This window comes from Oerskovia merdavium (assembly GCF_014836755.1).
GTDB classification, from domain to species: Bacteria; Actinomycetota; Actinomycetes; order Actinomycetales; family Cellulomonadaceae; genus Oerskovia; species Oerskovia merdavium.
The window spans coordinates 19,862-72,821 of sequence record NZ_JACSQF010000003.1 but is presented as its reverse complement, the minus strand read 5'-3'; the positions used below and the strand labels follow the sequence as shown (position 1 = coordinate 72,821).

The window sequence follows — 52,960 nt, the reverse complement described above, 5'->3', positions numbered from 1 at the left end:
CCCCGCGGGGCGGCGCCGGGGCGCCCCGGGCGCCAACCCGCTGCGTGGCCGGTCCCTGTGGCCGGTCCCGCGGGTCCCCGCGACAGGACACCGTCGTCCGGACCGTGACGTCCGGACCGTGACGTCCGGACCATGACGCAGGGCCGGAAAATGCCTGCGTGCGCGTCGTACCCCCGCCATAGGATCGGCTGGCCATGACCGATGCACCCACCGGCTCTCCGACCGGCCCCGACGCTGCCCCTTCCTCCCCGACCGTCTCCTCGACGGACCCCGCCCGCCGCCTGGACTGGCGGCGGCTGCGCGGCCCGCAGTCCGTCTTCGCGCTCGTCGCGCTCACCGTCGGGGCGGTCGGTGGTGCGTTCGGCACGGTCGTCGCGGGGTGGCTCGCGGCGGACCCGACGACGGCCACGCTCCAGCTCCTGGCCGCGTGCATCGTGAGCGCGGCGCTGCTCGACACGATCGGCCAGGTGGTCTGGGCGGGAGTCGTCGACCGGGCCGAGGGGCGGCTGCGCGGCGACCTCCTGTCCGCGGCGCTGCACCAGCCCCTCGCCACGCTCACCGAGCAGGCCGTCGGCGAGGTGCTCGACCGGGTCGACGACGACACCCACGCGGTCGGCACGCTCGTGCGCCGGCAGGCCTGGGGGGCGGGCCGCACCCTCGTCGGCGTGATCCCCATGTGGGTCGTCGCCGGGCTCACCTGGTGGCCGGCCTGGATCCTCTTCCCCGTGCTCGGTCTGGTCGCCGCGCTGATCGTGCGCCCCATGCTCGGCGAGATCGCTCGCCGCAAGGTCGTCGAGGAGGCGGCCTGGACGGACCACGCCGCGGTGTTCGAGGAAGCGGTCGCAGCACGCGACGACCTGCGCACGAGCCTGGGGCAGTCGTTCGCGGTACGCAGGCTCGCCGAGCGGTCGGCGCAGGTCCACCGACGCTTCGAGGCCGTGCTGTCGGTCGAGTCGCGCATGCTCCGCCGGGCCGGGCTCGTGCTCGCGTCGCTGCTCGCGGGCGTGGCCGTCGCGGGGGCTGCCCTCGCCGCCGACGGCGAGCTGGGCGTCGACCGTCTCGTCACCCTGTTCCTGGTCACGTCGATGTTCGTGGGGCAGACCGACAACCTGGTCCACCACCTCCCGGACATCCAGGAGGGGCTCGGGGCGCTCACGCGCATCCGTCAGATGCTCTCGGTCGCCCCCGAGCCGGTGGGCGGGCGCGACGTGCCGGCCGGGCCCGTGGGCATCGAGCTCCGGGACCTGCACTTCTCGTACGCCGAGGGCACCTTCGCCCTGGACGGCGTGAGCCTGCGCGTGCCCGCGGGCGCGACGGTCGCGCTCGTGGGCCGCACGGGCTCGGGCAAGTCGACGCTCGCGTCGCTGCTGTCCCGGGCCGTCGAGCCACCGCGCGGTGCGGTGCTCCTCGGGGGCGTGGACGTGCGAGACCTCGACCTGCAGGCGCTGCGCGCCGCGGTCGGCGTCGTGACCCAGCGGACCGAGATCCTCGCGGGCACGCTCGCGGAGAACGTCGCGCTCTTCGCCGACGTGCCGCGCACGGCCGTCGAGGACGCGGTGCGCGAGCTCCGCCTCGACGAGTGGGTCGCCGGCCTGCCGGACGGTCTGGACACGCTGCTCGGCCCGGGCGGGACGTCGCTGTCGGCCGGCGAGGAACAGCTCGTCGCGTTCGCCCGCCTGCTCGTGCGCGACGTCCAGGTCGTGGTCCTCGACGAGGCCACGGCACGCATGGACCCCTTGACCGAGGCGCGCGTCGTGGCGGCGTCGGAGCGGTTGCTCGCGGGGCGCACGGGCGTGCTCGTCGCGCACCGGCTCACGACGATCGAGCGCGCGGGCCTGATCGCGGTGCTCGACCGGGGGCGCGTCGTCCAGCAGGGCGTGCGGGCCACGCTCGCGCGCGTCGCGGGTCCCTATCGCGACCTGCTGGAGGCGAGCGTCGCGCAGGGGGGCTCGCCTGACGTCGCGCTCGTCGACCGGGGGAGCGAGGGCCGCGAGGACGCTGCGGCGGTCGGACTCGCCGCTGCTGAGGCGGACGGCGGTGTGGTCTCGGCCGCTGTCGCCGTCGTCGGAGCGGACCCGGAGACGCCCGGCGCGCCCGGCGCGTCCGACGAGGCCGTCGGCGGCCGGCGTCGGCGTGGCGTCCCGCCGACCCTGGCGGACCCGGGCGAAGGCCCCAGCCTCGCGCGCGGCGTGCTGCACGCGCTGTTCGTGCGGCCGGCGTGGGGTGTCGTGGGGGCCGTGCTGTTCCTGGTGGCGAGCCTCGTGTCGGCGCAGGGGGCAGTGACCGGCTTCCTCTGGGGCCACGCGGTCCAGGGGCTCGACGAGGGGTTCCCCGCGGCGCTGCTCGTCCCGTTCGCGGTGCTCCTGGTGGTCGCGCCCCTCTGCCTCGCACGGGCCCTGTACGTCTACCCCCGCTGGTGGATCGAGGTCCTGCTGCGGGTGCGCATGTCGGTCATGACGGGCCAGACGCGCCAGCACCGGCTCTCGGCCACACCCCCGGGCGAGGTCGTGGCGCGCGCCATGGATGCCGACCGGTTCGTGCGGTACGCCGACCGCTGGGTGGACCTCGTCAACGGCCTCGTCATCGCCGGTGTCACGGCGCTGCTGAGCCGGTCGTGGCTCGCCGGGGCCGTGCTGCTCGCGGTCATGGTCGTCTCCGCCGCGGCGTCGACGCTCGGGCGCCCCATCGCTGGCCGCTCGGCGACGCGATCGTCGGCCGCGCGCGCCCGGTTCGGGCGGGCCCTGGTCTCGGCGCTCGACTCGGCGCGCTCGGTCAAGCTCGCCGCCCGGACGCCCCAGGTGCACGCGCACCTGCACGAGGTCGACGCGGGCCGCGTGCGTGCCGCGGTCTTCGAGCACCGCGTGCAGGCCGCGCTCGACGGCGTGCCGCTCGTGATGATCCAGCTCGGCGTCGTCGCGGCCTGGGCCGGGCTCCTCACCGGGACGTGGGACCTCGCGACCGCGCTCCTGGTCGCGAACGCGGTCAACGGCTTCGGTTGGTTCGGCGTCGTCGCCGGGGCGGTCGTGACGGAGGCTCCCGGGACTCGTTCGTGGCAGCGTGCGACGAGCCGCTTCGCGGCCGGGGCGGACCTCATGGACCTGCCTCGCGGGGTCGACCTCCTCACGGGCGAGGCGCCCACCCCTGCCCCCGGCCCGCGTCAGGCGCTCGAGCTCCTGGAGCTCGCGGGGGTGAGCGCGCTGCACGACGACGGCACGATCGGCGTGCACGGCGTCGACCTGAGCGTGGAGCGCGGCGAGCTCGTGCTCCTGCTCGGCCAGGTCGGGTCGGGCAAGTCGAGCCTGCTGGCGGCGCTCGCGGGGCTCATGGAGCACACGGGTGACATCCGGTGGAACGGGACGGACGTCGAGGACGCCCAGACCTTCCTGCGCCCGGGCCAGGTCGCGCACGTCGCGCAGGTCCCGCGCGTCCTGTCGGGGACGTTCGCGGACAACGTGCGGCTCGGCCACGAGCGCGAGGTCCACGGCCCGGTCGCGGCCGCGCGGCTCGAGCGCGACGTGGTCGAGGCGGGCGGTCACGAGGCCCTCGTGGGGCATCGAGGCGTCCGGCTCTCGGGCGGTCAGGTGCAGCGGCTCGCGCTCGCCCGCGCGCTCGCGACCGACGCGGAGCTGCTCCTGGCCGACGACGTGTCGAGCGCTCTCGACGCCGCGACGGAGATCGAGCTGTGGTCGTCGCTCCGTGAGCGGGGGACCACGGTGATCGGTTCGACCTCGAAGCGTGCGGCGCTGGCCCGCGCGGACCGCGTCGTGGTGCTCCACGAGGGTGCCGTCGCGGAGGTCGGCCCCTGGAGCGACCTGGCGCCGCGCTGGAGCCACCTCGCGGGCTGACGTCCTCCAGCCCCTGGCCCGGCCGGGCAGCGATCACGCTTCCCGGCCGGGCTTCGCGCTGTCCGGGGTCGTCCCCGTCGCGGGGGCCACGGGTTCGGCGTGCCGACATGCGGTTGCACCCTTGCTGCAACTTTCAGCAACGGCTACAGTCTGGGTCAGCCGGCGTCGGGGAGCGCCCGGCTCGGGAGACCACGTGGAGCGCAGGGGCTCGGTCACCCGGCGGTGCGTACGCACGTCCGACTCCCCGGTCGACAAGGGAGTCCTCATGGCATCACCCCGCCCCAGGCGGTCGTCCAGACCGCGCCGCGCCACAGCGTCCCTCGCGGCGCTGTCCGTCGGGCTCACCGGGCTGACAGGCTTCACGGCCGTCGCCAACGCGGCGACCGGCCCTGCGGCGACCGCGACGGACGCGGCCCGCACCTTCGCACTCGTCGGCAGCCTGCAGGACGAGGCCGGCTGTGCAGCCGACTGGGACCCGGCCTGCGCCGCGACCGAGCTCGCGCCGACCGGTACCGAGGGTGTCTACTCGGCCGACTTCACGGTGCCCGCGGGCACCTACGAGTACAAGGTCGCCGTGAACGACACGTGGGACGAGGCCTACGGCCTGAACGGTGGTGCGGACAACATCCCGCTGGTCGTCGGTGGCCCCACGACCCTGCGCTTCACGTTCGACGACGTCGCCAAGCGCGTCTCGCTCGCGCCCGTCGATCTCGGGGGAGCCTACGACGAGGCGACCGACGCGCAGATCGTGACCCCGCCCGTGCGCCAGGCCGGCTCCGACGAGCAGTTCTACTTCGTCATGACTGACCGCTTCGCGGACGGCGACCCCACCAACAACGAGGCCGGCATCGAGGGCGGTGCGCTGCACTCGGGCTACGACCCCACGGACAAGGGGTTCTACCAGGGTGGCGACATCCAGGGCCTGCGCGACCAGCTCGACTACATCGACGGGCTCGGGACCACCGCGATCTGGCTGACCCCGTCGTTCAAGAACAACCCGGTCCAGGGCGAGGGAGCGAACGCGTCGGCGGGCTACCACGGCTACTGGGTCACCGACTTCACGCAGATCGACCCGCACCTCGGCACCAACGCCGAGCTCGAGGCACTGATCGACGAGGCCCACGCCAAGGGCATCAAGGTCTACTTCGACATCATCACCAACCACACGGCCGACCTGATCGACAACGAGCAGAAGCAGTACTCGTACGTCGACCAGGCGACCTCGCCGTACAAGGACGCCGCGGGCATCGCGTTCGACCCGGCCGACCACGCGGGCAAGGACACGTTCCCCGCGATGGACGCCGCGACGTCGTTCCCCTACACGCCCGTGGTGGCCGAGGACGCGAAGGACGCCAAGGTCCCCGCGTGGCTCAACGACACGACGCTCTACCACAACCGCGGCAACTCGACGTGGTCGGGCGAGTCCGTGACCTACGGCGACTTCGACGGCCTGGACGACCTCATGACCGAGAACCCGCGTGTCGTCGACGGGTTCGTCGACGTCTACCAGGGCTGGGTCGACCTCGGCATCGACGGCTTCCGCATCGACACGGTCAAGCACGTCAACTTCGAGTTCTGGGAGACCTGGACCACCGAGGTCCTCGACTACGCCCACTCGAAGGGCAAGGACGACTTCTTCATGTTCGGCGAGATCTACGACGCCGACGCCGCCAAGCTCTCGCCCTACGTGCGCAAGACGGACATGAGCTCCGTTCTCGACTTCGCGTTCCAGTCCTCGGCCGCGAGCTTCGCGAGCGGCAACAGCGCCAAGGGGCTGTCCCAGCTCTTCGCGAGCGACGACATGTACACGACGCCGGACTCCTCGGCGTCGGCGCTGCCCACGTTCCTCGGCAACCACGACATGGGCCGCATCGGGTACCTGCTGCAGACCACGGGCGACGCACAGCGTCGTGACGAGCTCGCGCACGACCTCATGTACCTCACGCGCGGTCAGCCGGTCGTCTACTACGGCGACGAGCAGGGCTTCGCGGGTGCGGGCGACGGCAAGGACAAGAACGCGCGGCAGTCGCTGTTCGCGACCCAGGTCGACGAGTACGCGGACCAGAAGCTGATCACGGGCGAGACCGCCGGCAGCCAGGACCGCTACGACACCACGTCGCCGCTCTACACCCACATCGCCGAGCTCTCCGCGCTGCGCTCCGAGAACCCGGCGCTCGCGCAGGGTGCCCAGATCGAGCGCTACACCGACTCGGGCGCGGGCGTCTACGCGTTCTCGCGCGTGGACCGCACCGAGAAGATCGAGCACCTCGTGGGGCTGAACAACTCGGCCGCGGCCAAGACGGTCAGCTTCACCACGCTCACGCCCGGCGCGACGTACGCGCCGCTCTACGGCGGCGGCGACGCGGTCACGGCCGGTGCCGAAGGCACGGTCTCGCTCACGGTCCCGGCCCTCGGCTCGGTCGTGCTCAAGGCGGACCGCACCGTGGGCGTCGAGTCCACGGGGGACGTCTCGGTGGCCGTACCGGCCGCGGGGGCGGGCCTCACCGGGGTCGCCCCGGTCGCCGCGGACGTCGACGACGCCGCGTGGTCCGAGACCAGCTTCGCCTGGCGCGTCGTCGGGTCCGACGAGTGGCAGGGCCTCGGCACGGCCGAGGACACCTCGCCGCGCGTCTTCCACGACGTGAGCGACCTGGCCAAGGGCACGCTCGTCGAGTACCGGGCCGTGACGGTCGACGCCGACGGTGACCGCCACGCGGCCTCGACGTTCGCGAGCGTGGGCAACTCCGTGAGCGGTGACGAGGACGTCGAACCTCCGACGGACATCGACCTCGTGACGGTCGCCGGGAGCCACAACTCCGAGATGGGTTGCGCGGGCGACTGGGCCCCCGGCTGCGAGGCGGCCAAGCTCACCAAGCGTGCCGACGGCGTCTACGCGGGCACGTTCGACATCCCGGCGGGTACCTACGAGTACAAGGTCGCGATCAACGGGTCCTGGGACCTCAACTACGGTGTCGGCGGCGCGAAGGACGGTGCCAACGCGACGTACACGACCGCGGGTGGCCCCGTGACGTTCTACTGGGACCCGGTCTCGCACGACTTCTCGAGCACCGCGCAGGGCCCGATCATCACGGTCGCGGGTTCGTTCCAGGACCAGCTCGGCTGCTCGGCCGCCTGGTCTCCGGACTGCATGGGCTCGTGGCTCCGTGACCCTGACGGTGACGGGGTCTACACGCTCACGACGTCGGCGCTCGCCACGGGTGCGTACGAGGGCAAGGTCGCTCACGGTCTGAGCTGGGCCGAGAACTACGGTGTCGGCGGCGTCAAGGACGGCCAGAACTACTCGTTCAGCGCGTCCGACGGCAAGTCGGTCACGTTCTCGTACGTCCTCGCGACGCACGTGCTCACGATCGATGTCGCGGACCCCCCGCTGCCCGGGACCGGTCAGCAGGCCGCGCACTGGGTGACCAGCGACCTGGTCGCGTGGCCGCGCGAGCTGCTCGCGGGCGCCGACCCGGCGACGCTGGGCTGGACGCTGCACACCGCACCGGCGGGCGGCCTGAGCGTCGCCGACGGCGCGGTCGTCGCGCCTGAGGGGTCGTCGTCGTTCGGTCTGGTCCTCGACCCGGCGGGCCTGCCCGACGACGTCGCGGAGGACTTCCCGGCCCTCGCCGACGCGGTGGCCCTGCGGGTCACAGGCGCCGACGGCGAGCCGATCTCGGTGGACGCGGCGACGACCGCGCTCACGGGGCAGCTCCTCGTCGCCCAGCGCGCCGGTACCGCGGCGGACGCTCCGCTCACCGCGGCGACCGGCGTACAGCTCCCCGGTGTCCTGGACGACCTGTTCGCCGAGGGCGCCGCGGACCGCACGCTCGGCGCGAGCATCTACACCAACGGCAAGTGGGCCTCGTTCGCGCTGTGGGCTCCCACGGCGAAGAGCGTCACGCTCCTCGCGTGGCCCGGTTCGGGCGACGCCGCGGACCTGAAGAACGAGGACGCGCGGCGGTTCCCCGCCGAGCGTCAGTCGGACGGGACGTGGACGGTCGACGGCAAGGACGCCGACAAGAAGTTCGGCTGGGTCGGTGCGCGGTACCTCTACGAGGTCGAGGTCTTCGTCCCGTCGACGGGCAAGGTCGAGACCAACGTCGTGACCGACCCGTACTCGCTGGGGCTGACGCTCAACTCGACCCACTCGGTCGTCGTCGACCTCGACGCGAAGGACACCCAGCCGAAGGTCTGGAAGGACACACCGGCTCCCGTCGTGGAGCGGGCCGTCGACCAGACGATCTACGAGCTGCACGTCCGGGACTTCTCGATCGCCGACACCACGGTGCCTGCCGCCAAGCGTGGCACGTACCTCGCGTTCGGCGAGAAGAAGTCGGCCGGCATGACACACCTCGCCGAGCTGGCCGACGCCGGTCTGACGACGGTGCACCTGCTGCCGACGTTCGACATCGCGACCATCGAGGAAGACAGGTCCAAGCAGTCGGTCACCGGTGACCTGAGCGGCTTCGCGCCCGACGGCACCGAGCAGCAGGCCGCGGTGTCCGCGATCCAGGGCACGGACGGTTTCAACTGGGGCTACGACCCGCTGCACTTCTCGACGCCGGAGGGCTCGTACGCGGTCGACGCCGAGGGCTCGGCGCGTGCCGCGGAGTTCCGCACCATGGTCGGGTCGCTGCACCAGACCGGGCTCCAGGTCGTGCTCGACCAGGTGTTCAACCACACCGCGGCCAGCGGTCAGGACGCCAAGAGCGTCCTGGACAAGGTCGTGCCCGGCTACTACCACCGCCAGAACACGACGACGGGTGCGGTCGAGACCAGCACCTGCTGCCAGAACCTCGCGACCGAGCACGCCATGACCGGCAAGCTCATGGTCGACTCGGTCGTCACGTGGGCCCGCGACTACAAGGTCGACGGCTTCCGCTTCGACCTCATGGGGCACCACTCGAAGCAGAACATGCTCGACGTCCGGGCCGCGCTCGACGAGCTCACGCTGAAGAAGGACGGCGTGGACGGCAAGGCCGTGTACCTGTACGGCGAGGGCTGGAACTTCGGGGAGGTCGCCGACAACGCGCTGTTCGAGCAGGCCACGCAGGGCCAGCTCGGCGGCACGGGTATCGGTACGTTCTCCGACCGTCTGCGCGACGCGGTCCACGGCGGCTCTCCCGTCGACGGGGCCTCGACGTTCACGCAGGGCTTCGGTACGGGGCTCGCGACCGACCCGAACGGGCAGCCTGCCCGGGCGGGGGAGCCGGGGACGGTGAACGACGGATCGGCCGACGAGCTGGCGTCGCTGGGCCACGAGACGGACCTGGTCCGGCTGGGCCTCGCGGGGAACCTGCGCAGCTTCACGTTCACGACCTCGACGGGCGAGGCGCTGCGGGGCGACCAGATCGACTACCGGGGTGCGCCCGCAGGCTACGCGGACTCGCCCGAGGAGATCATCAGCTACGTCGACGCGCACGACAACGAGACGCTGTTCGACCTGCTGACCCTCAAGCTGCCGGCGGACACGTCGATGGCCGACCGGGTGCGCATGAACAACGTCTCGCTCGCCACGACGGCTCTCTCGCAGACGCCTTCGCTGTGGCACGCGGGCACCGACCTGCTGCGTTCCAAGTCGCTCGACCGCAACAGCTACGACTCGGGCGACTGGTACAACGCGATCGACTGGACGGGCACCGACAACGGGTTCGGCAAGGGGCTGCCGCTCGAGGCGGACAACGGTGAGAAGTGGCCTCTCATGGCGCCCCTGCTCGCGAACCCCGCGCTCAAGCCGACCGCCCAGGACATCGCGTCGGCCTCGGACAACGCGGCCGACCTGCTGCGGCTGCGCTCCTCGACGGACCTGTTCCGCCTGGGCAGCGCGGACCTCATCAACCAGAAGGTCACGTTCCCCGACGCGGGGACCGGTCAGACGCCCGGCGTGATCGTCATGAGCATCGACGACACGATCGGCAAGGACGTGGACGAGAAGCTCGACGGCGCGCTCGTCGTCTTCAACGCCTCGCCCGAGCCGGTCACGCAGACGGTCGCCGGCCTCTCGGGACGCGAGTACTCGCTCTCTCCCGTCCAGGCTCGCGGAGCCGACCCGGTCGTCAAGACGACGACGTGGGACGCGGCGACCGGGACGGTCACCGTCCCGGCACGTTCGGTCGCGGTGCTCGTCGAGCCCAAGGCCGCGAAGGTCGAGCTCACGACCTCGACGCGCACCCAGTGCGTCGCAGGTCGCGCGACCCTCACGGTCAGTGCGGTCAACGAGGGGCCGACCCCCGCCACGGTCAAGGTCGAGACGCCGTTCGGCGCCAAGACCTTCACCGGCGTGCTGCCGGGCAAGAGCGCCCAGCAGACGTTCGCGACGCGTCTGGCGACGATCCCCGCCGCGACGGCCACGGCCACGGGGACGGCGACGATCGGCGGCAAGGAGGTCCGGACGGTCTACGACGTGTCGTACGGGGCACGCGACTGCTCCTAGCCTCACTGCAGGTCCGCTGAGTGCGGAGCCCTTGCGAGACTCTCTCGCAAGGGCTCCGCACTCGGTGCGTCGCCCGGGTCAGACCGCGTCGAGCCGGTCCCGCACCTCCGGGTCGAGGTCCAGGTCCGCCGCGCCGAGCAGCTCGTCGAGCTGTGCGACGGTGCTGGGCCCGATCACGGGGACCACGGGCACCGGACCGCCGAGCAGCCACGCGAGCGCGACCTGGTTCGGCGTCGCGCCGACCTGCCGCGCGACCTCGTGCAGCACACGCCGACGCTCGAGCGAGGTCGGGTGCTTGTAGCCCTCCCACAGCTCCTTGTCGTCGCGCACCATGGCCCCCTGCAGGAGCGGGGAGTAGGCCGTGACCGCGAGCGGCGGGCGCTCGTCGCTCCCGGTCGAGCGTGCGTAGTCGAGCAGCTCGGGCGAGGCCCAGTTGTGCCGGTCGGGGTCGGGCGTCGGGTAGAGGTAGCTGAGCTGCTCCTGGACCACCCCGTAGGGTGCGACGCCCTGTCGCAGCGCCTCCTCACGCGCCTCGACCACGCGCCACAGCGCGACGTTCGAGATGCCCGAGATCCCCACGACCCCCTCGGCCTGGAGCTTGCCGAAGGCTCCGACGGTCTCCGCGAGCGGCGTGTCGAGGTCGTCGACGTGCCCGTAGAGGACGTCGAGCCGGTCGACACCGAGGTGCCGCAGGCTCTCGTACGCCTCCCGCGCGACGGTCTCGGCCGCCAGGCCCTGGAAGTTGGTCGGGGGAGTGTTGGACAACGGCAGGGCGGGGTCCTTCTTGGCCGCGCCGAGCTTGGTCGCGATGCGGACCTGGTCGCGCACCCCTCTGCTCACGAGCCAGCGAGCGATCAGGTCCTCGCTGTCGCGCCCGTTCCCTCCTGCCCAGAAGCTGTAGTTGTTGGCCGTGTCGAGGAAGGTCCCTCCGGCCTCGAGGTAGCGGTCGAGGATCGCGAACGAGGTCTCCTCGTCCGTCAGGGTGCCCATGTTCATGGTGCCGAGGCAGAGTGTGCTGACGTCGAAGGACGTGTTGCCGTCGCCGAGGGTGCGGTAGCGCATGGTGGTCTCCGGTGAAGGGGGCGGTGGGTTGACGTCATCCACGCTAGGAGGCGAGCGGCCTGGGTGTACGGTCCATTGGCATGGCATCGGACCAGACCAATTCGCGCCGGCGGTTCGTGGCGGGCGTGTCCCGTGCGTCCGGTTCGTCCAGCCCAGGCCCGACGGCGGCGCTCGCCTGGGAGACAGTCCTCGACCTGGGTGAGGGGCCGGACCCGCTCCACGCCCGGCTCGGTGCCGCGGTGCGGGTGGCCGTCCGTTCGGGGAGGGTCCCTCCGGGCGCAGCCCTGCCACCCAGCCGGGTCCTCGCGGAGACGCTCGGCGTCTCGCGCTGGGTCGTGACCGAGGCCTACGGCCAGCTCGTCGCCGAGGGGTTCCTCGAGTCCCGGACCGGCTCGGGGACGAGGGTGCCGCTCTCGGCCGGGACCGCCCCGCCGTCCTCCCGAGCCGCACGCGACGACGTCGGGACGCGAGCGACGTCGTCGGGCCGTGCCGGCACGGGGACCCGTGCCCCGCGAGCGCGCTTCGACCTGGGGCCCGGGGTGCCCGACCTGCGGCACGTCCCGCGCGCCGCCTGGGTCCGTGCGCTGCGCGAAGCCCTTGCCGTGGCACCCGACGCCGACCTCGCCGCGCCCGACCCGACCGGTCACCCCGCGACCCGGGCGGCGCTCGCGACCTACCTCGCGCGCGCCCGGCACGTGCGGGCAGGGGCGGGCGACGTCGTCGTGACCCACGGCGCGGACGACGCGATGCGGCGGATTGCCGGCGCGCTGCACCAGGCCGGGCACCGGGCTCTCCTCGTCGAAGACCCGAGCTGGTCGCGCCTGCGCGAGACGGCCGCGGCCGCAGGGCTCACGCCCGTGCCCGTCCCGGTCGACGAGGACGGGGTCGACGTCGACGCGCTCCTCGCGGCGTCGCGCCGGACCGGGGCGCGGGCCGCGCTCGTGACTCCCGCCCACCAGTTCCCCACGGGTGCTGCCCTGTCGCCGGGGCGCCGTGAGGCCCTCGTGCGCTGGGCGCGCGACGTCGACGGCATGGTCGTCGAGGACGACTACGACGCCGAGTTCCGCTACGACCGCCGCCCCGTGGCCGCGATGCAGGGCCTCGCGCCCGACCGGGTCGTGCTGCTGGGATCGCTGAGCAAGACGATGTCCCCCGGGTTCGGGCTGGGATGGGTCGTCCTGCCGCCCGGGTTGCTCGGCAGGGTCGTCGACCGGGGCGGTGCCGGACCGTCCACGATCGACCAGCTCGCGCTGACCAGGTTCCTGGTCTCGGGCGCGTACGAGCGGCACCTGCGCGCGTCGCGCGGCCGGTTCCGTCGGCGCCGCGTGGCACTCGTGTCCGCGCTCGGGGCCGCGCTGCCGGGCGCGAGCGTCACGGGGATCGCCGCGGGCATGCACGCCGTGGTCACGCTCCCGACCGGCGTCGTGGCCGCGGACGTGGTGCGTGAGGCGGTGCTGCGCGAGGTGTCGGTCACGGCGATCGAGCGGTACCGGGCGACGGCCGCACCCGCGCGCGAGGGCGAGCACGACCGGATCGTCGTCGGGTACGGCAACCTCGCGGACGCGCGCGTCGAGGAGGCGGTGGCCCGGCTCGCGGCCGCGGTGCGGGCCGCGAGGCCTTAGGGTGCGTCCCCCGAAAAGACGATGACCTGCTCCATCGCTCGATGTACGTTCATCTCTGAACCCGCCCAAGGCGCGCCTACCCGGTAAGGCGCGTCCTGCCTGCAGCTGGTGAGGGTGGCTGCCCGTTCGAGCCGGGCCGGGTCCGAGAGGGGCCCTCGCGCTGCAGGCGCGATGGGCCCCTCGCCTTCCGGTGCTGGTAGCGTGCCCAGCCGTGACGACCGCGCCCACCCCGAGCCCCGTGACCTTCCGGACCGCCCGCCTCGACGACCTCGCCCGCGTCGTCGAGCTCATCGCCGACGACGCGATCGCCGCCCGGCGCACGGGCGAGCTGGGGGACGAGCACCACGTCGCGTTCGCCGCGATCGACGCGGACCCGAACAACGAGCTCGTGGTCGCGGACGTGGGCGGCGAGGTCGTCGGGGTCATGCAGCTGACGTTCGTCCCGGGCATCTCGCGGCGCGGGGCGACCCGGTTGCTCGTCGAGGCCGTGCGCGTCGACTCGCGGCTGCGCGGACAGGGGATCGGGCGCGCGATGATGGCGTGGGCGCACGAGCGCGGGCGCGAGCGTGGTGCGTCGCTCGCGCAGCTCACGTCGGACAAGGCTCGCGGGGACGCGCACCGGTTCTACCGTTCGCTCGGCTACGCGCAGTCGCACGAGGGGTTCAAGCTGCCGCTCTGACGCCGCCGCGCGAGCGCTTGGTCCACCGGGTCGTGACGACCTGGAGCGTGGCCCGAGGCGGGATGGTCACGGGAGACCCGCGAACCGGTCCGTCAGCGGAAGACGATCGTGCGGTGCCCGTCGAGCAGCACGCGGTGCTCGGCGTGCCAGCGCACGGCCCGTGCGAGCGTGCGGCGCTCGACGTCCTCGCCCAGCGCCACGAGGTCCTCGACGGCGCGCGAGTGGTCGACGCGCTCGACGTCCTGCTCGATGATCGGCCCCTCGTCGAGGTCGCCCGTCACGTAGTGCGACGTGGCGCCGATGAGCTTGACGCCGCGGTCGTGGGCCTGGGCGTAGGGGCGGGCGCCCTTGAAGCTCGGCAGGAACGAGTGGTGGATGTTGATGACCTGGCCCGACAGGTCGCGGCACAGGTCGTCGGACAGGATCTGCATGTACCGCGCGAGGACGACGAGCTCGACGTCGAGCTCGGCCACCAGCTCGCGCAGCCGGTCCTCGGCCCCTGCCTTGGTGTCGCGCGTGACGGGCACGTGGTGGAACGGCTTGCCGTAGAACGCGGCGATGTCCTCGAGGTCGCGGTGGTTGCCCACGACGCCCACGACCTCGATCGGCATGCCCTGCGAGCGCTCGCGGTAGAGCAGGTCGACGAGGCAGTGCGCGGCCTTGGACACCATGACGAGCGTGCGCACGCGGCGCCCGACGACGTCCAGGTTCCACGTCATGTCGAACGCCTCGATCACGGGTGCCAGGGCGGCCTCGAGCTCGTCGCGCGACGCGGTCGACTCGACCTGGACACGCATGAAGAACAGCCCCGACAGCGGGTCGCCGAACTGCTGCGACTCGGTGATGTTGCCACCGTGCTCGGCGAGCGTCCCCGCGACGGCGTGCACGATCCCCGGACCGTCCGGGCAGGACAGCGTGAGGACCCAGTGGGTGGGCGTGGGCGCGGGAGCGTTCGACGAAGGAGTGCTGGACACGGTCCCAGGGTAGCCGCGATCGAGGGGGTGAGACGGTCGGCATTCCACCCGCGGACGCGGACGTCGAGGCTGCCTGGATCTGACACGATGGGACCATGACCGACACGCCGATGACCATGGACCTCGTCACGGACGAGCACGCGGGGGAGCTCCTCACGCTCCGCCGGGCAGCGTTCGTCACCGAGGCGCAGCTCTACGGGGACCCCAACATCCCGCCGCTGACCCAGACGCTCGCGGAGCTCAAGGCGGACCTGGCGACGCCGGGCGTCATCACGCTCGGTGCGTGGCAGGGGCCGCGCCTGGTCGGTTCGGTGCGCGTCGAGATCGAGGGCGGCAAGGCCACGCTCGGCAGGCTCGCCGTCGCCCCGGACCTGCAGGGTCGCGGGATCGGCACGCAGATGCTCTTCGCGGTGCTGCCGCACCTTCCCGAGGAGACCACGGAGATCTGGGTCTTCACGGGCAAGGACTCCAAGCAGAACCTCGAGCTCTACACGCGTCACGGCTACGAGGAGCAGTACGACAAGGCCGCGGGCGACCTCACGTACACGTACCTGCGCCGCATCCTGGGCGAGGCCGAGGCGCGCAACGCGAGCGACGCCGTCGGGCAGGACTGAGCCCTCACGCACCGGCGAGGCGCGTCCCCTGGACGGGGACGCGCCTCGCTGCGTCCTGGGCGGGGACCGCACCGGCCCGACGGCGGGGCGCACGCCGCGCGGGCACGTCCCGAGGCGCCCGGGACGGCTCGGACGACAGCCTCAGGGGGAGCGGACCCACCACTTCTGGTTGGCGGTCCCGGCGCAGCCCCAGAGCTGGACGGGCGATCCGTCGGCCGTGCTGAAGTCCTTGACGTCGACGCACCGGTCGGCCTGCGGGTTGACCAGGTCGTGGCTCGCGGTGAGCACGAACTGCTGGGCAGGATCGCCCGAGCACGGCGCGGTCTGGATCTTCGCGCCGTCCTCGCGGGCGCCCCACGCGACGTCGAGGCAGCGTCCGAGCGTGCGGACCGTGCCGTCGGCCTCGAGCGTCCACCGCTGGTGGGCGGCGTCCGAGCACGTGCGGACCTGGACCGGGACGCCGGCGGCGGTGTCGCCCCAGGGCAGCTCGAGGCACGTCCCGCCGAGCCCCACGAGCTGCCCCGTCGTGGAGACGGGCGACGTGCCCGGCTCGTCGGGTCGGTCCCACGCGTAGGCCCGGACGTAGTCGACGACCATCTGCGCGGGCAGCGGGGTGCTCGCGTCGGGTGCTCCCGGCCAGTCCCCACCGACCGCGAGGTTGAGCAGCAGGAAGAACGGGTCGTCGAACACCCAGGGTGCCCCGCCGGTGTCGGCGGGGGTCTTGTGCGAGTACGCGACGCCGTCGACGTACCAGGTGATCGAGTCCGGTGCCCAGTCGACCGTGAAGGTGTGGAAGTCGTCGGCGACGCGTTGCCCCCCGGGGAGCGTGAACGACTCGTGCACCGCGTCCGCCCCCGAGTACCCGGGACCGTGCAGGCTTCCCCACACCGTGCCGGGCTCCTGACCGACGTTCTCCATCACGTCGATCTCGCCGCTCGCGGGCCACGGTTCCGAGGTGAAGATGTCCTGCCCGAGCATCCAGAACGCGGGCCACGTCCCCTGCCCGCCCGGGATCTTGATGCGTGCCTCGAAGCGCCCGTGCTGCTGGGCGAACCGGTCCGCGGTGATGAGCCGTGCCGACGTGTACTCGCAGCGTCCGTAGTGGCACTGATAGCCGGCCGGGTTCTCCTTGCGGGCCGTGACGACGAGGTGGCCCGCCCCGTCGGTCGAGGCGTTGCTCGGGCTGTCGGTGTAGTACTGGAGCTCGTCGTTGCCCCACCCGCTGCCCCCCGTCTCGAGGCGCCAGCGTGCGGGGTCGGGCGGGGCCCCGGGGGCGCCGTCGAACTCGTCGGACCAGGTGAGCGGCCCGGGCGGAGCACCCATGGTCGGGGCGGCGCTCGCGGTCCGTGCGGCCGGAGGACCGACGGCGGCGGCCGCGAGCGTCCCGAGCACCGCGACCACGATGACGGCCGAGAGCAGGAGGCTGGGGGACGTGGAGGTGCGCATGATCACTCCTTGCAGGTCGAGACGTCCTCGGCGTAGCGCAGCCACGACGGGAGGTCGGCGACGAACGCGTCACGCACGTCGGGGGCACCCGCCGCACGCCAGTCGACGTCGTCGTCGATCTCGATCTCGTACTTGTCCCACTCGAACCAGTTGACCATCTTGAGCTGCGGGAACCGCTCGTGGGTCTCCGGGGAGAAGACCTGCCGCCACCAGGCGCGCTTGATGTCGAGCTCGGCCGCGCCACCGCGCGAGGGCGTGTAGATCGCGGCGGTCTCGGGGACCGCGACCGGGTGGCCGTGCTCGACGCCGTACACGGTGTAGAAGTCCGGGACGGCGGCGTCGTCCCCGGCCGTGCCGACGTAGGTGCCCGTCAGCATCGCGAGGAACTTGCCGTCCTCGGGGACCTCGTTGTTGCCCCACGGGCGCTGGTTGCCCCAGTGGTAGAGCGAGACGCCGACCCAGTCGACGGCGTCGTCCCCGGGGAAGTACGGGAGGTAGCTGTCGTCGGACATGGTGACCGTGCCGTCGCCGTCGGTGTCGAGGGCCGCGTAGTCGGCCGACCCGGGGAGCGCCGCGAACTGGCCCCCGGTGAACGGGTACCCGCCCCCGTAGTTGGGCGCCCACATCATGGCCGTGCCGGGCGCCTGGTCGTGGACCGCCGCGGCGACCCGCCGGAACGTCTCGACGTACGCCGTGGGCTGCTGTCCCCACGCGTACCACGAGCCGTTCATCTCGTGCGCGAACCGCAGCACGACCGCGACGCCCTGCTGGTTGACCTCGCGCAGGTCGTGCGCGAGCGTCGCGATCACCTCGTCGCTCATGGCGGCCAGGCCCGCGTGCGGCTCGAGGGTCAGGAGCAGCACCCCGCCGTTGGCCTTCATCTGGGTGACCGCGCTGACCGTGTGCTCCCAGGTCGCCCGGTCGTAGGGGACGTCGGAGAACTGGACCGCGACGGCCGGGGCGTGGCCCAGGTACGTCCGGTGCTCCTCGAGCGTCTCGGACGCCCAGTCGAGGTTGACCCCGAGCAGCGTGCCGTCGTCGGGGACGACCTGCGCGGCGTCGGCCGTGCAGGCCTCGGGGGCAGGCGGCGGCCCGGCCTCGGGCGGACCCGCGACCGCGAACCCGGCGCCGACCGCCCCCACGCCCAGGAACATGATCATGACGGGCGTCACCAGGCCGGGCCGCCGCCGGCGCCCGCTCGTCCCAGGGAGGTAGAACGTCATCAGGAGGCCCGGGTGGCGAGCAGTCCCCGCGCCTCGTCGTGGCCGCCGTAGATGCGGGCCACGGTGTCCAGGCGCAGTGCGGTGAAGGCGTGCCGGACCGCCGCCGAGGCCCCGAAGAACCGCAGGTCCCCGCCGCGCGAGCGGACGACGCGCAGCAGGTCCAGCAGCCCGGCGACCCCCGACGGCGAGACGCCGTCGACGCCCGAGACGTCGAGCAGGACGAGCACCGGGCCGTCGGCGACGGCCGCGGCCACGGGGCCGCGCAGGGCCAGGACGGCCGCTGCGTCGAGCCTGCCGCCGGTCGGGAGGTCGATGCTCGTGACGGGGTGGGTCAGGGTGAGGTCGGGTGCGCTGACGATGGTGGCCATGGTGAGCTCCTGGGTGCGTGGCGGACGGTGAGGTCGAGCGGGAGATCCGTCGGGTCGAGGAGGGAGGTGAGCCCAGCGCCGTTGCTGTCGTTGCTGTCGTTGCTGTCGAGCCCGTCGCTCACGGCCTGGGCCGCGAGGAGCGCGACGGACGGGGGGGTGGGGTCCACGACGGAGTCGCCGGGACCGGTGTACCGCGCTGCACGTAGCGCGGCGGACAGGAGGGCGAGGTCGACCACGACCCACGCCAGGGTGAGGTAGGTCGCCGGGGCCGAGGCCTCGCCCGCGAGCATGCGGGCCACGCCGATCGCCGAGGCCACGAGCAGCACGGCCGTGGCCACGACCTGGGGGAGCACGTGCCGGTAGCCCGTGCCCGTCGCCTGCTTGGTCTTGGAGGTGACCGAGAACGCGATGTGCTTGCCGAGGAACACCGCCGACGCCCCGGAGAGCGTGGCCGCTATCCACGTGGGGAACAGCGCGAACGACATCTGCTGCCCCCGCCACAGCCCACGGCTGCCCCGGCCGGAGAGCTGGAAGAGGAGCTGGCAGGCCACGAAGAACGGGATGAAGTGGAGGAAGAACAATGTGGGGTCGGCGTGCAGCGGGAAGATCCCGACCGTCAGGAAGAGCACCGGTGCCGAGAGGTAGACCAGGGCGGCGAACCCGCTCAGGTAGCTCGTCATGGTGCCCAGGTACATGAGCCGCTGGGCGAGCGTGAGGCCGCGGACCATGAGCGGGTTGTCGCGGAAGAAGACCTGCATCGACCCCGTCGCCCAGCGCAGGCGCTGGGAGAGCGCGGTGCCCACGTCCTCGGGCGCGAGGCCGTGGACGAGCACCTCGTGGTGGTAGACGCTCGTCCAGCCCATCGCGTGCAGGTGCATGGCCGTGGCCATGTCCTCGGTGATGGTCGTCGTGTCGAGGGGGTTGATCGTCAGGGCCTGGTCGGTGCGGGCCACGTCGACCAGCTCCAGGACGCCGTCGAGCTCTTCGAGCAGCTCTCCCGCGACCTCCTCGGGGAGCGGTGCGGCCTCGGGGCGCGGAGCGAGGGCTGCGGCGAACGCCGCTCTCAGCTCGGACGTGATCTCGGTCAGGACGTCGCCCCGACGGAACTGCCCCTCGGCGCGCCGGACCGCGGCGAGCGCCTGCTCGGCCACGGGCATGGCCGTGGGCTCGCGGACCGCGAGCTGGCTCAGCAGGTCCTGCAGGCGCGACCTGCCGGCGCGCAGCGCGGCCCGCATGCTGCCCCGGGCGTCCCGGCTGAACCGGGTGAGCCCGAGCGCCATGAGCGCCTCACGCCGCAGGACCGCGTTCGAGCCGCAGAAGAACGCGGCCCCCCACCCGTCCTTGCCCTGCTGGATGGGTCCGTAGAAGAGCTCGGCCTGGGTGCCCAGGGGGTCGTTCGGGGGGACGTTCCAGAAGTGCTGGGGCGTCTGGACGAACGCGACCTCCTCGTCGTCGAAGTACCCCAGGACCCGGTCGAGGAACCGCGGCTCGGGGACCTGGTCGGCGTCGAGGATCGCGACGAGGTCGCCGCTCGTGCGGAACAGCGCGTTGTTGACGTTGCCCGCCTTGGCGAACCGGGGGCGCCCCTCCCACTCGGGACCGCGGGTGATGTACCCGATCCCCACGCGCGAGGCCGCGACCTCGAGCTCGGCCCGGTTGCCGTCGTCGAGGATCCACGTCGCGTGCGGGTACGTCATGTCGCGTGCGGCGATCGCGGTGCGCAGCACCAGGTCCACGGGCTCGTTGTACGTCGTGACGAACACGTCGACGCTCAGGCCCTCGGGCGCCGGGGGAGCGGGCGCCCGCCGTCTCGCGTTCCACATCGTCAGCGCGTAGAGGACGGTCTCGCCGAGGCTGTACGTCTCGGCCAGGACCAGGGGGACCGCGATCCACCAGGCGTCCCAGGCCACGGTCCCCGTCCAGCGCCAGCCGATGTAGACGAGCCCGAACGCCACCGCGACCACGGCCAGGAGCCGTACCGCCGCGAGCCTGCTGCTTCCCATGCGTACCTCCGCCGGACGACGAGACCAGGTCGGGTCGTCGTGGCGCGCAGGACGCGCACGGCGGCTCGAGAGCGGCGGCGGCGATGACGTCGGGACGGGCAGAGACACCCCTGCGTGCCTGTCACGACGGCGGGTGACCGGGTGTCCCCGGACCTCCTGCGGTGTCGTGCTCCGAACGTAGGGGCAGACGCGGGCAGGACGGAAGCACCGCGCCGTCCGTTTCGCGCGTGATGCGAGGTGTGCGCCCACATCTCCACAGGTCGGCAACCCGGTGGTAACGCCCCGTCACGGTGGCTGACGTCCCGTTCACGGGGACGTCACGTGCGGCGCTCGCGGCCGCGGCACGTTCGTGCGCGTCGTGCGGCCCGACGGCGCCACGCACGGTGCGGGGAGCTGTCCGGCGGGTCTGGGCCCGGCGGGCGGAGGGCCCTTCGGGAGCTCGGTGGCCCCGGCACCACCTGTCGGCCTGGGCTCAGCCCAGGCGCACGCTGCGTCGCGGCGTCGTCATGGCGCCGGTGATCGCGGCGATGATCTCCTCGTAGCTCGTGCCGGGGCCCGAGAAGCTGCCGTTGTTGCGCCCGTGGCGCAGCACCTCGATCCGGTCCGCGACCGCGCGCACGTCGGTCATGTTGTGGCTGATGAGGATCACGGCGTGGCCCAGGTCGCGCAGGCGCTCGATGTGGGTCAGGACCTCGGCCGTCTGCGAGACGGACAGCGAGGCCGTGGGCTCGTCGAGCACCACGATGCGCGGGTCGCCGAGGAGCGTGCGGGCGATCGCGACGCTCTGGCGCTGCCCGCCCGACAGGTCGGAGACGAGCGTGCGCACCGAGGGGATGCGGGACGTGAGGTCGCGCAGGATGCGCCGCGCGTTCTCCTCCATCGCGGCCTCGTCGAGGCGCGGACCCCGGTGCAGCTCGCGCCCCAGGTAGAGGTTGGAGACCACGTCGAGGTTGTCGCACAGCGCGAGGTCCTGGAAGACGGTCGCGATGCCCAGCGCGTGCGCCGCGGCCGGGGAGGGGATGGTGACCGGGACGCCGTCGGACTCGATGATGCCCGCGTCCGGGGTCAGCACGCCCGCGATGACCTTGGCGAGCGTCGACTTGCCCGCGGCGTTGTCGCCCACGAGCGCGACGACCTCGCCGCGATGGACCTCGAGGTCGATGCCCTCGAGGGCGCGGACCGCGCCGAACGACTTGTCGATGCCGTGCAGCGACAGTGCGGGGAGGGCGGAGGAGCTGCTCACGTCGTGTCACCTGTTCGTGCTCGGGCGCCCGGGGGCGTCGGGGTGCCCACCACGTCGTCGTGGTGCGGCGGTCGTGCGGTGGTCGGGGTCCTGGGTCGGGGCGTCGCCCGGAGGGCCCGGGTCATCCGGGGGCTCCCGACCGGCCCGCGCCACCAGGGTCCTGGGCCGACGCCAGCCCGACCGGGCCGGGCGTGCCGGGGGCGAGGCGGACGTCGCTCGCGACGTCGGTCGACTGGAGCGCGAGCGCGAGCGCACCCATGACCTCGGCCTGGGGTCCGAGCTCGCTCAGCACGACCTCGACGGGCGCGATCGTGTTGGGCACCAGGTGCCGGCGGACCGCGTCGCGCAGGGGGCCAGCGAGGATCTCGCCGGTCTCCGCGAGCTCGCCCCCCACGACGATGACCTGGGGGTTCATGGCGCTCGCGAGCGTGGCGACCGCGATGCCGATGCGATCACCGGCGTCGGCCACCACGCGGCTGCAGCCCGGGTCGCCGGCCAGCGCCCGGGAGATGACGTCGCGCAGCGTGAGGTCGCCGTGGCTCGAGCGCAGGAGGGCGAGGAGCGCGTCGGAGCCGACGACCGTCTCGAGGCAACCACGGTTGCCGCAGCGGCAGATGGGTCCGGCGGGGTCGACCTGGACGTGCCCGATCTCCCCGGCCGTGCCCGCGTACCCGCGATGGACGTTCCCGTTGATCACGACGCCAGCCCCGGTCCCGTACGAGACCCGGACGAACACCGAGTCGCGGACGGCGCGGGCCGCACCGAGCTCGGCCTCGGCGAGCGCGGCGAGGTTCGCGTCGTTGTCCACGACCACGGGGCGGGCCAGGCGCTTGGACATGACCTGGCCGACGTGCAGGTCGTCCCAGCCGCGCATGATGCCGCGCACCGAGATCATCCCGGTCGAGATGTCGACCGGGGCGGGCAGGGCCATGCCGACCGTGAGGAGCTCGTCCGTGGACGCGCCCACGCGCTCGAGGAGGTCCATGACGAGGAGCGCTGCGCGGTCCAGGCCCGTGTCGACGCGGTGGTCGACGGGCAGGGGCATCTGCTGCTCGGCCACGATCGTGCGGCCGAAGTCGCCGAGCGCGACCTTGAGGTGGCGGTGGCCGAACTGGATGCCTGCCACGAGACCGAGCTGGCGGGCGAGGGTCACCTTGAGGGCGCGTCGTCCGGAGCGCGAGGTGGGTCGGGTGTCGACGACCCCTGCCTGGGTCAGCTCCTTGACGATGGTCGACACCGTCGCCGTCGAGAGTCCCGTGGCCTCGGCGAGCTCGACCTGGGTGAGTCCGCCGTAGCGCTTCACCGCATCCACGATGCGCGTTCGGTTCGCTTCTCGGAGTGAGGTCTGCGAGCCGGGCGTGGACCGGTCGTTGTTCACAGGAAGGAGCGTACACGCTCCTGGGAGCCGCAGAACGGAGGCAGAACCGGGAATCCGCGAGGTGCTCCGGGTGGTACCGCCCCCACTCTGAGTTCGAGTCTCGAACACAATTAGGTCACGAACTGATTACTGCGCTTGACGCTCGAACTCAAGGGTGGCTAGTTTCACTGCAGTGCCGACCGAGGCCTCGCGGATTCCCTCCGCGGCTCGGAGGCATCCCGGGCCTCACAGCTGAGGCCCGCCCCTGGTTCGAAGACGAAAGGGAATGACGATGACGTCTATGCGCAAGGCGGTCGCCGCAGCTGCCGGGATGACGCTGCTGTTCGGTGCTCTCACGGCCTGCAGCTCGGAGCGTTCGGGTGGAGAGTCCGGTGGTGGCGAGACGGGGACCGACACGCCCCTGATCGGCATCGCGATGCCCACCCGCAGCCTCGAGCGCTGGAACAACGACGGTGCCCACCTCGAGGAGCTGCTCGCAGGAGCCGGCTACGAGACCACCCTCCAGTACGCCGACAACAAGGTCGACCAGCAGATCACGCAGCTGCAGAACATGATCAACCAGGGGGCCGACGTCCTCGTCATCGCCTCGATCGACGGCACGGCCCTGGGCCCGGTCCTCGACGCGGCGGCCAAGGAGGAGATCCCGGTCATCGCCTACGACCGTCTGATCAACGACTCCGAGCACGTCGACTACTACGCGACGTTCGACAACGAGAAGGTCGGCACGCTCCAGGGCGAGTTCATCGTCGAGCAGCTCGGCCTGGCCGGCGGTGCCGGCCCCTTCAACCTCGAGCCCTTCGCCGGGTCGCCCGACGACAACAACGCCCGCTTCTTCTTCAAGGGGGCCTGGGACGTCCTGAGCCCCTACGTCGAGAAGGGCCAGCTCGTCGTGCCCTCGGGCAAGGCGCCCGCCACGGTCGACGACTGGACCACGATCGGCATCCAGGGCTGGGAGTCCGCCAAGGCCCAGTCCGAGATGGAGAACCGGCTCAACTCGTTCTACACCGACAAGAAGGTCGACGTCGTCCTGTCGCCCAACGACTCGCTCGCGCTCGGCATCGAGCAGGCGCTCGAGGGTGGCGGCTACACGCCGGGCGACGCCTGGCCGCTCGTCACGGGTCAGGACGCCGACGAGGCCAACGTCAAGAACATGCTCGCGGGCAAGCAGGCCATGACGGTCTGGAAGGACACCCGCACGCTCGGTGACCAGGTCGCCACCATGGTCCAGCAGATCATCGACGGCGAGGAGGTCGAGGTCAACGACACCACGACCTACGACAACGGCGTGAAGGTCGTGCCGTCCTACCTCCTCGACCCGCAGGTCGTCACGTCGGACACCGTCCAGTCGTCGCTCGTCGACTCCGGCTTCTACACGGCCGACCAGCTCGGCCTCTGACCGGTCGGCGCCGCGCCCGGCCCTGGGGGCGCCCCGGGGCCGGGCGCGGTGAGCACGACAGGAGCATGACGAGCGGCGGGGTCGCGCGGTGGGCCGCCCGCCGCGCGACCCCCCCGACAGGAACGGACGAGTGAGGAGCTGACCCATGGCCAGCGAGAGCAACATCCTCGAGATGCGGGGGATCACCAAGGAGTTCCCCGGCGTCAAGGCCTTGCAGGACGTCACGCTGGACGTGCGTCGAGGCGAGGTCCACGCGATCTGCGGGGAGAACGGGGCCGGCAAGTCGACCCTGATGAAGGTGCTGTCGGGCGTCTACCCGCACGGCACCTACGAGGGCACGATCGTCATGGACGGCGAGACGTGCGAGTTCCGGACCATCCGGGACAGCGAGGCCCGCGGGATCGTCATCATCCACCAGGAGCTGGCGCTCGTGCCGCACCTGTCGATCGCGGAGAACATCTTCCTCGGCAACGAGAAGGCCTCGGCGGGGATCGTCGACTGGCACCGGACCACGAGCGAGGCCGCCGCGCTGCTCGAGCGCGTGGGGCTCGGCGAGAACCCCGCGACCAAGGCCATGGACATCGGGGTCGGCAAGCAGCAGCTCGTCGAGATCGCCAAGGCACTGTCCAAGCGCGTGGACCTGCTCATCCTCGACGAGCCCACCGCGGCGCTCAACGACGAGGACAGCGCCCACCTGCTCAAGCTGATCGACGAGTTCCGCAGCCACGGGATCACCTGCATCATCATCTCCCACAAGCTCAACGAGATCGCCGCGATCGCCGACCGTGTGACGATCATCCGCGACGGCGCCACGATCGAGACCCTCGACCTGCACGGCGAAGAGCCCGTGACCGAGGACCGCATCATCCGCGGCATGGTCGGCCGCTCGCTCGACAGCCGCTTCCCGGAGCACGAGCCGACGATCGGCGACGAGGTCCTGCGCATCGAGGACTGGACGGTGCACCACCCGATCGACACCGACCGTGTCGTCGTCGACCACGCGAACCTGCACGTGCGCGCGGGCGAGATCGTCGGCATGGCCGGCCTCATGGGCGCAGGGCGCACCGAGCTCGCGATGAGCGTGTTCGGGCACTCGTACGGCTCCAGGATCTCCGGCAGCGTGTACAAGAACGGGACCCTCATCCGGACGCGCAGCGTCAAGGAGGCCATCGCCCACGGGCTGGCCTACGCGACCGAGGACCGCAAGCGGTACGGGCTCAACCTCATCCAGACCATCCGCGAGAACATCTCGGCCTCGGCGCTGGGCAAGGTCTCACGCTGGGGCGTCGTCGACTCGCAGGCCGAGACCCAGGTCGCCGAGCGCTACCGCACCGACTTCCGGATCAAGGCCCCGACGGTCGAGGCCGTCGTCGGGAAGCTCTCGGGCGGCAACCAGCAGAAGGTCGTCCTGTCGAAGTGGGTCTACTCCGACCCCGACGTCCTCATCCTCGACGAGCCGACGCGCGGCATCGACGTGGGCGCCAAGTACGAGATCTACGCGATCATCAACGCGCTCGCCGACGCCGGCAAGGCCGTCGTCGTCATCTCCTCCGAGCTCCCCGAGCTCATCGGCCTGTGCGACCGTGTCTACGCGATGAGCCAGGGCCGGATCACCGGCGAGGTCGCGCGCGCCGACGCCACCCAAGAAGCACTGATGCACTACATGACCATGGACAAGGGAGTCACCGTCCGATGAACGCCGTCAGGGAATACCTCGGCCGCAACGTCCGCCAGTACGGCATCGTCGCGGCACTGCTCGTGATCGTCCTGCTGTTCCAGGTCCTCACGGACGGACGACTGCTCTACCCGAACAACGTCGCGAGCCTCATCCAGCAGAACGCCTACGTGATGATCCTCGCGATCGGCATGGTCATGGTGATCGTCGCAGGACACATCGACCTGTCGGTCGGCTCGGTCGTCGCCTTCGTCGGCGGTCTGTGCGCCATCATGATGAGCCAGTGGGACCTGCCGTGGCTCCTCGCCGTGGTCCTGTCCCTCGGGGTCGGGGCGCTCGTCGGGATGTGGCAGGGCTTCTGGGTCGCGTACGTGGGGATACCCGCGTTCATCGTGACCCTCGCGGGCATGCTCATCTTCCGCGGTCTGGCGATCGTCCTGGTCGGCACCACGGTCGCGGGACTCCCCAGCGGCTTCATCGCGATCAGCAACGGCTCGGTGCCCAACTGGTTCGGGTTCGTGGGCGACCTCGACGTCGTGACCCTGGTGATCGGCGCGATCGGGATCGTGGCTTTCGCCGTGGCGCAGTGGCGCGCACGGAGCTCGCTGCGCCGCCACGACCTCGCGGTCGAGCCGCTGCCCGCGTTCGTCGTCAAGATCGTCCTGGCCGCGGTGCTCATCGGTGTCGTGACGTACTGGCTCTCGCTCAGCTCGGGCGGCACGCCCATCGTCCTGCTCATCGTGGGCATCCTCATCATCGCGTACTCGTTCGTGCTCAACCGCAGCGTGTTCGGTCGGCACATCTACGCGATCGGCGGGAACCGGCACGCGGCCGTCCTGTCGGGCGTCAACTCGCGCCGGGTCGACTTCGGCATCTTCGTCAACATGGGTGTCCTGGCGGCGGTCGCGGCCGTCATCACGACGTCACGTGCCGGGGCCGGCGTGGCCGCTGCGGGCATGAACTACGAGCTCGACGCGATCGCCGCGTGCTTCATCGGCGGCACCGCGGTCGCGGGCGGCGTAGGACGCGTGTCCGGGGCCATGATCGGTGCGCTCATCATGGGCGTGCTCAACATGGGCTTGTCGATCATGGCCGTCGACGCCGCCTGGCAGCAGGCGATCAAGGGCCTGGTCCTGCTCCTCGCGGTCGCGTTCGACCTGCTGAGCAAGAGGCGCGCCGCACTCTCCTGATCCGTCGTGAGGAGAGTGGCGGTGGGGGGACGGCAGCACGGGCGCACACCCGTCCTGCCGTGACCGGACCAGCGGGGTGCGTGCGGCGAGAGCCGCGCGCACCCCGCTGTGCTGTGCCGGGGGCCGGGCGCGGCCGGGACGTGCCGTGATATGGACCACCTGCCGCGGCCCGCCGACGTGGGCTAGGATCGTGCACGTCGCGACTGGCGCACCCGCGCCCCGCACGCCGCCCTCTGGGGAGGCCACGGGACGGACGGGGATGGTGGATCACCACCGGGGAGCGGCATGCTGTGTAGACGACGGGTCGTTCGCCTGGGCCCCGGGTCGCCCCCTGTGGGGACGTGCCCGGATAGAGCACGCCTCCCCACGAGACCGTCATCCGCAGACAGAACCCAAGGAGACGCATGAGCGCCCAGCCGGACAACGTCCTGAACCAGTCCCTGCTCGAGGTCGACCCGGAGATCGCCGCGGTCCTCGACGGGGAGCTCGCGCGCCAGCGAGACACCCTCGAGATGATCGCGTCGGAGAACTTCGTGCCGCGCGCCGTCCTGCAGGCGCAGGGCTCGGTCCTGACGAACAAGTACGCCGAGGGCTACCCGGGCCGCCGCTACTACGGTGGCTGCGAGCAGGTCGACGTCGCCGAGAACCTCGCGATCGCGCGCGCCAAGTCGCTGTTCGGCGCCGAGCACGCCAACGTCCAGCCCCACTCGGGTGCGACCGCCAACGCGGCCGTGCTGCACGCCCTCATCAACAAGGGCGACAAGATCCTCGGCCTCGAGCTGGCGCACGGCGGCCACCTCACGCACGGCATGAAGATCAACTTCTCGGGCAAGCTGTACGACGTGTCCGCGTACGGCGTGGACCCGCAGTCGTACCGCATCGAGATGGACGAGGTCCGCAAGACGGCTCTCGAGACCCGCCCCGACGTGATCATCGCCGGCTGGTCCGCGTACCCGCGCCACATCGACTTCGCGGCGTTCCGCGAGATCGCGGACGAGGTCGGCGCCAAGCTCTGGGTCGACATGGCGCACTTCGCCGGACTGGTTGCCGCGGGCCTGCACCCGTCCCCGGTGCCCTACGCCGACGTCGTGTCCTCGACGGTCCACAAGACCATCGGCGGCCCCCGCTCGGGCTTCATCCTGTCCAAGGAGGAGTTCGCCAAGAAGATCGACTCCGCCGTGTTCCCGGGTCAGCAGGGCGGCCCGCTCATGCACGTCGTCGCGGCCAAGGCCGTGTCCTTCAAGATCGCCGGCTCCGACGCGTTCAAGGACCGTCAGGAGCGCACGCTGCGCGGCGCGAGCATCATCGCGGACCGCCTGGCCCAGCCCGACGTCGCCGAGAAGGGCGTGTCCGTCCTCACGGGCGGCACCGACGTCCACCTGGTGCTCGTGGACCTGCGCCACTCGGAGCTCGACGGCCAGCAGGCCGAGGACCTCCTGCACGCCGTGGGCATCACCGTGAACCGCAACGCCGTGCCGTTCGACCCGCGCCCCCCGCGCGTCACCTCGGGCCTGCGCATCGGCACGCCCGCGCTCGCGACGCGTGGCTTCGGCGACGAGGAGTTCACCGAGGTCGCCGAGATCATCGCCGCCACGCTCAAGGCCGGTGCGGGCGCCGACGTCGAGGGCCTGAGCGCTCGCGTGCGCAAGCTGACGGCAGACTTCCCGCTGTACCCGGGTCTGTCGCAGTAGTCACCCGTGAGCCGCTGAGTGCGGAGCTCTTGTGCGACACGCCCGGCGAGTCGCACAAGAACTCCGCACTCAGCGGTCTGTTCGTCCCCGCCAGACCCTGAGGAGCCCCATGACCGCGCAGATCCTGGACGGCAAGGCCACGGCCGCCGCCATCAAGTCCGAGCTCAAGACCCGCCTCGTCGGCCTCGCCGAGCGGGGCGTCGTGCCGGGACTCGGCACGCTCCTGGTCGGCGACGACCCCGGTTCGCAGTGGTACGTCGCGGGCAAGCACCGCGACTGCGCCGAGATCGGTCTGTCGTCGATCCGTGAGGACCTGCCCGCCGAGGCCACGCAGGAGGAGATCGAGGCCGCGGTCCGCCGCCTCAACGAGGACCCCGCGTGCACGGGCTACATCGTGCAGCTCCCGCTGCCGAAGGGCATCGACACCAACCGCGTGCTCGAGCTCATCGACCCCGACAAGGACGCCGACGGTCTGCACCCGACCAACCTCGGCCGCCTCGTGCTGCGCGTCAACGAGGAGGTCACGTCGCCGCTGCCGTGCACGCCGCGCGGCATCATCGAGCTCATCGAGCGCCACGGGATCTCGCTCGTGGGCAAGGAGGTCGTGGTCGTGGGCCGCGGCGTGACCGTGGGCCGCTCGATCGGCCTGCTCCTCACGCGCCGCGCGGTCAACGCGACCGTGACGCTCACGCACACGGGCACCCAGGACCTGGCCTCGCTCGTCCGGCGGGCCGACGTCGTCGTGGCCGCAGCGGGCGTCAAGGGCATCATCACGCGCGACATGGTCAAGCCGGGCGCCGTCGTGATCGACGTGGGCGTCTCGCGCGAGGTCGACGAGGAGACCGGCAAGAGCCGTGTCGTCGGGGACGCCGACCCGGCCGTGGCCGAGGTCGCGGGCTGGATCTCCCCGAACCCCGGGGGCGTCGGGCCCATGACGCGCGCGATGCTCCTGGCGAACGTCGTCGACTCGGCCGAGCGCGCCGCGGGGATCACCGCCTGAGGTTCCCGCTCCGCGAGCACTAAGGGACGGGCGCGATCTGCGGGTCGCGCCCGTCCCTTCTTTTCGGACGTCCTGTCGTCCCGCACGACCGAGCAGGACTAGTGTTCCGCCATGACCCCCGCGTCCCGGGCCGGGGGAGACGACGGCATCGCGGCCCTCGTCCCCGCCCCTCTCGTCGTCCCCCACGTCGTGCGCCGCGCGCGCTGGAGCGCCACGGCCGCGTACGCGGCGCAGGGCTTCGGCTTCGCCGTGATGCTGACCAACGTCCCCACGTACGAGCGCTACCTGGGCATCGGCCCCGACGTCATCACGCTCGTGATCCTCGGGGTCTGCGTGTGCGCAGGGACGGGCAGCGCGCTGTCCGGCTGGTTCGCCGCCCGGTTCGGGTCGGCGCGCGTCGTGACCGGTGGGCTCCTGGTGGCAGCCGCCGGGATCCTCGCGGTAGGACTGAGCGCGGGGGCGGGGCTGCTCGCGACGTTCTTCCTCGCGTTCGCGGTGTACGGGGTGGCGCTCGGGTCGGTCGACGCCTCGACGTCGATGCAGGGCATCGACGTGCAGCGCGCGTACGGCCGGAGCCTCATCGCGTCGTTCTTCGCGGCCAACGCCGCGGGCGGGGTTGTCGGGTCGCTCGCGGTGTCGGGAGCGGCGGGGCTCGGGATCGCGCTGCCCGTGTCCTTGGCGCTGGTCGCTGCGGCCGTCGCGGTGACGGTGCTCGTGCTGCGGGCCGGGCTGCTCTCGCGGACCGCGGCGGTCGCGGTCGCGGGGGAGGCGGGGGAGCCGGGCGGGACCGGGAGCGGTGTGCGCCCGCTGCCCGACGGCGCCGCTCCCGTCAGCGGGACGGGCGGCGGATCCACGGCGCTCGGCGAGGGCGACCGGCCCGGCGGCGCGGGGGGACCTGCCGTGCGGGTTCCTCGTGCCACGACGGGCATGGTCGGGGCGGGGACCGTGATCGTGCTGGGCCTCGCGATGCTGGCGTTCCCCGTCGCGGACTCCGCGGTCTCGAGCTGGGGTGCGACCTTCCTGCAGGACGTGCTCGGGGCGAGCGCCGTCGTCGGGCCGCTGGGGTTCGGCGCCTACCAGGCGACCCTGATCTGCTCGCGCCTCCTGGGGGACCGCGCGGTCGAGCGCTGGGGGCGCGTGCGTGTCGTGGCGCTCGGCGGTGCGGTGGGGGTCGTGGGGCTCGGGCTCGTCGCGGTCTCGCCGGTGTGGCCGCTAGCGGTCCTCGGGTTCGCCGCGACAGGACTGGGGCTCGGGGTCGTGGCTCCCATGGCGTTCTCGGCCGCGGGAGACCGGGCCGCGGAGTCGGTGGCCGGTGCTGCGGTGGCCCCCGTGGCACCTGCTGCCGGAGGTGACCTGGCGGCCGGTGGTGGCCCGGCGGCCGGCGTCGGGCCGACCGTCGAGGAGGCGACCGACCGGGCCGTGGCCCGGCTCAACGTCTTCACCTACGTCGGCGCCGTGCTCGGTGGCGCGATGACCGGGGTGTTCGCGACGACCGACACGCTGCGGCTGGGGTTCGGGGTGCTGGCCGTGCTGGCGCTCGCGACGGTCGTGCTCGCGGGGCGCTTCCGTGAGGCCGTGCTACCCGTGGCTCGTGCGGACCAGGGATAGGTTCCTGCGGACCAGGGGAAACGGTGCGGCGTCCTGCGCCGTGACGAGCGTCTCGCGGCCTCGTTTTCCCCCGTGTGGGTGGCGTGGGGTTTGATGGCCGGGTGCTGACGATCGCTACTGCCAACGTGAACGGGATCCGCGCCGCCTACCGTCGGGGCATGGACGCCTGGGTCGCCTCGCGCACCCCGGACGTCATGCTCCTCCAGGAGGTGCGAGCCCCCGACGAGATCCTGAACGAGCTCCTGGGCGAGGGGTGGCACATCGCCCACCAGGCGTGCGACATCAAGGGCCGGGCAGGGGTCGCGGTCGCGTCGCGGCTGCCCGTGACGGCCGTGCGGATCGGCCTGGGCAAGGGGGAGCCGGAGCCGCCCGTGGACACGGGCCGCTGGGTCGAGGCGGACCTCGAGCTGCCCTCGGGCGAGAAGCTCACGGTCGTCTCGACCTACATCCACTCGGGCACGGCCGGCACGCCCAAGATGGACGAGAAGTACGCCTACCTCGAGAAGGTCACCGAGCGCCTGCGCGAGCTCTCTGCCGCAGGGGGCCGCGTCGTCGTCGCGGGAGACCTGAACATCGCGCACAAGAACGTCGACATCAAGAACTGGAAGGGCAACCAGAAGTCCGCGGGCTTCCTGCCCGAGGAGCGCGCCTACCTCGACACCTGGTTCGACGAGCTGGGGTTCGTCGACCTCGGGCGTCGTCACGGCGGAGAGGGCCCCGGCCCGTTCACCTGGTGGTCCTGGCGTGGTCAGGCCTTCGTCAACGACTCGGGCTGGCGCATCGACTACCAGCTCGCGTCCCCGGCCCTGGCCGAGCACGCGGTCAAGGTCGAGGTGGACCGTGCCGACGACTACGAGAGCCGCTGGAGCGACCACGCCGCGCTGGTCGCGACGTACGACCTCTGAGCCCGGGGCCCCTCGGATCAGTCGTGGGCGGGGACCGGGAGCTCGGTCATGCGTGACAGCGGCGACAGGAGGACGGGCAGGGCGCCCAACGTCATGACGGCCGCCCCGATCCACAGCGCGGGGGTCACGCCCCACACCGTCCCGATCCATCCGCCGAGCAGTCCGCCGATCGGGATGGGGCCCCACACGATGAAGCGGGCCGAGGCGTTCATGCGGCCCAGCAACGCGGGCGGGCACAGCCGCTGACGGAAGCTGACCTGCGCGACGTTGTAGACGACGACCGCGAGGTTGAACACGAACCCCCCGACCACGAGCACGACCGGGACCAGGGCTGCCCCGGCGCCGGTCGTCGCGCCCGTCGCCGCCACGATGGCCGCGGCGGGTGTGATGGCGTAGGACAGCCCCGTGAACACCGCCGAGACGGGGATGATCCGTGCTGGGCCGACCCAGCGGGCGGCGCGGTCGGCCAGGACCGCGCCGAGGAGGCCGCCCGCGGCGCTCGCCGAGAGCACGACGCCGTAGGTCGCGGTCCCGACGTCGAGCGTGCGCAGGGCGAAGATCACCACGACGGCGTTGCCGATCGCCCCGCCCAGGTTGCTGAGCGAGGTGCAGGCGAGGATCCGTCGGAGCAGCGGCTCGCTCGCGACGAAGCGGAGCCCCTCGGCGATCTCGGTGCGCAGCGGGCGTCGCGACGCGGGGTCGGGCAGGTCCTCGCGGTGGCCGATCCGCGCCATCGCGAACGCGCTGGCCAGGTACGTGCCGACGGTCGCGACCATCACCAGGGGAGCGGACAGCACCCGCAGCGCGACCCCGCCGATCGCGGGACCGGCGATCATCGCGACGGACTGGGTCGCCTGGAGCTTGGAGTTGCCCTCGACGACGTGGTCGAGCCCGACGAGGCCGGGGACGTAGCTCTGGTGCGCGACGTCGAAGAAGAGGCTGAAGGTGCTGATGACCACGGCGGCTCCGATGAGCAGCCCCATGCTCGCGTGCCCCGTCAGGGCGGCGGCGACCACGACCGAGAGGATGACCGCGCGGGCGAGGTCGGCCGCGACGAGCACGCGGCGCTTGCGCATGCGGTCCACCCACGCCCCGGCCGGCAGGCTGAGGAGCAGGAATGCTGCCGTCTCCGCCGCGTTGAGGGCACCCATCTGCCACTCGGTCGCGTGCAGGTGGGACACCGCGAAGATCGGCAGGACGAACCCCGTGAGCTGTGCGCCGAGCTGCCCCAGCGCATCGCCACCCCACAGGTAGCGGAAGTCGCGGTGGTGGATCAGGCTGCGCGGGGACGCAGCGGTGCGCACCTGCGGTTCGTCAGACGTCATGCGGGACAGCGTGCTGCAAGTGATTGGGAAATGTCAATCAGTTAGCCTGTGGGGGTGACCCCGGACCATGCAGCCCCCAGCGCGCCGCACTCAGCCGCGGCCGCGGCCGCAGCCGCAGCCGCAGTCGCAGGGCGCGGTGCGCACGCACCGACCGCCGACCTGCCGACGGCCGGCGACTCGGTCGCCGAACGGGACGCCGACGCGCGCGCTCTCGCGTCGACGGTGCGCGTGCGGATCCTGCGCATCTGCCTCGACGAACCGCGGACCAACAAGGAGATCGCCCAGCTCCTCGGCAAGAACCCGGCGACGACGCTCCATCATGTCCGGACGCTTGTAGCCCGGGGGTTCCTCACGGCGCAGCCTGCGCGCACCGGGGCGCGCGGAGCGCGAGAGGTCCCGTACCTCGCGACGGGCCGGTCCTGGACCACGGACCTGGGGCCCGGCGGTCACCAGGTGCTCCTCGACGCGTTCCTCGAGGAGCTGTCCGCGGCCGACCCGGCGCGCGTCGACATGGGGCGGCTCGGCCTGCGGCTCGACGCCGAGGGCCGCGATGAGCTCTCGCGGCGCCTCAACGAGGTCCTCGAGGACTTCCGGCAGCGCGAGCCGGTGGCCGACGGCGAACCGTGGTCGGTGTTCGTCGCGATCCACCACGACACGAGCCGCGACCCGCGCCCGAGTGCATGATCTCGCTGCGACTCGCCGGGTGTGTCGCAGCAGGATCATGCACTCGACGCGGCGGCGCGGACCGATCAGGTCCGCAAGACGGTGCCGGGCCATCCGGTCCCGATCTGCCTAACAACTTGCAACTTTTGGTTGACAGCAAGCAAAAGCCTCCTTAAGGTCCGAGAGTCAACGCTGACTCGTCTTCAAGGAGGAAGATCTCCAGTGCGAATCCCCTCACGCCATCGAAGAGGCCTCTCCGGCCTGCTCGGGGCCTCACTGCTCGTACCCCTCGCCTTCGCCGGGACGCTTCCGTCGGCCACCGCGGCCGAGACCGAGATGGAGCCCGGCGTCACGCTGCGCACCTTCCAGCTCGCGCAGGATCCCGGCTCCGTGTGCACCCTCAAGTCGGGGACCACGCCCAACGTCGACAAGCTCATGCCGACGATCGACTGGAGCACCCCGGAGCAGTTCGGGGCGTCCGACCGCTTCATCACCCACGCCCTGGCGACGCTCACCGTGCCCGCGGAGGGCGAGTACTCGTTCCGCGTGACGAACGACGACGGCGCTCTCGTCTACATCGACGACCAGCTCGTGCTCGAGAACGACGGACCCAACGACTCGACCTCGGTCGAGGGTGCTATCACCCTCACCGCCGGTGCCCACGACCTGCGGGTCGAGTACTACGAGGGCACCGACAAGCAGCGTCTGACGCTCGCGTGGAAGACCCCTGGCGCGTCGTCGTTCGTGGTGGTCCCGACGTCGGTGCTGAGCACCGAGGCCAACGTCGTGCGCGTGACCGCGCCCGGCAACAAGTACTGCGAGGGGGCGACGGACACCTCGGGCGACGGCCTGCGCCTGGACACCGTCAACCCGAACTACGAGCTCGTCGACCTGCGTCCTGCGGGCTTCGAGCCCAAGGTCTCGGGCCTCGCGTTCACCCCGGACGAGAAGCTGGCCGTGGTGACCACGGGTGACGTGAGCTCCGGTGGCTGGCGGCCCAACCCGACGTCGGGCGAGGTGTACCTCCTCGACGGCGTGATCGACGCGACCGGCCCCGAGGACGTCACGGTGACGAAGGTCGCCGACCAGCTCCTCAACCCCATGGGCATCGAGGTCATCGAGGACTCGATCTTCGTCTCCGAGCGGTACCAGCTCACGCAGCTCACCGACCCGGACGGCGACGGCTTCTACGACACGCACACCAAGATCGCCGGGTGGCCCGACGGCGGCAACTTCCACGAGTTCGCGTTCGGCCTGATCCACGACGAGAACTACTTCTACGTCAACCTCTCGGTCGCGATCGACAACGGCGGCGCGACGACCACCCCGCAGCCCGCCGCCAACCGGGGCACCTCGATCAAGATCGACCGCGCGACGGGTGAGGTCACCTACGTCGCGGGCGGCCTGCGCACCCCCAACGGCATCGGGTTCGGTCCCGAGGGCGAGATCTTCGGGACGGACAACCAGGGCGCGTGGCTCCCTGCGAACAAGCTCGTCCACATCGAGCAGGACAAGTTCTTCAACCACTTCACGACCCCTGCCGGGAAGTTCGACGCGAACCCCGTGTCCCAGCCCGCGCTGTGGCTCCCGCAGAACGAGATCGCGAACTCCCCGGGCAACCCGATCCTCGTCGAGGACGGCGAGTTCGCCGGGCAGATGCTGCTCGGCGACGTCACCTACGGCGGGCTCCAGCGCGCGTTCCTCGAGAAGGTCGACGGCGAGTTCCAGGGTGCGGTCTTCCGCCACACCGCGGGCCTCGAGGTCGGTGCCAACCGCGTCATCACGGGCCCCGACGGTGCGCTGTACGTCGGTGGCACGGGCGAGGGCGGCAACTGGGGCGAGTCCGGCAAGCTCCGGTTCGGTCTCCAGAAGCTCTCTCTGGTCGACGAGGACTCGTTCGACATGAAGGAGATGCGCGTCGTCGAGGGCGGGTTCGAGATCGAGTACACCGACCCGGTGTCCGACGCCGTGGTCGCGAAGCTGGCCGACGCCTACTCGCTCAAGCAGTGGCGCTACGTGCCGACGCAGCAGTACGGCGGCCCCAAGGTCGACGAGACGCCGCTGTTCGTCACCGACGCCACGGTGTCCGAGGACCGCACGACCGTCACGCTCGAGGTCGAGGGTCTCAAGCCCGGCCACGTCGTGCACCTGCGTTCGCCGCGCCCGTTCGCCTCGGACGAGGGTGCTGAGCTCCTGAGCACCGAGGCCTGGTACACGCTCAACTCGCTGCCGGGCTACGTCGCCCCGGCGGACCGCGGCTGGTACGAGGCCGAGGAGGCGCAGCCGCTCGGCAGCTCGAGCCTCGGCTCGGACCACAGCAACTACTCCGGCTCGGGCTTCGCCGCCGGCATGCAGAACGTCGGCTCCGGTCGCACGTTCGCCGTGACGGTTCCCGAGGCGGGCACCTACCCGGTCAACCTGCGCTACGCGAACGGCATCCACCCGTACACCGAGCTCCGCGCCAAGAACGTCTCGCTCTACGTCAACGACCAGAAGGTCGGTCCGTGGACCCTCCCCACGACCGGTGACTGGAAGAAGTGGGCGACCATCACGCGCGATCTCGACCTCGTCGCGGGCCACAACACGATCACCCTCAAGTACGACCAGGGTGACCAGGGCAACGTGAACCTCGACGTGCTCTCGATCGGGCAGAACCCCGACATCTGCTCCCCGGCGGACGTCGAGGACGGCTACCGCGGCATCTTCGACGGCACGCTCGCGAGCCTCGCGGACTGGAGCCTCGCGGGCGCCGGCACGTTCGGTCGCCAGGACGACTGCTCGATCCGCACCAACGGTGGCATGGGTCTGCTCTGGTACACGGCCCAGGAGCTCGAGGAGTACTCGCTCAAGCTCGACTGGAAGCTCGTCAAGGACGACAACGGTGGCGTGTTCGTCGGCTTCCCGAACCCCGGCAACGACCCCTGGGTCGCGGTCAACCAGGGGTACGAGATCCAGATCGACGCGAGCGACGCGGCCGACCGCACGACCGGTGCGATCTACACGTTCCAGGGCGCTGACGCAGCGGCCGTGACCGCGGCGCTCAAGCCCGTGGGCCAGTGGAACGCGTACGACATCCGCGTCGAGGGCGACCGCATTCGGATCTACCTCAACGACGTGCTCGTCAACGACTTCACGAGCACCGACCCGGCGCGCGACCTGTCGAGCGGCTTCATCGGGATCCAGAACCACGGCAACGGTGAGACGGTCTCCTACCGGAACATCCGCGTCAAGGACCTGGGTGCCGAGCCCGAGCCCGAGCTCGCGGTGTCGGTGACCGTCCAGCCCAAGTGCGTGGCCGGCAAGGTCACGCTGAGCGTGCGTGCCGTCAACGACGACACGGTGCCCGTCGACGTCGTGCTCAGCACGCCGTTCGGCAAGAAGACCATGACCGGCGTCCTGCCGGGCAAGTCGGCTCAGCAGACGTTCGCGACACGCTCGACCTCGATCGAGGCCGGGACCGCGACCGTGACGGCGAGCTCCGGAGGCAAGGAGGTCGTGGTCGAGACGACCTACGACGCGTCGAGCTGCGGCTGACGCACCCTCGGGCGGCGGGCGGCTGAGCCGGCCGCCGTCCGAGCCCCCTGACTGAGCGCGCGATGCGGCGGCGACCCGCACGGTAGGTCCCCGCCGCGTCGCGCACCCGGTGCAGAGGGGCCGCGCGACACAGCCCGGCCCCGCACCACCCTGCTCCACCGCCGCGCCGCACGTTTGCCCTCGTCGCGCGGCGTCTGTCACCATCTGCCGGGGCGTCGACGACGACGCCTCGTCTGTCGTCGAGAGGTAGTCGACCATGCTCGCGCACCTTGGTCGGGTCACGGTCCGTCACCGAGTGCTCGTCCTGGCCCTGTGGGCCACGCTCGCTCTCCTGGGGGCGGTGGTCGGCGGCGGGGTCTTCGACCGCACGACCGCGGTCGACAGCCTTCCGGCCGGTGCGCCCGCCGCACAGGCTCAGGCGTTGCTCGACGAGCTCGACCCGCAGGGCGAGACGCTCACCGCGGTCGTCGGCGGCGTCGACTTCTTCACCCCCTCGCTCGTCGAGAGCGCGTACCGCGTCATGCAGGAGGTGCGCGAGATCCCGGGGGTCCTGGAGGTCACGGACGCGTTCACGTCCGGCGGCCTCGTCTCGGACGACGGGTTCAGCTCGCTCGTCGTGGTCGAGCTCGAGCGGGACCTCACGGACGCCCAGGCGCTCGAGGTCGGGGACCGCGTGGCCGCGACCCTGCAGACCCTCGACGCGCCCGAGGTCGTCGTGGGCGGGGAGCTCATGGCCGAGCGGACGTTCGCCGACATCGCCACGGCCGACGCGGTCGTGGGCGAGTCGGTCGCTCTCGTGGTGCTGTGCGTGGTCCTCGTGCTCGTGCTGGGCGGCCTGCGGGCCGGCCTGCTGCCCGTGGCCGCCGCGCTCGCCTCGATCGCGGCCTCCCTCCTTGCGCTGAGCGCCCTGGCCGGTGCCGTCCCCGTGAGCGAGTTCGCGGTCAACGTGGTGACCCTCCTGGGCCTCGGTCTGGCCGTCGACTACAGCCTCCTGGTCATCGTGCGGTTCCGGGAGGAGCGCGAACGGGCCCCTGAGTCGACGCTCGAGGAGCTGCTGTCCAGGACCGTGTCGACCGCGGGCCGGGCGGTCCTCGTCTCGGGGTTCGCGGTCGCCTCGGCGCTCACGGGGCTGCTCGTCCTCGCCGACCCGCTCCTCGCGAGCATGGCGCTGGGCGGCCTGCTCGTGGTCGGTCTGACGACCGTCGCGGGGCTCACGCTCGTCCCCGCCCTGGTCGCGGTGCTGCACGCCTCGATCCCTGCCCCGCGGACCCGGACCTGGGCCCGACGCCGGACGGGGACGGGAGCCGGGCTGCTCGCGCGGTCGGCGTCGTTCGCCCAGCGCCGGCCGGTCGCGGTGACCCTGGGCTCAGCGGCCGTCCTCCTGCTCCTGAGCGCCCCTCTGGCCTCGCTCGCGCTGGGGAGCTCGGACGCCCGGTCGCTGCCGCCGGGAACCCCGGAGCGGGTCGCGCAGGAGAAGATCGAGCAGGACTTCGACGTCCTGGGGGTCCAGCCGGTCACGCTCGTCCTGGGGGCGTCGGTCGAGGACCCGCAGGTCCGGTCGCTGCTCGACGCGGTCTACGCGTCGCCCGGCGTCGAGGACGTCCGGCACCTCGAGGACTTCCCGGCGGACGTGACGGTCGCGGAGGTGACCCCCGAGGGCACGGCCACGGGTGAGGAGGCGCAGTCCGTGGTCCGGTACGTCCGTGGCCTCGACGTGCCGTTCTCGGTGCAGGTCGCGGGGCCGGCGGCCGAACTCGTCGACGCGACCCAGCAGTCCCGGGACCGGCTCCCGTGGGCCTTCGCCGCGGTCGTGCTGCCGGCCATGCTCCTGCTGGGCTGGCTCACGCGGTCGGTCGTGGTCCCGCTCAAGGCGCTGGTCCTGAACCTGCTCGCGCTGACGGCCTCGCTCGGGGTGCTCGTCGCGATCTTCCAGTGGGGCTGGGGAGCTCGGCTCCTGGGCTTCGAGCCCACGGGCACGATCGACGCCACGAGTCCCGCGCTGCTGTTCGTCTTCCTGTTCGGTCTGTCGATGGACTACGAGGTGTTCCTCCTCGCGCGCATCGCGGAGGAGTGGCGCCGACGGACCGGAGACGACCGCCGCGCGAACGACCGCGCCGTCCTCGCGGGCATCGTGGCGTCGGGTCCCGTCATCACGGTCGCGGCCGTGTCGATCGGGATCGTGTTCGCGGGCTTCGCGCTGGGCGACCTCGTGGCCATGAAGGAGATCGGTGTGGGGATGGCCGTCGCGGTCCTGCTCGACGTCACGATCGTCCGCGGCCTGCTCCTCCCGGCCTCGATGTCGCTCCTGGGGCGCTGGAACTGGTGGCTCCCGGGCCGGCAGAGGGGCCCGGGCCGCGGCACCGAGCCGGACGGGGCGCGCGGCGAGGAGTCCTCGCCGCGCACCCTCGTGGGCAGCGGTGCGTCAGCAGGCGCCGGCCGGGGCTGACGGCACGGCCAGCAGGAAGCCGGGGGCCGCGAGGCCGGCGCGGGAGAAGGCTCCGGCCACGGCGTCCGCGACAGCGGACGCGCGCTCGGCCGGGACCAGTGCGATCGCCGAGCCGCCGAACCCGCCACCCGTCATGCGGGCCCCCAGGGCGCCGGCCTCGCGCGCGGCCTCGACCGCCACGTCGAGCTCGAGCGCGGAGACCTCGTAGTCGTCGCGCAGGGACGCGTGGGACGCGTCCATGAGCGGCCCGACGTCGGAGGCTCGCCCTGCGCGCAGCAGCGCCACCAGGTCCTGGGTCCGGGCGATCTCCGTGACGACATGGCGCACGCGGCGGCGCGAGACGTCGTCGGGCAGGCGGTCGAGCGCCGCGCCGAGAGCCTCGGCGAACGCGGCCTCGTGGGCCGCGGGGTCGCCCGTGGCGGCAGCCGCACCGGCGACCGAGTCCGCGAGCTCGCGCAGGTTCGCGAGGCCCAGGGTCGCGGCGGCCGCCTCGCACGTCGCGCGGCGCTGGGCGTACTGGCCGTCGACGAGCGCGTGCTCGGCCCGGGTGTCGATCACGAGCAGCGCGAGCCCCTCGGCCGCGAGGTCGAACGGGATCTGCTCGACCGCGTCGACCGGGTCGAGACCCGGGCGGCAGTCGAGGAGCAGCGCGTGACCCGGGGCGCAGCGCAGCGAGGCCGACTGGTCCATGCCGCCGGTCGGGGCGCCTGCGACCTCGTTCTCGGCGCGGATCGCGGCGGCCGCGAGGGTCGCGCGTCCCGCATCGGTGGCAGCCAGCCCCAGACCCGCGACGTCGTCGATCCCGACCGCGACCGAGCACTCGAGCGCGGCCGACGACGACAGGCCCGCACCGTAGGGCACGCACGAGTCGACCACGGCGTCGAAACCACGGATGGTCCCGGCCGAGCGGCCCGTCTCCTCGAGGTGCTGTCCGAGCGCCCACGCGACCCCGGCCACGTACGCGGCCCAGCCGGTCACGGCTCCCGGTGCGACGTCCTCGAGCCGCCCGGTCCAGGCCGCGCCCGGCTCCTGGGCCGAGGCGAGGCGAACGACCGAGTCGGTCCGGGGGCGCAGCGCGACGTACGTGCGGTGGGGGAGCGCGATGGGCAGGCACAGCCCGGCGTTGTAGTCGGTGTGCTCGCCGATGATGTTGACGCGCCCGGGGGCGGCGTAGACGCGGACGTCCGACGCGCCGTCCGCCTCGTCCCCGCCTTCCGTGCCGTCCGCGGGGTACGCCGCCGCGAAGGCCTGCCGGACGCGGTCCGCGCCGACGTCGTCGGGCCAGGACTCGACCCACTGCGCGGCCGGGGCCGGGGCGAGCGCCTGCAGGCGTGCCGCGATCCGCTCGGGGGTCGTGTCGCTGACCCACGCGCCCATGCCCGACTCCGAGCCCGCGAGGTACTTGAGCTTGCCCGGCGAGCGCAGCACCGAGAACACCTGCAGGTGCAGGCGCGAGAGCTCGCGGCCCTCGCGCACCGGGGCCTGGTGCCAGGCCGCGATGTAGGGCAGGGGGACGGGGGCGCCGTCGGGCCCCTCGAAGAACAGGTCGAGGCGGCGCAGGAGCTCGAGGTAGGTCACCGCGAGGTCGTCGCGCTCGGCGTCGGTGAGCGCGGGCAGGTCGGGCACGTCGCGGCGCGGCGCGACGTGCACCTCGACGGGCCACCGGGCCGCGAAGGGCACGTAGGCGACCCAGTGCTCGGTCTCCAGGACGATCCGGCGGCCGTCCGCCAGTTCGGCGTCGAGGACGTCGCGCAGCAGGTTGCCGCCCGTGCGCTCGTGGTGCGCGCGGGCCTGGTCGAGCATCGCGCGCGTCTTGGGCGTGATGTACGGGTAGCCGTAGATCTGACCGTGCGGGTGGTGCAGGGTGACGCCGATCTCCTGACCGCGGTTCTCGAAGCAGAAGACCTGCTCGACGCCGGGCTCGCGTCCGAGGGCCTCGGTGCGGTCGGCCCACGCGTCGATGATGGTGCGCACGCGCTGCGGGGGCAGCGCGCCGAACGACGAGGAGTGGTCGCTCGAGAAGACGATGACCTCGCAACGGCCCGACGCCGGAGCGCGGGTCTCGAGGGTCCCCTCGCCACCGAAGAAGCCGTCTTCGGCACCTGTGCCGTCAGCGACGCCCGGCACGAACTGAAGCGACGGGAAGCGGTTCTCGAAGACCACGACGTCGTAACCGGTGTCCGGGACCTCGCCGTCCGAGTACGCGGCGCCGGGGCGCGCCGGGCACAGCGGGCACGAGTCGGCGGCCGGCAGGAACGTGCGGTTCATGCGGTGCGCGGCCATCGGGATCCAGTCGCCGGTCAGCGGGTCGAGGCGCATCTCGGGGCCCGTGTACGGGTGCTCGTGCCCGTCGGGGCCGGTGACGGCGGCGAACCGGTCGCCCAGCGGGCGGGGGTCGTCGAGCCGCCGCGTGAGCTCGCCCGAGACGTACGCGGGGGAGTCGTCGAAGTAGACGAGCTCGCGGCCGTCGGCCAGGCGGGTCGGGGTGCGGCGCAGGTGCTGGTTCATCGGGAGGTACGACCGTCCTGGGGTGCGGGGGTGGATGGGGTTCGGGGGAGCCGGGTCGGCTCGTCGCGCGAGGCGATCACGAGCTGCTCGACGACGTCGCGCGCGGCCTCCTGGTCGGTCGACGGGAGCGCGTCGTCGGTCACGAGCACGTCGACCTGGTCGAGCCGCGCGAAGACGCTCAGGCCCGTGGTGCGCCACTTGGTGTGGTCGGCGAGCACGACCGTGCTTCCGGCGATCGCGACGAGGGCGCGGTTCGTCGCGGCCTCGTCGAGGTTGGGCGTCGTGAGCCCCGCCTCGACGCTCACGCCGTGCGCGCCCAGGAAGGTCTGGTCGACGCGCAGGCTCGCGAGCGCGGCCTCGGTGAGGGGGCCGACCAGGGCGTCCGACGGCGTGCGCGAACCGCCCGTGAGCACGGTCTCGAGCTGAGGGTCGCCCGCCCGGTGCAGGGCCTCGGCGACCGGGAGCGAGTTGGTCACGACGGTCAGAGGGCGCAGGCTCGGGTCCGCCGCGATCTCGACCGCGAGCAGGTGGGTCGTGGTGCCGGCCGACAGGGCGATCGAGGAGCCGGGGGAGACGAGACGGACGGCGGCGCGGGCGATCGCACGCTTCTCGTCGAGGGCGAGCGCGCTCTTGGCCTCGAACCCGGGCTCGTGCGACGTGGCCTGCGGGGAGACCGCGCCCCCGTGGACCTTGCGGAGCAGTCCCTGCTCGGCGAGCTCGAGGAGGTCACGTCGCACGGTCATGTCGGAGACGCCGAGCTCCTGGGTGAGGTCCGCGATCCGGACGGCGCCGTGGTCGCGGAGCCCCGCGAGGATGCGTTCGTGGCGCTGGGAGGCGAGCATGCTGCCATGGTGACACATTCGAACAGAAAGCAACAAGAGCGAACATCACCGCGACGGGCGTACGCGGCCCGGGACGCACGACGGCCGCCCACCCCACGAGGTGGACGGCCGCGTGCTCGTCGGTCCGCGCCGATCAGTAGCGGATGGCGTCGATCACCTTGACCCGTACCGCGACGAGCGCGGGGATCAGCCCGGCGAGCGCGCCGACGCTCACCGCGGCGACCATGCCCGTGACGGCTGCCGAGGCCGGGAAGCCCGGGCGGTCCTGGACGGTCGAGCCCATGAGCGTGTCGAGCGGGACGTTGTGCAGGATCACGATCGCGAGCGAGACGCCCACGACCCCGGCCACGATCGTGGCGACGACGCTCTCCATGAGCACCGAGAAGAAGACGCGCCCGGACGAGGCGCCGAAGCTGCGTCGGATGCCGATCTCACGGATCCGGTACCGGACGGTCACGAGGGCGATGTTGACGAGCCCCAGTCCACCGAGCAGCAGGGCGATCGTGCTGACCCCGAGGATGAGCCACTTGGTCGCGCCGTCGATCATGCCCATGTCGGGGCTGTCCATGCGGCTGACCTCGACCTGCGTCCCGGGGATCGCACCCGTGAGGTCGCGGCGGACGGCCTCGGTGAGCACGTCGGCCGTGTCCGTGGGGACCCAGAGCTCGAGCGACGGTGCGCCGGAGTTCACGAGCGACGTGGGGGAGGCCCACCGCAGGTGGGACTCCACGAGCATGTAGGCGGCAGGTCCCTCGCCGGGCCAGCTGTCCGGATAGGTGCCGACGATCGTCGCGAGGACAGGGTTCTCGCCGCCGATGACGATGGTCGGGTGGTCCGCGATGCGCTGGCCCAGGGCCTCGAGGAAGGCGTGGTTGACCACGAGGGCAGGCGACAGGTTCTCCGCGTCGGCCTCCGTGAACCAGCGCCCGCCGTCCACCACGAACCGGTGCATGGTCGCCCAGTCGGCGCTCACCGCGTTGGTCTGGGTCTCCATGGTCCCGCCCGGGAACCGGAAGGGGGTCTGGGCCCACATGACCATCGAGGAGTGCTCGACCTCGTAGCGTGCCGTGATGTCGTCGTACGCCGCGACGTACTCCTCCACGCCCGGCATCTCCTGGCCCGTGGGCCAGGCCGAGACGTTGAGGGTCGCGGGTCGCCCGCCCCAGCGCTCGTTGGACTCGGCCGAGACCTGGCGCAGCATGTCGCCGGCCGCGGTGATGGTCGTGATCGCGCAGACCGCCACGGCCACACCGATCAGGGCGAGCAGCACGCGGAGCTTGTGGACGCGGAGCTCGTCCCAGGCCTCCGCCAGGGCGCCGAAGAACCCGGTCACGAGGCCACCACCGAGTCGCCGAAGAGGTCGTCGAGGGTGCTGCCGGGGCCGGCCCCGGGGCCGTGCGCCCCGGTCGAGCCGGTGGCCGCCGCTGCCGATGCCACGGTCCCCAGGGGCACGGCGACGTGCTCCGCCTGGTGGTCCTCGCCGTCGGGCACGTGCTCCATGGTGGTGCCCAGCCCGTCGAGCGAACCCGCGCTGCGGGCGCCGATCGCGATGGGCGCCAGGACGCCCTCCGCGAGGCGGAAGTGGCGCTTGGCGCGCGAGGCGACCGCGAGGTCGTGGGTGATGGCGATGAGAGCGGACCCGTTCTCCTGGGCGATCGTGTCGAGCAGGTCCATGACCTCGCCGCCCGTGTCGACGTCGAGCGCGCCCGTGGGTTCGTCGGCGAGGATGACGCGGGGGCCGCGGACGAGCGAGCGCGCGATCGCGACGCGCTGCTGCTCGCCGCCCGAGAGCTTCTCCGGCATGGTGTCGAGGCGGTCGCCCAGGCCGACTCGCTCGAGCATCTCGGCTGCGAGCCTCTTGCGGTTCCAGAACTGCTTGCCCTGGGCGTAGAGCAGGGGGGCCGCGACGTTCTCCAGCGCCGTGCGGGCCTGGAGCAGGTTGAACTGCTGGAACACGAAGCCGAAGTCGGCGCCGCGCCGGCGTGCACGGACACGGCCGGACAGGCGGCCGATGGGCACGCCGTCGAGCAGGAACTCGCCGGCCGTGGGGGTGTCGAGCAGGCCCAGGATGTTCAGGAGCGTCGACTTGCCGGTCCCCGAACGCCCCACGATCGAGACGTGCTCGCCCGCGTCGACCGTCAGGTCGATCCCGCGCAGGATCTGGAGGATCCGGTCGTCGGGGAGGCGGACCGACCGGGTCACGCCGTGCAGCTCGAGCAGGCTCATCCGGCCGAGCCCCCGTACATCATGCCCTCGTCGACCGGAGCGACGTCCTGGCCGGGCACGAACTCGAGGACGAGGTCGCCCTCGGCGAGCCCCTCGACGATCTGGACCTGCGAGCCGTCCGTGATGCCGAGCTTCACGGCCTTCTCGGTGTTCGTGCCGTCCTCGGCCACGACCCACACGTTGCCCGTCTCGACCGAGCCCTGGACCGAGGTGATGGGGACCAGCAGGGCATCCTCGGCCGACCCTGCGGTCACCTCGAGCTTGGCGGCCAGGCCCGCGAACACGACCGTGCCCGCGGGGACCGCGCACGTGATCGACGCCGAGGGCGTCGCGCCGGGCTCGTTGCCCGTCTCCTCGGCCCCGGTGGTCGATGCCGCGGCCGCCGTGCCCATGCGCAACGAGGTGCAGGTGAACGGGGCGGGACCGCCCGTGACCGTGACCGTCGCCTCGGTGGGGATCGTCAGGAGGCGGAACTGCTGCTCGGGGAGCATGGACGCCGTCACGGACAGGGTTCCGGGCGAGATCGACGCGAACGTCTCGCCGACGCTCACCTCCTGGTCCTTGATCGCGGTGAACGTCGCGACGGTCCCGGCCGAGCCGGCCTTCATGGTGGTCCGGGTGACCTTGGGCTTGCGCTCGGTCACCGTCTCCTCGCCCGTCTCCTTGTTCGTGGTGATCAGGGGATCCTGCGGGGTCTCGAGCGTGACCTCGAGGAGCGGGGCGCCGGCCGCGACGACGTCACCGACCTTGGCGTGCACGGCGGTGACCTTGCCGAGCTGGGTCACCTTCTCCTCGCTCGCCGGGTCTGCGACGACGGACCCCGTGAGGGTCACGGTGTTGGTGATGGGTCCCTTGGCGACCGCGACCTGCGGAAGCGTCACGACCGCCGACGGGGTCTCGGCGTCGCCCGCCGCCTGGGGGGCCGACTTGAACGCGATCACCACCAGGGTCACCGCGATCACCGCCCAGATCACGAGACGAAGGGTAGGAAAGATGATCCGGCGTGTGACGCCCACGGCAGGTCTCCAGGTGAAATCCGATGAGCCGACAGCTCAAGGTCCAGGCATGCTCTGGGAAGACTAGGGGGCGGGCGAGCGCCCACGTATCCACCCCAGGTATGAGATGGATGCGTGAAAGATCACGATCGGGTCAGTTTCCTGCCGCGATGTCTGCCTGTGTCCCCCTGGACAACCCTCATTGGTCGCACTTCTGACAAACGATCTGCGCACCATACACCGGAGGAGGACCAGAGGGGGCCGGGTTCCGGTCGCCGCGCCCGGCGTGAGGTGCGGACGTGCAGTCGGCACTCGCCCGGCGGGATCCCCCGGCTGGGCCCGGGAAGAGGAGAGGCCCGACGACGACGGGCCCGGTCCGTACGGACCGGGCCCGGGTGCGGGACGCGCGAGGGGACGAGGCCTAGACGGGCGAGAGCCCGAGGCGGCGGCCTGCGAGCCCGCGGCTGCGGGTCGCGAGGTGCGTCGCGACCTGGCGCAGCGCGACCGCGGCCGGCGACGAGGGGTTCGTCAGCACGACGGGCGTGCCGGCGTCACCGGCCTCGCGCAGGGTCACGTCGAGCGGGACCTGCCCGAGGAGCTCCACGGTGCCGCCCGTCGCCTTGGACAGGTTCTCGGCGACCTTGGCCCCGCCCCCGGACCCGAACAGCTCGAGCCGGGACCCGTCCGGCTGCTCGAGCCACGACATGTTCTCGACGACGCCGAGCACGCCCTGCTGCGTCTGCGTCGCGATCGACCCCGCGCGCTCGGCGACCTCGGCGGCGGCGACCTGCGGGGTCGTGACCACCACGATCTCGCTCGACGGCAGGAGCTGGGCGACCGAGATCGCGATGTCGCCCGTGCCCGGCGGCAGGTCGAGCAGGAGCACGTCCAGGTCGCCCCAGTAGACGTCCGCGAGGAACTGCTGGAGCGCGCGGTGCAGCATGGGACCGCGCCAGATCACGGGCTGCCCCTGCGGCACGAACATGCCGATCGAGACGACCTTGACCCCGTGCGCGACGGGCGGCAGCAACATGTTGTCCACGCGCGTCGGAGCCCGGTCCACGCCCAGCATGCGCGGGATCGAGAAACCGTAGATGTCGGCGTCGACCACGCCCACGTTGAGCCCGTCCGCGGCGAGCGCGACCGCGAGGTTGGCGGTCACCGACGACTTGCCCACGCCGCCCTTGCCCGAGGCGATCGCGTAGACCTTGGTCAACGAGTCCGGCTTGGCGAAGGGGATCTCGGGCTCGCCCACACCCCCGCGCAGCATGGTGCGCAGCTCCGAACGCTGCTCGGCGCTCATGACGCCCAGGTCGACGTCGACCTTCCCGACGCCGGCCACGGTCTGCGCGGCCGCCGTGACGTCCTTGACCAGGGTCGACTTCATGGGGCAGCCCGCGACGGTCAGGTCGATGCCGACCACGACGTGCGCACCTCCGGCGGCAGCGGCCGGGTCGACGCTCACGTCGACCGAGCGCACCATCCCCAGCTCGGTCACGGGGCGCCGGATCTCCGGGTCCATGACCTGGGTCAGAGCCGTCCGGACGAGGTCCTCGAGTGCATCGGTCGTGGGTGTTGCGGAGCCGCCAGCCATGGCCCCATCCTAAGCGGGCGTCTAGCGTTCGAGGATGGACGCCCTCGCCTCGATCGCCCGTGACTCGGCTCTCTTCCTCGACGCCGTCCGCGCGGCACGGCCGGACGCGCGCGTACCGGCCTGCCCCGAGTGGGGCGCGGCGGACCTGACGTACCACCTGGCCGAGGTGCAGGACTTCTGGAGCGCCGTCGTCGGGCCTGCGGAAGGGCGTGGGCTCGACGGCGACGACGTGCGCACGCTCCGACGGCCCGACGACGACGCGGCGCTGCCGACGCTCGCCGCCGAGGCGACCGCCAGGCTGCTCGCCGCGCTCGCGGGCCGGGACCCCCACGAGCCGTGCTGGTCGTGGCACGACGCGGGCCGCACCGTCGGCTGGGTCCGGCGCCGGCAGGCGCACGAGGCCCTCGTCCATCGCGTCGACGCCGAGCAGACCGCGGGCCGGGACGTCACGAGCGCCGACCCCGAGGTGGCCGCGGACGGGGTCGACGAGATCCTGCGCGTGCTGGTCGACGGCATCCCCGAGTGGGCGACCTTCACTCCCGACGGGAGCACGATCTCGGTCGCGGTCGACGGGCCGGGCGAGACACCCCGCTCGTGGGAGCTGGCGTTCGGGCGCCTCGCAGGGACCGGGCCCGAGTCGGGCACCGCGTACGACCTCGACTCGGCACAGCTCGTGGACCTGCCGGGATCGACGAGCGCGCAGGTCTCGGGGGCCGCCTGGGACCTCGACCTGTGGCTCTGGGGGCGTGGCGAACGGGACGGGCTGGTCGTCCGCGGGGACGCGGCGCTCGCGGACCGCCTGCGCGCGGTCGCGGTGCAGGAGACGCAGTAGCTGCTCGGCCTCGGGCCAGGGCGGGACGCCGTGTCGCCGCACGGCCGGTCGCGTCAGCGCGGCTCCGGCGGGGCGGCCGCACGGCGGCCGCCGCCCGAGGACCGGCGCGCGTCGCGCGCCCCCGACCGCGAGGACGGGGAGGACCGGGGGAGCGGGGCGTCGAGCCCGGGCTCCGTACCGTCGCCGCGGGCGGCCTCGGCCGCCTCCGCGCGCTCGGTCTCCTTCTCGTCGAGCTCCTCGAGCAGGTTGCGGATCTCGGAGCGGACGAAGTCACGCGTCGCGACCTCGCTCAGCGCGATGCGCAGGGCCGCCATCTCCCGTGCGAGGTACTCGGTGTCCGCGAGGTTGCGCTCGCCGCGCTGGCGGTCCTGCTCGGCGCTCACGCGGTCGCGGTCCGTCTGGCGGTTCTGCGCGAGCAGGATGAGCGGTGCCGAGTAGGACGCCTGGAGCGAGAGCATGAGGGTCAGGGCCGTGAAGCCGAGCGCGGCCGAGTCGAACCGCAGGGACTCGGGTCCCCAGGTGTTGAACCCGAGCCACAGGAGGCAGAAGACCGTCATGTAGAGCAGGAACCGCGGGGTGCCCATGAAGCGGGCGATGCCTTCGGAGATCTTGCCGAACGCGTCCTGCTCGACCCGCACGCGGGGCAGCAGGGTGCGGCGGGCAGCCTTGGGGGTGTCGAGGCGCTCAGCCACGGTGACCTCCTCGGCGGACGGGGAACGCGGACGACGCGGGGGTCTGGGTGCCCAGGCTCGTCTCCTCGGACTCGTCGTCGGTCTCGCGCCAGTCGTCCGGGAGCATGTGGTCGAGCACGTCGTCGACGCTGATGGCGCCGAGCAGGCGCTTCTCGTCGTCGAGCACGGGCAGCGCGAGCAGGTCGTAGGCCGCGAGCAGGCGCGTGACGCGCCCGAGCGGCGCGTCGGGTCGCACCCACTCGATGTCGGAGTCGAGCACCGACCCCACCGAGACGTGCGGGGGTTCGCGCAGGAGCTTCTGGAAGTGCACGATGCCGAGGAAGCGGCCCGTGGGGGTCTCGAGCGGCGGGCGCACGACGAACACCATCGCGGCGAGCGCCGGGGGCACGTCCTGGCGGCGGATCTGGGCGAGCGCGGTGGCGATCGTCGTCTCTGGGCCGAGGATCACGGGCTCGGTCGTCATGAGGCCGCCTGCGGTGTCCTCGTCGTAGGCGAGCAGACGTCGGACGTCGCGCGCCTCCTCGGGCTCCATGAGCTCGAGGAGCTCGGCGGCCTGCTCCTGCGGGAGCTCGTGGAGGAGGTCCGCGGCGTCGTCGGGCTGCATGGCCTCGAGGACGTCGGCGGCACGGTCGGTGTCGAGGCCCGAGAGGATCGCGACCTGGTCGTCCTCGGGCAGCTCCTCCAGGACGTCGGCGAGGCGCTCGTTGTCGAGCGCCGTGGCGACCTCGAGGCGGCGCGTGTCTCCCAGGTCGTGCAGGACGTCGGCGAGGTCGGCCGGCTTGAGGTCGTCGTAGGCCGCGAGCAGACGGGCCGCGCCCTGGGTCTCGGGTGTGCCGGCGAGCCCCGTGACGGCACCGATCTCGACGACGAACGCGTCGCCGCGCCGCCGGATGCCGAGCGCGTTGGGGGCGGTCTGTCGGCGCACGAAGAGCTGGTTGACGAGCCAGTCGCCCGTGCGCTGCTTCTCGATCGAGAGGTCCTCGACGGTCGCGGACCCCGAACCGTCGACGAACTGGACCGTGCGGTCGAGGAGCTCGCTGACCGCGAGGGTCTCCATGGCGCGCTGCTCGAAGCGGCGCATGTTGACGAGCCCGGTGCTGATGACCTGCCCGGCGTCGATGCTCGTGACGCGGGTCAGGGGCAGGAACACGCGCCGTCTCCCGGGGACCTCGACCACGAGGCCCACCGCGCGCGGTGCGCCCTTGGGACGGAGCAGGACGACGACGTCACGCACGCGTCCGACCTGGTCACCGAGGGGATCGAACACCGCCGTACCGGCCAGGCGCGCGACGAAGACGCGGGTAGTTGCACTCACGTCGCAAGACTACGCACCACCCGTGGGGGCGGCGCCCCGACGGGCCGCGCGAGGTGGGTGCGGTCGGGCGCGCTGCTCGCACGACGGGCGTCGTCCTGCGAGGGCGTGCGGACCGTGGCCAAGTCGTGACCTTCTTTCGGGGAGAGACTACTGGACTAGACGTGTTGGACCTGCTTGAATCTGGAACCAACGAGGCGCAATCGATCAAGATCTGTCATCCTGGATGACGGAACGTGACGGAGCCCTCATCGCGGCAGAGCACCCTGCGGCGACACAGCTCGAGCAACACCTCAAAGCAATGAAGCGGAGGAAGTACTCATGAAGAACCCGATCCGGCTCGTCAGCATGACGATCGTCGCGGGCCTCGCCCTCTCGGCGTGCGGCTTCGGCGGCGACAGCGGCAGCGACAGCACGGCGGCCGACGGCGCCACGACCCTGAACCTCCTGGTCCCCACCTACTCCGACCAGACGAAGTCGCTCTGGGAGGACGTGATCAAGGGCTTCGAGGCCGAGAACACGGACATCGACGTCAAGCTCGAGGTCCAGTCCTGGGACAACATCAACGACGTGGTCCGCACCAAGGTCCAGTCGAACCAGGCCCCCGACATCCTCAACATCGACGCCTTCGCAGGGTTCGTCGAGGACGACCTGCTCTACTCGGCCGACGAGGTCCTCTCGCCCGAGACCATCGCGGACTTCCAGGAGTCGTTCGTCGAGAACGCCTCGATCGACGGCAAGCAGTACGGCCTGCCGCTCATCGCCTCGGCCCGCACCATGTTCTACAACAAGGACATCTTCGAGAAGGCGGGCGTCACGGCGCCTCCCACCACGTGGGACGAGCTCGAGGCCGCCGCGACCAAGATCTCGGCGCTGGGCGACGTGTACGGCTACGGCCTGCCGCTCGGCTCGGAGGAGGCCCAGGCCGAGGCCGGCATCTGGTTCTTCGGCGGCGGTGGCGGCTACGGCGACGCGTCGGAGATCACGGTCGACACCCCCGAGAACCTCGAGGCGACCCAGTTCTTCCAGAAGCTCGCCACGAGCGGCCTCACGCAGCCCGACGCCGGTGCGTCCGACCGAACGCCCCTCATCGACACGTTCATCCAGGGCAAGATCGGCATGATCGTCGGCCTGCCGCCCACGATCGGTCAGATCGCCGAGAAGAACCCCGACCTGAACTACGGCACCGCGCCGATCGCCACCAAGGACGGCTCGCCCGTGACGCTGGGCGTCGCCGACCACCTGATGGCCTTCAAGAACGACGGCAAGAAGCAGGACGCGATCAAGAAGTTCCTCGACTACTACTACACGCCCGACGTGTACGTGCCGTGGGTCGACGCCGAGGGCTTCATCCCCGTGACGAAGTCCGGCTCGGAGGAGCTCGCGACCAAGGAGTCCATCGCGCCGTTCCTCGCTCTCCTGCCCGACGCGCAGTTCTACCCGTCGACGAACCCGAAGTGGTCGGCCACGCAGGGGGCGATGCAGTCGCTCATCGGACAGGTCGCGCAGGGCAAGGACGCGGCAGCGGTCCTCCAGGAGATCCAGGCCAAGGCCGACTCCTGACCCCGGACCGGTAACTGCCCGTCCAGCAGTCCTGGTCCCCGCGGCGCGCGGCCGGCTCGACCGGCCGCCC

The 52,960-nt window shown here is 72.1% G+C and carries 33 protein-coding genes, 2 pseudogenes and 1 riboswitch; of the genes and pseudogenes, 17 read left to right on the top strand and 18 right to left on the bottom strand.

Annotated features, from left to right (window positions below):
* Positions 1-194 precede the first annotated feature (194 nt).
* Positions 195-3,845 (top strand): ATP-binding cassette domain-containing protein, encoded by a 3,651-nt coding sequence (locus tag H9641_RS03925; protein ID WP_191801261.1) that lies wholly within the window; start codon positions 195-197, stop codon positions 3,843-3,845.
* Between the two features lie 265 nt (positions 3,846-4,110).
* Positions 4,111-10,281, top strand: coding sequence for a pullulanase-type alpha-1,6-glucosidase (pulA, locus tag H9641_RS03920; protein WP_191801259.1), 6,171 nt, complete (start codon positions 4,111-4,113; stop codon positions 10,279-10,281).
* A gap of 78 nt (positions 10,282-10,359) precedes the next feature.
* Here the strand turns inward: pulA and H9641_RS03915 are convergent, their stop codons facing one another.
* Positions 10,360-11,343 carry an aldo/keto reductase gene (locus H9641_RS03915; RefSeq protein WP_191801257.1) on the bottom strand — a complete coding sequence of 328 codons (984 nt, stop codon included), beginning with the start codon at positions 11,341-11,343 and terminating at the stop codon, positions 10,360-10,362.
* 80 nt (positions 11,344-11,423) lie between these two features.
* Here H9641_RS03915 and pdxR point away from each other — a divergent pair, with 80 nt between their 5' ends.
* Positions 11,424-12,965, top strand: a complete 1,542-nt coding sequence (gene pdxR, locus H9641_RS03910; protein WP_191801255.1) for a MocR-like pyridoxine biosynthesis transcription factor PdxR — start codon at positions 11,424-11,426, stop codon at positions 12,963-12,965.
* 211 nt (positions 12,966-13,176) lie between these two features.
* Positions 13,177-13,644: a GNAT family N-acetyltransferase gene (locus tag H9641_RS03905; protein WP_318244368.1), complete on the top strand. Its 468-nt coding sequence runs from the start codon at positions 13,177-13,179 to the stop codon at positions 13,642-13,644.
* Between the two features lie 92 nt (positions 13,645-13,736).
* Here H9641_RS03905 and purU read toward each other — a convergent pair whose 3' ends face one another.
* Entirely contained in the window at positions 13,737-14,618 is an 882-nt protein-coding gene (purU, locus tag H9641_RS03900; RefSeq protein WP_191801253.1) for a formyltetrahydrofolate deformylase, read from the bottom strand.
* Positions 14,619-14,713: 95 nt separating this feature from the next.
* On the opposite strand from purU, the gene H9641_RS03895 reads away from it, so the two are divergent.
* Positions 14,714-15,232, top strand: a complete 519-nt coding sequence (locus H9641_RS03895) for a GNAT family N-acetyltransferase (protein WP_191801251.1) — start codon at positions 14,714-14,716, stop codon at positions 15,230-15,232.
* Positions 15,233-15,373: 141 nt separating this feature from the next.
* On the opposite strand, the gene H9641_RS03890 is transcribed toward H9641_RS03895, so the two are convergent.
* From H9641_RS03890 to H9641_RS03865, 6 genes are all read right to left on the bottom strand, one after another.
* Positions 15,374-16,678, bottom strand: coding sequence for a family 16 glycosylhydrolase (locus H9641_RS03890; RefSeq protein WP_191801249.1), 1,305 nt, complete (start codon positions 16,676-16,678; stop codon positions 15,374-15,376).
* A gap of 2 nt (positions 16,679-16,680) precedes the next feature.
* Entirely contained in the window at positions 16,681-17,901 is a 1,221-nt protein-coding gene (locus H9641_RS03885) for a glycoside hydrolase family 26 protein (RefSeq protein ID WP_225219963.1), read from the bottom strand.
* The gene (locus H9641_RS03880; protein ID WP_191801247.1) at positions 17,901-18,269 is read right to left on the bottom strand and encodes an STAS domain-containing protein; all 369 of its coding nucleotides are present in this window, start codon (positions 18,267-18,269) and stop codon (positions 17,901-17,903) included. The genes H9641_RS03885 and H9641_RS03880 overlap by 1 nt, the downstream gene beginning before the upstream one ends.
* Complete coding sequence (locus tag H9641_RS03875; RefSeq protein ID WP_191801245.1) at positions 18,233-20,272, bottom strand: glycosyltransferase family 2 protein; 2,040 nt, start codon at positions 20,270-20,272, stop codon at positions 18,233-18,235. Before H9641_RS03875 ends, H9641_RS03880 begins: the two co-directional genes overlap by 37 nt.
* Before the next feature lie 472 nt (positions 20,273-20,744).
* Complete coding sequence (locus tag H9641_RS03870) at positions 20,745-21,515, bottom strand: ATP-binding cassette domain-containing protein (RefSeq protein WP_191801243.1); 771 nt, start codon at positions 21,513-21,515, stop codon at positions 20,745-20,747.
* A gap of 121 nt (positions 21,516-21,636) precedes the next feature.
* Positions 21,637-22,893, bottom strand: coding sequence for an ROK family transcriptional regulator (locus tag H9641_RS03865; protein ID WP_191801241.1), 1,257 nt, complete (start codon positions 22,891-22,893; stop codon positions 21,637-21,639).
* A gap of 271 nt (positions 22,894-23,164) precedes the next feature.
* Here H9641_RS03865 and chvE point away from each other — a divergent pair, with 271 nt between their 5' ends.
* From chvE to H9641_RS03830, 7 genes are all read left to right on the top strand, one after another.
* A complete protein-coding gene (gene chvE / locus H9641_RS03860; protein ID WP_377616084.1) occupies positions 23,165-24,289 on the top strand; it encodes a multiple monosaccharide ABC transporter substrate-binding protein in 1,125 nt (374 codons plus the stop codon).
* Between the two features lie 145 nt (positions 24,290-24,434).
* A complete protein-coding gene (mmsA, locus tag H9641_RS03855) occupies positions 24,435-25,985 on the top strand; it encodes a multiple monosaccharide ABC transporter ATP-binding protein (protein ID WP_191801237.1) in 1,551 nt (516 codons plus the stop codon).
* The gene (mmsB, locus tag H9641_RS03850) at positions 25,982-27,154 is read left to right on the top strand and encodes a multiple monosaccharide ABC transporter permease (protein WP_191801235.1); all 1,173 of its coding nucleotides are present in this window, start codon (positions 25,982-25,984) and stop codon (positions 27,152-27,154) included. The genes mmsA and mmsB overlap by 4 nt, the downstream gene beginning before the upstream one ends.
* Positions 27,155-27,343: 189 nt before the next feature.
* Positions 27,344-27,479: riboswitch (ZMP/ZTP riboswitch) on the top strand.
* Positions 27,480-27,558: 79 nt separating this feature from the next.
* The gene (glyA, locus tag H9641_RS03845; RefSeq protein ID WP_056647660.1) at positions 27,559-28,845 is read left to right on the top strand and encodes a serine hydroxymethyltransferase; all 1,287 of its coding nucleotides are present in this window, start codon (positions 27,559-27,561) and stop codon (positions 28,843-28,845) included.
* A 109-nt stretch (positions 28,846-28,954) separates the two neighbouring features.
* Positions 28,955-29,845: a bifunctional methylenetetrahydrofolate dehydrogenase/methenyltetrahydrofolate cyclohydrolase gene (locus tag H9641_RS03840; RefSeq protein WP_191801233.1), complete on the top strand. Its 891-nt coding sequence runs from the start codon at positions 28,955-28,957 to the stop codon at positions 29,843-29,845.
* A gap of 111 nt (positions 29,846-29,956) precedes the next feature.
* Entirely contained in the window at positions 29,957-31,453 is a 1,497-nt protein-coding gene (locus H9641_RS03835) for an MFS transporter (RefSeq protein WP_191801231.1), read from the top strand.
* 101 nt (positions 31,454-31,554) lie between these two features.
* Positions 31,555-32,358, top strand: coding sequence for an exodeoxyribonuclease III (locus H9641_RS03830; RefSeq protein WP_191801229.1), 804 nt, complete (start codon positions 31,555-31,557; stop codon positions 32,356-32,358).
* A gap of 17 nt (positions 32,359-32,375) precedes the next feature.
* Here the strand turns inward: H9641_RS03830 and H9641_RS03825 are convergent, their stop codons facing one another.
* The gene (locus H9641_RS03825) at positions 32,376-33,683 is read right to left on the bottom strand and encodes an MFS transporter (RefSeq protein ID WP_191801227.1); all 1,308 of its coding nucleotides are present in this window, start codon (positions 33,681-33,683) and stop codon (positions 32,376-32,378) included.
* Between the two features lie 54 nt (positions 33,684-33,737).
* Between H9641_RS03825 and H9641_RS03820 the strand changes: the two genes are divergently transcribed.
* The 3 genes from H9641_RS03820 (at position 33,738) to H9641_RS03810 (ending at position 40,326) form a co-directional block, all read left to right on the top strand.
* Positions 33,738-34,367 (top strand): winged helix-turn-helix domain-containing protein, encoded by a 630-nt coding sequence (locus H9641_RS03820; RefSeq protein ID WP_318244367.1) that lies wholly within the window; start codon positions 33,738-33,740, stop codon positions 34,365-34,367.
* Positions 34,368-34,568: 201 nt separating this feature from the next.
* The gene (locus H9641_RS03815; RefSeq protein ID WP_318244366.1) at positions 34,569-37,880 is read left to right on the top strand and encodes a family 16 glycoside hydrolase; all 3,312 of its coding nucleotides are present in this window, start codon (positions 34,569-34,571) and stop codon (positions 37,878-37,880) included.
* A 256-nt stretch (positions 37,881-38,136) separates the two neighbouring features.
* A complete protein-coding gene (locus H9641_RS03810; RefSeq protein ID WP_191801225.1) occupies positions 38,137-40,326 on the top strand; it encodes an MMPL family transporter in 2,190 nt (729 codons plus the stop codon).
* Here H9641_RS03810 and galK read toward each other — a convergent pair.
* From galK to H9641_RS03780, 7 genes and pseudogenes are all read right to left on the bottom strand, one after another.
* Positions 40,303-41,508: pseudogene (gene galK, locus H9641_RS03805) on the bottom strand (galactokinase); the annotation flags it as partial. The gene H9641_RS03810 and the pseudogene galK sit on opposite strands and share 24 nt — an antisense overlap.
* A 132-nt stretch (positions 41,509-41,640) precedes the next feature.
* Positions 41,641-42,834 (bottom strand): annotated as a pseudogene (gene galT / locus H9641_RS19940) (galactose-1-phosphate uridylyltransferase); the annotation flags it as partial.
* Complete coding sequence (locus H9641_RS03800) at positions 42,831-43,676, bottom strand: DeoR/GlpR family DNA-binding transcription regulator (RefSeq protein ID WP_225219962.1); 846 nt, start codon at positions 43,674-43,676, stop codon at positions 42,831-42,833. The gene H9641_RS03800 and the pseudogene galT, both read right to left, overlap by 4 nt.
* 133 nt (positions 43,677-43,809) lie before the next feature.
* Positions 43,810-45,009: an ABC transporter permease gene (locus H9641_RS03795; RefSeq protein WP_191801221.1), complete on the bottom strand. Its 1,200-nt coding sequence runs from the start codon at positions 45,007-45,009 to the stop codon at positions 43,810-43,812.
* On the bottom strand, positions 45,006-45,902 hold the full coding sequence (locus tag H9641_RS03790) for an ABC transporter ATP-binding protein (protein WP_191801219.1): 897 nt from the start codon (positions 45,900-45,902) through the stop codon (positions 45,006-45,008). The genes H9641_RS03795 and H9641_RS03790 overlap by 4 nt, the downstream gene beginning before the upstream one ends.
* Positions 45,899-46,876, bottom strand: coding sequence for an efflux RND transporter periplasmic adaptor subunit (locus H9641_RS03785; RefSeq protein WP_191801217.1), 978 nt, complete (start codon positions 46,874-46,876; stop codon positions 45,899-45,901). Before H9641_RS03785 ends, H9641_RS03790 begins: the two co-directional genes overlap by 4 nt.
* A gap of 442 nt (positions 46,877-47,318) precedes the next feature.
* Positions 47,319-48,491 (bottom strand): Mrp/NBP35 family ATP-binding protein, encoded by a 1,173-nt coding sequence (locus H9641_RS03780; protein ID WP_191801215.1) that lies wholly within the window; start codon positions 48,489-48,491, stop codon positions 47,319-47,321.
* Between the two features lie 34 nt (positions 48,492-48,525).
* On the opposite strand from H9641_RS03780, the gene H9641_RS03775 reads away from it, so the two are divergent.
* Positions 48,526-49,323, top strand: coding sequence for a maleylpyruvate isomerase N-terminal domain-containing protein (locus H9641_RS03775; protein ID WP_191801214.1), 798 nt, complete (start codon positions 48,526-48,528; stop codon positions 49,321-49,323).
* A gap of 53 nt (positions 49,324-49,376) precedes the next feature.
* Here H9641_RS03775 and H9641_RS03770 read toward each other — a convergent pair whose 3' ends face one another.
* The gene (locus H9641_RS03770) at positions 49,377-50,015 is read right to left on the bottom strand and encodes a DUF1003 domain-containing protein (RefSeq protein WP_191801213.1); all 639 of its coding nucleotides are present in this window, start codon (positions 50,013-50,015) and stop codon (positions 49,377-49,379) included.
* Complete coding sequence (locus H9641_RS03765) at positions 50,008-51,330, bottom strand: magnesium transporter MgtE N-terminal domain-containing protein (RefSeq protein WP_191801211.1); 1,323 nt, start codon at positions 51,328-51,330, stop codon at positions 50,008-50,010. Before H9641_RS03765 ends, H9641_RS03770 begins: the two co-directional genes overlap by 8 nt.
* Positions 51,331-51,648: 318 nt before the next feature.
* On the opposite strand from H9641_RS03765, the gene H9641_RS03760 reads away from it, so the two are divergent.
* Entirely contained in the window at positions 51,649-52,890 is a 1,242-nt protein-coding gene (locus H9641_RS03760; RefSeq protein ID WP_191801209.1) for an extracellular solute-binding protein, read from the top strand.
* The last annotated feature ends 70 nt before the right edge of the window (positions 52,891-52,960 follow it).

Coding starts and splice junctions, on each gene's coding strand:
- H9641_RS03925 (WP_191801261.1), top strand. CDS start 195: ATGACCGATGCACCCACCGGCTCTCCGACCGGCCCCGACGCTGCCCCT.
- pulA (WP_191801259.1), top strand. CDS start 4,111: ATGGCATCACCCCGCCCCAGGCGGTCGTCCAGACCGCGCCGCGCCACA.
- H9641_RS03915 (WP_191801257.1), bottom strand. CDS start 11,343: ATGCGCTACCGCACCCTCGGCGACGGCAACACGTCCTTCGACGTCAGC.
- pdxR (WP_191801255.1), top strand. CDS start 11,424: ATGGCATCGGACCAGACCAATTCGCGCCGGCGGTTCGTGGCGGGCGTG.
- H9641_RS03895 (WP_191801251.1), top strand. CDS start 14,714: ATGACCGACACGCCGATGACCATGGACCTCGTCACGGACGAGCACGCG.
- H9641_RS03890 (WP_191801249.1), bottom strand. CDS start 16,678: ATGCGCACCTCCACGTCCCCCAGCCTCCTGCTCTCGGCCGTCATCGTG.
- H9641_RS03885 (WP_225219963.1), bottom strand. CDS start 17,901: ATGACGTTCTACCTCCCTGGGACGAGCGGGCGCCGGCGGCGGCCCGGC.
- H9641_RS03880 (WP_191801247.1), bottom strand. CDS start 18,269: ATGGCCACCATCGTCAGCGCACCCGACCTCACCCTGACCCACCCCGTC.
- H9641_RS03875 (WP_191801245.1), bottom strand. CDS start 20,272: ATGGGAAGCAGCAGGCTCGCGGCGGTACGGCTCCTGGCCGTGGTCGCG.
- chvE (WP_377616084.1), top strand. CDS start 23,165: ATGACGTCTATGCGCAAGGCGGTCGCCGCAGCTGCCGGGATGACGCTG.
- mmsA (WP_191801237.1), top strand. CDS start 24,435: ATGGCCAGCGAGAGCAACATCCTCGAGATGCGGGGGATCACCAAGGAG.
- mmsB (WP_191801235.1), top strand. CDS start 25,982: ATGAACGCCGTCAGGGAATACCTCGGCCGCAACGTCCGCCAGTACGGC.
- glyA (WP_056647660.1), top strand. CDS start 27,559: ATGAGCGCCCAGCCGGACAACGTCCTGAACCAGTCCCTGCTCGAGGTC.
- H9641_RS03840 (WP_191801233.1), top strand. CDS start 28,955: ATGACCGCGCAGATCCTGGACGGCAAGGCCACGGCCGCCGCCATCAAG.
- H9641_RS03835 (WP_191801231.1), top strand. CDS start 29,957: ATGACCCCCGCGTCCCGGGCCGGGGGAGACGACGGCATCGCGGCCCTC.
- H9641_RS03825 (WP_191801227.1), bottom strand. CDS start 33,683: ATGACGTCTGACGAACCGCAGGTGCGCACCGCTGCGTCCCCGCGCAGC.
- H9641_RS03810 (WP_191801225.1), top strand. CDS start 38,137: ATGCTCGCGCACCTTGGTCGGGTCACGGTCCGTCACCGAGTGCTCGTC.
- H9641_RS03800 (WP_225219962.1), bottom strand. CDS start 43,676: ATGCTCGCCTCCCAGCGCCACGAACGCATCCTCGCGGGGCTCCGCGAC.
- H9641_RS03790 (WP_191801219.1), bottom strand. CDS start 45,902: ATGAGCCTGCTCGAGCTGCACGGCGTGACCCGGTCGGTCCGCCTCCCC.
- H9641_RS03780 (WP_191801215.1), bottom strand. CDS start 48,491: ATGGCTGGCGGCTCCGCAACACCCACGACCGATGCACTCGAGGACCTC.
- H9641_RS03775 (WP_191801214.1), top strand. CDS start 48,526: ATGGACGCCCTCGCCTCGATCGCCCGTGACTCGGCTCTCTTCCTCGAC.
- H9641_RS03760 (WP_191801209.1), top strand. CDS start 51,649: ATGAAGAACCCGATCCGGCTCGTCAGCATGACGATCGTCGCGGGCCTC.